The 51,355-nt window shown below is 48.0% G+C and carries 50 protein-coding genes and 1 riboswitch (1 of these 51 running past the window's edge); of the genes, 39 read left to right on the top strand and 11 right to left on the bottom strand.

Annotated elements, in window-relative coordinates:
• Positions 1–238 precede the first annotated feature (238 nt).
• Both HMPREF3144_RS00780 and HMPREF3144_RS00775 read left to right on the top strand, forming a co-directional pair.
• Positions 239–865: a 2OG-Fe(II) oxygenase gene (locus tag HMPREF3144_RS00780; RefSeq protein WP_018025964.1), complete on the top strand. Its 627-nt coding sequence runs from the start codon at positions 239–241 to the stop codon at positions 863–865.
• A gap of 98 nt (positions 866–963) precedes the next feature.
• Positions 964–1,749 carry a TlpA disulfide reductase family protein gene (locus HMPREF3144_RS00775; RefSeq protein ID WP_018025963.1) on the top strand — a complete coding sequence of 262 codons (786 nt, stop codon included), beginning with the start codon at positions 964–966 and terminating at the stop codon, positions 1,747–1,749.
• Here HMPREF3144_RS00775 and HMPREF3144_RS00770 read toward each other — a convergent pair.
• Complete coding sequence (locus tag HMPREF3144_RS00770; protein ID WP_018025962.1) at positions 1,746–2,027, bottom strand: hypothetical protein; 282 nt, start codon at positions 2,025–2,027, stop codon at positions 1,746–1,748. The genes HMPREF3144_RS00775 and HMPREF3144_RS00770 overlap by 4 nt on opposite strands.
• 236 nt (positions 2,028–2,263) lie before the next feature.
• Here HMPREF3144_RS00770 and HMPREF3144_RS00765 point away from each other — a divergent pair, with 236 nt between their 5' ends.
• The 4 genes from HMPREF3144_RS00765 (at position 2,264) to aspS (ending at position 6,234) form a co-directional block, all read left to right on the top strand.
• Entirely contained in the window at positions 2,264–2,629 is a 366-nt protein-coding gene (locus tag HMPREF3144_RS00765) for a hypothetical protein (RefSeq protein ID WP_018025961.1), read from the top strand.
• A gap of 137 nt (positions 2,630–2,766) precedes the next feature.
• Complete coding sequence (locus tag HMPREF3144_RS00760; RefSeq protein WP_070475705.1) at positions 2,767–4,056, top strand: putative Na+/H+ antiporter; 1,290 nt, start codon at positions 2,767–2,769, stop codon at positions 4,054–4,056.
• Between the two features lie 93 nt (positions 4,057–4,149).
• Complete coding sequence (locus HMPREF3144_RS00755; protein WP_070475717.1) at positions 4,150–4,368, top strand: FmdB family zinc ribbon protein; 219 nt, start codon at positions 4,150–4,152, stop codon at positions 4,366–4,368.
• Positions 4,369–4,437: 69 nt separating this feature from the next.
• Positions 4,438–6,234, top strand: coding sequence for an aspartate--tRNA ligase (gene aspS / locus HMPREF3144_RS00750; RefSeq protein ID WP_018025958.1), 1,797 nt, complete (start codon positions 4,438–4,440; stop codon positions 6,232–6,234).
• Between the two features lie 67 nt (positions 6,235–6,301).
• On the opposite strand, the gene HMPREF3144_RS00745 is transcribed toward aspS, so the two are convergent.
• Entirely contained in the window at positions 6,302–7,057 is a 756-nt protein-coding gene (locus HMPREF3144_RS00745) for an SDR family NAD(P)-dependent oxidoreductase (protein WP_018025957.1), read from the bottom strand.
• A 160-nt stretch (positions 7,058–7,217) separates the two neighbouring features.
• On the opposite strand from HMPREF3144_RS00745, the gene HMPREF3144_RS00740 reads away from it, so the two are divergent.
• The 27 genes from HMPREF3144_RS00740 (at position 7,218) to epsC (ending at position 36,322) form a co-directional block, all read left to right on the top strand.
• Positions 7,218–8,015 carry a 3-hydroxybutyrate dehydrogenase gene (locus HMPREF3144_RS00740; RefSeq protein WP_018025956.1) on the top strand — a complete coding sequence of 266 codons (798 nt, stop codon included), beginning with the start codon at positions 7,218–7,220 and terminating at the stop codon, positions 8,013–8,015.
• Positions 8,016–8,048: 33 nt separating this feature from the next.
• Positions 8,049–8,930, top strand: coding sequence for a KPN_02809 family neutral zinc metallopeptidase (locus HMPREF3144_RS00735; protein WP_018025955.1), 882 nt, complete (start codon positions 8,049–8,051; stop codon positions 8,928–8,930).
• A gap of 5 nt (positions 8,931–8,935) precedes the next feature.
• Positions 8,936–9,583 carry a site-2 protease family protein gene (locus HMPREF3144_RS00730; protein ID WP_036559459.1) on the top strand — a complete coding sequence of 216 codons (648 nt, stop codon included), beginning with the start codon at positions 8,936–8,938 and terminating at the stop codon, positions 9,581–9,583.
• Between the two features lie 42 nt (positions 9,584–9,625).
• Positions 9,626–10,528: an endonuclease/exonuclease/phosphatase family protein gene (locus tag HMPREF3144_RS00725; protein WP_018025953.1), complete on the top strand. Its 903-nt coding sequence runs from the start codon at positions 9,626–9,628 to the stop codon at positions 10,526–10,528.
• A gap of 9 nt (positions 10,529–10,537) precedes the next feature.
• Positions 10,538–11,539 (top strand): lipopolysaccharide heptosyltransferase I, encoded by a 1,002-nt coding sequence (gene waaC / locus HMPREF3144_RS00720; protein ID WP_018025952.1) that lies wholly within the window; start codon positions 10,538–10,540, stop codon positions 11,537–11,539.
• On the top strand, positions 11,539–12,885 hold the full coding sequence (locus tag HMPREF3144_RS00715) for a 3-deoxy-D-manno-octulosonic acid transferase (RefSeq protein WP_018025951.1): 1,347 nt from the start codon (positions 11,539–11,541) through the stop codon (positions 12,883–12,885). The genes waaC and HMPREF3144_RS00715 overlap by 1 nt, the downstream gene beginning before the upstream one ends.
• A 43-nt stretch (positions 12,886–12,928) precedes the next feature.
• Positions 12,929–13,822: a biotin--[acetyl-CoA-carboxylase] ligase gene (locus HMPREF3144_RS00710; RefSeq protein WP_070475702.1), complete on the top strand. Its 894-nt coding sequence runs from the start codon at positions 12,929–12,931 to the stop codon at positions 13,820–13,822.
• Entirely contained in the window at positions 13,815–14,669 is an 855-nt protein-coding gene (locus HMPREF3144_RS00705) for a type III pantothenate kinase (protein WP_070475700.1), read from the top strand. The genes HMPREF3144_RS00710 and HMPREF3144_RS00705 overlap by 8 nt, the downstream gene beginning before the upstream one ends.
• Before the next feature lie 86 nt (positions 14,670–14,755).
• Positions 14,756–14,917 carry a hypothetical protein gene (locus HMPREF3144_RS11635; protein WP_018025948.1) on the top strand — a complete coding sequence of 54 codons (162 nt, stop codon included), beginning with the start codon at positions 14,756–14,758 and terminating at the stop codon, positions 14,915–14,917.
• A gap of 46 nt (positions 14,918–14,963) precedes the next feature.
• Positions 14,964–15,635 carry an alpha/beta hydrolase gene (locus tag HMPREF3144_RS00700; protein ID WP_070475697.1) on the top strand — a complete coding sequence of 224 codons (672 nt, stop codon included), beginning with the start codon at positions 14,964–14,966 and terminating at the stop codon, positions 15,633–15,635.
• A gap of 47 nt (positions 15,636–15,682) precedes the next feature.
• Positions 15,683–16,942, top strand: a complete 1,260-nt coding sequence (locus HMPREF3144_RS00695; protein WP_070475694.1) for a D-alanyl-D-alanine carboxypeptidase family protein — start codon at positions 15,683–15,685, stop codon at positions 16,940–16,942.
• Positions 16,943–16,968: 26 nt separating this feature from the next.
• Positions 16,969–17,847 (top strand): D-amino acid aminotransferase, encoded by an 879-nt coding sequence (locus HMPREF3144_RS00690; RefSeq protein WP_018025945.1) that lies wholly within the window; start codon positions 16,969–16,971, stop codon positions 17,845–17,847.
• A gap of 15 nt (positions 17,848–17,862) precedes the next feature.
• Positions 17,863–18,138: an HP0495 family protein gene (locus tag HMPREF3144_RS00685; protein WP_018025944.1), complete on the top strand. Its 276-nt coding sequence runs from the start codon at positions 17,863–17,865 to the stop codon at positions 18,136–18,138.
• Positions 18,139–18,178: 40 nt separating this feature from the next.
• Positions 18,179–18,883, top strand: a complete 705-nt coding sequence (gene lipB / locus HMPREF3144_RS00680) for a lipoyl(octanoyl) transferase LipB (RefSeq protein ID WP_070469992.1) — start codon at positions 18,179–18,181, stop codon at positions 18,881–18,883.
• Positions 18,868–19,845 (top strand): lipoyl synthase, encoded by a 978-nt coding sequence (gene lipA / locus HMPREF3144_RS00675; protein WP_070475691.1) that lies wholly within the window; start codon positions 18,868–18,870, stop codon positions 19,843–19,845. The genes lipB and lipA overlap by 16 nt, the downstream gene beginning before the upstream one ends.
• Positions 19,846–20,076: 231 nt before the next feature.
• Complete coding sequence (locus HMPREF3144_RS00670) at positions 20,077–21,111, top strand: sulfate ABC transporter substrate-binding protein (protein ID WP_070475688.1); 1,035 nt, start codon at positions 20,077–20,079, stop codon at positions 21,109–21,111.
• A gap of 108 nt (positions 21,112–21,219) precedes the next feature.
• Positions 21,220–22,050 (top strand): sulfate ABC transporter permease subunit CysT, encoded by an 831-nt coding sequence (gene cysT, locus HMPREF3144_RS00665; protein WP_018025940.1) that lies wholly within the window; start codon positions 21,220–21,222, stop codon positions 22,048–22,050.
• An 11-nt stretch (positions 22,051–22,061) separates the two neighbouring features.
• Positions 22,062–23,045, top strand: a complete 984-nt coding sequence (gene cysW / locus HMPREF3144_RS00660; protein ID WP_018025939.1) for a sulfate ABC transporter permease subunit CysW — start codon at positions 22,062–22,064, stop codon at positions 23,043–23,045.
• Positions 23,042–24,109 carry a sulfate/molybdate ABC transporter ATP-binding protein gene (locus HMPREF3144_RS00655; protein WP_018025938.1) on the top strand — a complete coding sequence of 356 codons (1,068 nt, stop codon included), beginning with the start codon at positions 23,042–23,044 and terminating at the stop codon, positions 24,107–24,109. The genes cysW and HMPREF3144_RS00655 overlap by 4 nt, the downstream gene beginning before the upstream one ends.
• A gap of 159 nt (positions 24,110–24,268) precedes the next feature.
• A complete protein-coding gene (locus HMPREF3144_RS00645) occupies positions 24,269–24,928 on the top strand; it encodes a prepilin peptidase (protein WP_018025937.1) in 660 nt (219 codons plus the stop codon).
• 14 nt (positions 24,929–24,942) lie between these two features.
• Positions 24,943–25,581 carry a dephospho-CoA kinase gene (gene coaE / locus HMPREF3144_RS00640; RefSeq protein WP_070475686.1) on the top strand — a complete coding sequence of 213 codons (639 nt, stop codon included), beginning with the start codon at positions 24,943–24,945 and terminating at the stop codon, positions 25,579–25,581.
• Positions 25,578–26,339 (top strand): cell division protein ZapD, encoded by a 762-nt coding sequence (zapD, locus tag HMPREF3144_RS00635; RefSeq protein WP_018025935.1) that lies wholly within the window; start codon positions 25,578–25,580, stop codon positions 26,337–26,339. Before coaE ends, zapD begins: the two co-directional genes overlap by 4 nt.
• Before the next feature lie 26 nt (positions 26,340–26,365).
• Positions 26,366–27,637, top strand: coding sequence for an efflux RND transporter periplasmic adaptor subunit (locus HMPREF3144_RS00630; protein WP_070475683.1), 1,272 nt, complete (start codon positions 26,366–26,368; stop codon positions 27,635–27,637).
• Positions 27,634–30,795: an efflux RND transporter permease subunit gene (locus tag HMPREF3144_RS00625; protein WP_070475679.1), complete on the top strand. Its 3,162-nt coding sequence runs from the start codon at positions 27,634–27,636 to the stop codon at positions 30,793–30,795. Before HMPREF3144_RS00630 ends, HMPREF3144_RS00625 begins: the two co-directional genes overlap by 4 nt.
• 2 nt (positions 30,796–30,797) lie before the next feature.
• Positions 30,798–33,932: an efflux RND transporter permease subunit gene (locus HMPREF3144_RS00620; protein WP_070475676.1), complete on the top strand. Its 3,135-nt coding sequence runs from the start codon at positions 30,798–30,800 to the stop codon at positions 33,930–33,932.
• Positions 33,929–35,347, top strand: a complete 1,419-nt coding sequence (locus HMPREF3144_RS00615; protein ID WP_070475673.1) for an efflux transporter outer membrane subunit — start codon at positions 33,929–33,931, stop codon at positions 35,345–35,347. The genes HMPREF3144_RS00620 and HMPREF3144_RS00615 overlap by 4 nt, the downstream gene beginning before the upstream one ends.
• Positions 35,348–35,404: 57 nt before the next feature.
• Positions 35,405–36,322 carry a serine O-acetyltransferase EpsC gene (gene epsC, locus HMPREF3144_RS00610; RefSeq protein WP_070475671.1) on the top strand — a complete coding sequence of 306 codons (918 nt, stop codon included), beginning with the start codon at positions 35,405–35,407 and terminating at the stop codon, positions 36,320–36,322.
• A gap of 56 nt (positions 36,323–36,378) precedes the next feature.
• Here the strand turns inward: epsC and ppk2 are convergent, their stop codons facing one another.
• Entirely contained in the window at positions 36,379–37,293 is a 915-nt protein-coding gene (gene ppk2 / locus HMPREF3144_RS00605; protein ID WP_018025929.1) for a polyphosphate kinase 2, read from the bottom strand.
• Between the two features lie 169 nt (positions 37,294–37,462).
• Complete coding sequence (thiC, locus tag HMPREF3144_RS00600; protein WP_070475667.1) at positions 37,463–39,337, bottom strand: phosphomethylpyrimidine synthase ThiC; 1,875 nt, start codon at positions 39,335–39,337, stop codon at positions 37,463–37,465.
• A 102-nt stretch (positions 39,338–39,439) separates the two neighbouring features.
• Positions 39,440–39,532: riboswitch (TPP riboswitch) on the bottom strand.
• A 330-nt stretch (positions 39,533–39,862) separates the two neighbouring features.
• Between thiC and HMPREF3144_RS11630 the strand changes: the two genes are divergently transcribed.
• Positions 39,863–40,027, top strand: a complete 165-nt coding sequence (locus tag HMPREF3144_RS11630; RefSeq protein WP_168163044.1) for a hypothetical protein — start codon at positions 39,863–39,865, stop codon at positions 40,025–40,027.
• Between the two features lie 186 nt (positions 40,028–40,213).
• Positions 40,214–40,885, top strand: coding sequence for a DNA oxidative demethylase AlkB (alkB, locus tag HMPREF3144_RS00595; RefSeq protein WP_018025926.1), 672 nt, complete (start codon positions 40,214–40,216; stop codon positions 40,883–40,885).
• Between the two features lie 109 nt (positions 40,886–40,994).
• Here the strand turns inward: alkB and acnD are convergent, their stop codons facing one another.
• Positions 40,995–43,604 (bottom strand): Fe/S-dependent 2-methylisocitrate dehydratase AcnD, encoded by a 2,610-nt coding sequence (gene acnD, locus HMPREF3144_RS00590; RefSeq protein WP_070475663.1) that lies wholly within the window; start codon positions 43,602–43,604, stop codon positions 40,995–40,997.
• A 224-nt stretch (positions 43,605–43,828) separates the two neighbouring features.
• Here acnD and HMPREF3144_RS00585 point away from each other — a divergent pair, with 224 nt between their 5' ends.
• From HMPREF3144_RS00585 to HMPREF3144_RS00575, 3 genes are all read left to right on the top strand, one after another.
• A complete protein-coding gene (locus HMPREF3144_RS00585) occupies positions 43,829–45,094 on the top strand; it encodes a murein transglycosylase A (RefSeq protein WP_036559416.1) in 1,266 nt (421 codons plus the stop codon).
• 14 nt (positions 45,095–45,108) lie between these two features.
• Positions 45,109–46,284: an FAD-dependent monooxygenase gene (locus tag HMPREF3144_RS00580; protein WP_070475714.1), complete on the top strand. Its 1,176-nt coding sequence runs from the start codon at positions 45,109–45,111 to the stop codon at positions 46,282–46,284.
• A gap of 72 nt (positions 46,285–46,356) precedes the next feature.
• Positions 46,357–47,073: a DsbC family protein gene (locus tag HMPREF3144_RS00575; protein WP_036559414.1), complete on the top strand. Its 717-nt coding sequence runs from the start codon at positions 46,357–46,359 to the stop codon at positions 47,071–47,073.
• Here HMPREF3144_RS00575 and HMPREF3144_RS00570 read toward each other — a convergent pair.
• From HMPREF3144_RS00570 to HMPREF3144_RS00545, 6 genes are all read right to left on the bottom strand, one after another.
• The gene (locus tag HMPREF3144_RS00570; protein WP_070475660.1) at positions 47,060–47,818 is read right to left on the bottom strand and encodes an HAD-IA family hydrolase; all 759 of its coding nucleotides are present in this window, start codon (positions 47,816–47,818) and stop codon (positions 47,060–47,062) included. The two genes, HMPREF3144_RS00575 and HMPREF3144_RS00570, sit on opposite strands and share 14 nt — an antisense overlap.
• Positions 47,819–47,834: 16 nt before the next feature.
• A complete protein-coding gene (gene argB, locus HMPREF3144_RS00565; protein ID WP_018025920.1) occupies positions 47,835–48,722 on the bottom strand; it encodes an acetylglutamate kinase in 888 nt (295 codons plus the stop codon).
• A 37-nt stretch (positions 48,723–48,759) separates the two neighbouring features.
• Positions 48,760–49,263 (bottom strand): peroxiredoxin family protein, encoded by a 504-nt coding sequence (locus HMPREF3144_RS00560; protein WP_070469965.1) that lies wholly within the window; start codon positions 49,261–49,263, stop codon positions 48,760–48,762.
• A 31-nt stretch (positions 49,264–49,294) separates the two neighbouring features.
• On the bottom strand, positions 49,295–50,029 hold the full coding sequence (locus HMPREF3144_RS00555) for a BON domain-containing protein (RefSeq protein WP_070475657.1): 735 nt from the start codon (positions 50,027–50,029) through the stop codon (positions 49,295–49,297).
• A gap of 3 nt (positions 50,030–50,032) precedes the next feature.
• Positions 50,033–50,620 (bottom strand): phosphoheptose isomerase, encoded by a 588-nt coding sequence (locus HMPREF3144_RS00550; RefSeq protein WP_070475655.1) that lies wholly within the window; start codon positions 50,618–50,620, stop codon positions 50,033–50,035.
• 93 nt (positions 50,621–50,713) lie between these two features.
• Positions 50,714–51,280, bottom strand: coding sequence for a YraN family protein (locus HMPREF3144_RS00545; protein ID WP_070475651.1), 567 nt, complete (start codon positions 51,278–51,280; stop codon positions 50,714–50,716).
• 62 nt (positions 51,281–51,342) lie between these two features.
• Here HMPREF3144_RS00545 and rsmI point away from each other — a divergent pair, with 62 nt between their 5' ends.
• Positions 51,343–51,355 carry the start of a 16S rRNA (cytidine(1402)-2'-O)-methyltransferase gene (gene rsmI, locus HMPREF3144_RS00540; RefSeq protein ID WP_083290343.1) on the top strand. It continues 935 nt past the right edge of the window, so only the first 13 of its 948 coding nucleotides appear in the window; it begins with the start codon at positions 51,343–51,345; the stop codon falls past the right edge of the window.

Below are 51,355 nucleotides of genomic sequence, written 5' to 3'. Positions count from 1 at the left end.
ACCCCTGAAAGCTAACGCTCTCAGGGGTTTTTGCTGCGCGCCAACTAAGAGTACTTAGGGACGTTTCTAGACACATCGCTAACGTTGACGCGATTAGCTATTGCCTCCAAAAATAAAACTATACAAAACATATCCTGTCGCTATAAAATTATTCTCCGTTTTTAATTGTTGTCACTCGATCTAGTTAGCTTTATGGCGATTATGATTTGACTCGACAGCGTAGTCACAGGGTTTTAGCATGCCAACTTTTGATGCCATTTTAACTGCTCTAGAAACTGAGGGTTGTTTTATTAGTGATGAGTTATTATCTCCAGCCTTGGTGCAATCATTATTAATAGAGGGTCATCAACGCTGGCAACTGGGTCAGTTTCACGATGCTCGTGTTGGACGTAAGCAACAACTTGCCTTGGCTGCGGATATTCGCGGTGATTCCATTCTTTGGTTAGATGCACATGATAGCTATCAAGCCTCACAGGAAATATTTGCATTGACTGAGTTATTGCAACAGGCATTTAATCAGTATTTTTTTATGGGTTTAAAGCAAGTTGAATTACACTATGCGCGCTATGCTTCAGGTACGGGCTATAAACGTCATATTGACCAGCATCATAACACTACCTTTAGAAAAATAACCATAGTCATTTATTTAAATCCGGATTGGACGGCGGAAGACGGTGGTGAATTGCTGATCTATGATCCTTTTAATCCGCAACAAGTGCTGTTTCGTGTTTTACCTATCGCTGGACGCATCGTGATATTCCGTAGTGATCTCTTTGAGCATGAGGTATTGCCTAGCAGCAAAACACGCTGGAGCATAACGGGCTGGTTTCGTGATGATGAAAACTTTTTCGGTTTTGCAGCTTGAATTCTAGACAATAATCTAGCAGTGGCCTACAAAACCATATGCTAGCTTAGTAATCGCTACACTATAGTTTGTACTAACACAGTTTCCTTAGCAGTCATATGGTGATAGGCCCTTTTTTGTTGCCACCGATGGTTTTTGCGACGCTTATCGGTGTGCTAGTATTAATGCTCATTGGATCGCTACTAAAGCGTTGGATAGACCCACAATTTGATACCTGGGTTGGCATTGCTCTGGTGGCTGCCTTTTTAGCAGCTAGAGCTGGCTTTGTATTAAGGCATTGGGATAGTTATCAGCAAAATCCTTTACGCTTTTTTTATATTTGGCAAGGTGGTTTTGATAGTCATTGGGCTATCGTTGCGGCAGTACTGAGTCTCTTCTTTTTAAGTGCTTGGCGTTATCGGGCAATCGCTGCTGCTGCTTTACTGGTAGCAGGCTCTGCTATTTATCTCGCCTTTAGCCTGACGCCTAAAGCGGCTTCCACACAGTTAGCGGATATTCAGCTAGTTAACCTACAGGATGAAGCTGTTAATCTCGCAGCGCATGCTGATGATAAGGTGGTGCTTAATCTATGGGCAACATGGTGTGCGCCCTGCCATCGTGAGATGCCGATGCTGCAGCAGGCGATTGCAGATTATCCGGAGCTGCAGTTTTACTTAATTAACCAAGGTGAAACTGAGGTGGTGGTGAGGGACTATTTAGCAAGGCACGATTTACAACTACAGGCTTCGGTTCTATTAGATCCCACCCAAGCGATAGCAAGTTACTATCAGACACTAGGCACGCCTGTGACGCTTTTTTTTAATCAGAATAGGCTAGTGGCTACGCATGTGGGCGAGATCAGTGCTGAGCTACTTAGTGATTATGTGCAAGCGCTAAAGCACTAATGTAATCGCATGCTCGTACCAAGGCTGTATTGCATGGTATTAAGGTAATGGTCTGTGCTTGCTTCACCAGTATCCTCAGCTAATTCGTAATATTCATCATAACCTGACAGGTGATGGCCGCCGCTCTCCTCAAGGGGGATACCCTCAAGTAAGAGTTTATTGCCCGGCAATTGCTTATAGTTAATGATCTGACCGGGTTTTAGTTGCAAATGGCTCAGCAGTTCTTCTTTTAATTGGACTTGACCGTAGGCGCCAATAACCATATAGCCTTTTTTCATGGTGTATCTCCCTAATAATGATTGTAGTCAGCAGTTAACTGCTTGGAAAGGCTAGCAGCCACGTTTTATTGTGCTCAGAACCTGTTGCAGGGACAATACACAAAACTACATATGTATTCATCAGTAGGACAAAAATAACCACCCTGATATACAGCGCTCAGTCTTAAGTATATGATGAGTTGAGTGCAATATAAGTCTTTGTATTGATTTGATAATTTCGATTTAGGATAGTAGGCATGATAGCAAGCAGAAAGGAGTCTATTGATAAGCGTTTAGTGCTAATTCATCACACGGGTGCTAGACTATATCCCTTTAAAAAGTGCTTTAAAGAGACGGGTAGTTTTGGTTTTGTGGTGACCCCTAAGGGGCGGCGTGAGCGTAATGGCGATGGTCTTTATTTACAAAGCTTGGAGGAGGTGATTCCCTATTTCTTTTTCAAAGGTTATAACTTGGCTGCGACTACGGATACCAAGCCGACTAGTGCGGGTGAGCGAATTGGTGCCTTTACGATTAATGGCACAGCAATCGTGGACTATGAGATTGCTGAGGAGTTGAGTCATTTGGTGGCTACTGCACCGTTTCAACCGCGTCATGTTTTTTAAATTATGCGCTTAGAACTGTCTTAGTGCTAACGATGGCTGCTTATTTTTCCAAACTGGTTTAAAATCGAACGCTTGCGTTGAAATTTAAAATTACATTTGATAAATTTTAGATGAGATTTATTTTTGGAGCTTAAAGCATGCCAACCTCAATTGAGTTATTAGCAACCGTCTTATTCGGTCTTGCAATTATTCATACATTTACCGTACCTATTTTCGCCAAAATTGCCCATAGACCAGGTCCTCACCAGGGGCTTTGGCACTTGTTATCCGAGGTTGAGGGCGTGTTCGGGCTGTGGGCGACCATCTTTTTGGTGATTATGGCGGCCACTGGCGGTATTGAGTCTGCTGTGCATTATATGGATGGTCGTAATTTTACCGAGCCGCTCTTTGTATTTGCCATTATGGTGATTGCGGCAAGCCGTCCTATTTTGGATCTGGTGCAGCGTATTGTGCGCTATTTGGCGCGAGTGCTGCCGGTGCAGACTGAGGTGGCGCAGTTCTTTATTACCTTGAGTTTAGTGCCTTTAGCTGGCTCAATTATCACCGAACCTGCGGCTATGACTTTAGCAGCGTTGATGCTCAAAGAGGGTTATTTCAGTCGAGCACAGAGTGTAAAGTATAAGTATTTGGCCCTGGGTGTGCTCTTTGTCAATATTTCCATCGGTGGTGTGTTGACTGCGTTTGCGGCGCCACCGGTATTAATTGTGGCTAACACTTTCGGCTGGGACAGCTTGTTCATGTTGACAACTTTTGGTTGGAAGGCAGTAATCGCTGTCTTTATTAATGCGATCGCCATCACCTTTATTTGTCGTCGTGAAATTATTCGCACGGCGCGTATTCCTATCACTAAAGAAACACGTATTGAGCGAGGCGGGGTGGCTGAACGAGCCGAGGTGGTGCCTGCCAGTGTGATTTTAGTGCATTGTCTGTTCTTGCTTGGGGTGGTATTTTTCTCCCATCATCCGCATATCTTTATGGGTATGCTGATGCTCTTTATTGGTTATTGTACGGCCTATAATCGCTATCAAAACCCCTTGCTGATTAAGGAGGGCTTGATGGTCGGCTTCTTCTTGGCTGGTCTTTTGATTTTAGGTGGTATGCAGCAGTGGTGGTTGCAGAGTTTATTGGCCGGTTTAGAGCCGTTGGTGTTATTTGTGGGTTCAACGACCTTGACTGCAATTACTGATAACGCAGCCTTAACTTATTTAGGTTCTTTGGTTGAGGGTACCAGTCCCGAGTGGCGTTATATGCTTGTGGCTGGTGCGGTCAGTGGTGGTGGTTTAACCGTGATTGCTAACGCACCTAACCCGGCCGGTTTCTCTCTCTTAAGAAGAAGTTTCCCTGATCAGGCCATTGCGGCACAGTATTTATTATTAGCTGCATTAGGTCCGACCTTGGTTGCTTCCTTGCTGTTTGTCTTATTATAAATCTTGCGCTTAAAGCGCTACCTTAAGGAGGAAAAAGGGCTAAAATATAGCCCTTTATTTCCTTTTTTAGCGATTGCTGTTAGAGAGTTTGTTGTGCCTATTTATGTCTATCGTTGCGAATGTTGTGGTGCAGAAAAAGAGTTGCTGCAAAAGATGTCCGATCCTCCTTTAACGCATTGTGATGCCTGTGATCAGGAGACTATGGTGAAGCAGGTCACTGCGGCTGGTTTTGAGCTAAAGGGCACTGGTTGGTACGTGACTGATTTCCGTGATAGCGCTAAGCCTAAATCAGGCGGCTCGTCTGAGAGTTAATCAGACACCCTTTATTTATCATTTAGTTATTCTACTAATAAAACGCATTTAAGCGATTTCGGAGCAAATATGAAACGCACCTGCTATACAGGTCAGGTTGGACTAGATCAATTAGATCAAACAGTTACTTTATTCGGTTGGGTTCATCGTCGACGTGACCACGGCGGCGTTATCTTTATTGATTTGCGTGACCGCGAGGGTTTAGCGCAGGTGGTATGTAACCCTGAAAATAAAGACACCTTTAGTATCGCTGAGGGTATTCGTAATGAGTTCTGCTTAAAGGTAACCGGTGTTGTACGTCGCCGCCCTGAGGGTACGGTTAATCCGGATCTTAAATCGGGCGAGGTCGAGGTAGTGTGTGAGGCGATTGAGATTTTAAATCCATCGATTACCCCGCCGTTCCAGTTGGACGATGATAATTTATCCGAGACGATTCGTTTGACTCACCGCGTGATTGATTTGCGCCGTGAGGTGATGCAGAAAAATCTGATGTTACGCTACCGGGTTTCCATGGAGGCGCGTAAGTTTCTGGATGCTCTGGGCTTTATTGATATTGAAACACCGATGCTTACTAAGAGCACGCCTGAGGGCGCACGTGACTATTTAGTGCCGTCACGGGTTAATCCGGGTGAGTTCTTCGCTTTGCCACAGTCACCGCAGTTATTTAAGCAGTTATTGATGGTGGCCGGTTATGACCGTTATTATCAAATCACGAAGTGCTTTAGAGATGAGGACTTACGTGCCGACCGGCAGCCTGAATTTACTCAGATAGACTGCGAGGTTTCTTTCCTTGATGAGGAGGAAATTCGCGAGATCTTTGAATCAATGCTCCGTCATATCTTCAAGGAGGTGCTGGCCGTTGAGCTGCCGAATCCTTTCCCAACCATGCCTTGGACGGAGGCCATGCAGCGTTATGGTTCGGATAAGCCTGACTTGCGCGTGAAGCTTGAATTCACCGAGTTAACTGAGGTGATGAAAGACGTTGAGTTTAAGGTGTTTAGCGGTCCTGCCAATACTGACGGTGGTCGAGTGGTAGCGCTCAGAGTACCGGGTGGTGCAGCACTATCTCGTAAGGAAATTGATGACTATACGCAGTATGTTTCTATTTACGGCGCCAAGGGTCTGGCGTGGATTAAGGTAAATAGTGTTGCTGAGGGTCGCGAGGGCTTACAATCGCCGATTGTTAAAAATATCCACGATGCGGCCTTAACTGAGATCTTAAAGCGCACCGGTGCGACAGACGGTGATATTTTATTTTTTGGAGCGGATAAGGCCAAGGTGGTGAATGATGCCATTGGTGCCTTGCGCGTGAAATTAGGTCATAGCGATTTTGCCAAGGAGCATGGCTTATTTGACGCTGGCTGGAAGCCTTTATGGGTGGTTGACTTCCCAATGTTTGAATACGATGAAGAGGATCAGCGCTACGTGGCTGCACACCATCCCTTTACCAGTCCCAAAGATGGTCACGAAGATTTTCTTGAGTCCGACCCTTCAAAAGCCTTTGCCAAGGCCTATGATATGGTCTTAAATGGCTGGGAAATCGGCGGTGGTTCAGTGCGTATTCATCGCTCAGATGTACAAAAGAAAATCTTCAAAGCACTTAAACTGAGCGATGAAGAGATTCAAGCGAAATTTGGCTTCTTGGTTGAGGCCTTACGTTATGGTGCGCCACCGCATGGTGGTTTAGCCTTTGGTCTGGATCGTCTAGTGACAATCATGGCTAATGCACCGTCAATTCGTGATGTCATTGCCTTCCCTAAGACTCAGCGTGCTCAGTGCTTATTGACCAATGCGCCGTCTGAGGTTGATGAAAAGCAGCTACGTGAATTACATATTCGTTTACGCAAAAAAGCTGAGCAGCAGTAAGTTATTCTCACTGCGCTAAGTCAAACCGCTAATTCTATCGTGTCAGAATTAGCGGTTTTGTTTTATTTTAGGCTTTGCGAGTCACCTTGAGGCCGCCATAGCTTTGCGCCACTGGCATCAGCTCCATGGTGTTGATATTTAAGTGCTCGGGTTGGGCGATGAGCCAGGAAACGATATTGGCAATATCCTCTGGGGTCACAAAATCAACCTTATCGTAAAGGGCCTTGATCTTTGCCTCGTCGCCATCAAAGCGCACATGAGAAAACTCAGTGCCACCGCAGAGACCAGGTTCAAGATTTGTCACGCGCACGGCGGTACCGGCTAAGTCGGTGCGTAAATTAAGGCTGAATTGGCGTATAAAGGCTTTGCTAGCGCCGTAGATATTAGCACCCTCATAAGGCCAAGTACCTGCGGTTGAACCCATATTAATAATCAGACCACGATTACGCTCCACCATGCCTGGCAGGATTTGATGCGTGACATAGAGTAGGCCGTTGATATTGGTGCTAATCATTTGCTCCCAATCGTCTAAGTCGGCCGCTTGTGCCTTGGCTAGTCCCTTGGCCATGCCGGCATTGTTAATTAACACATCAATCACTTTAAGCGCCGATGGCAGTTGATTAATCGCTTCAATGACTGCCTCTTTGGATTGAATATCAAAGACAAGTGGGTGTAAATTACTACCGAGTTCCGCCCGTAGGGCTTCAAGGCGATCGGCACGACGCCCGCAGGCAATGACAGTATGACCTTGTGTGATCAACTGCTGACTGATCGCCTTACCAAAACCGGCGGTAGCACCGGTAACAAAGCAGATTTTTTTCATCGTAGTAGTTATTTGTTGGTTAAGGTTAAAAGCTGAATAAAGATTTACGTTATTGTCGCATCTTAAGGTTTGATAATAACGGTTAACAGTACTAAGATAGTGAGGAATATTTTATTCTACAATTATTTTTTTCTTATAAGCGAGAGATGGAGGATGATAGATGGTTAAGGCAAGCTATTCTTTAGCGGGGCAAGTCGCGTTAATTACGGGTTCTGGTAGTGGTTTGGGTCGTAATCTAGCCCTTAAGTTTGCGGCAGCGGGTGCGGCGGTCGGTGTGGCTGATTTAAATTTGGCTGCTGCACAACAAGTTGTTGAGGAAATTGAGGCAGCCGGTGGTCGTGCCTTGGCAATTGCGATGGATGTGACTAGTGAAGACGAGGTGAATAAGGGGGTTGAGGCCTTAGTGCAGGCCTTTGGTGCGATTGATGTCTTGATTTCAAATGCGGGTATTCAAATCATTGAATCCATTGATAAGTTTGAGTTTTCTCAGTGGAAGAAAATGCTGGCGATCCATTTGGATGGTGCATTTTTAACGACAAAGGCAGTGCTCAAGCATATGTACAAGGATAATCGCGGCGGCACCGTGATTTATATGGGCTCGGCACACTCGCATGAAGCCTCAGTGTTAAAAGCGCCTTATGTCACGGCAAAGCATGGGTTACTCGGTTTAAATCGGGTATTGGCCAAAGAGGGTGCAGCGCATAATGTTCGTTCCCATGTGATTTGTCCAGGTTTTGTGCTCACACCGCTGGTTGAAAAGCAAATCCCCGAGCAAGCGCAAGAATTGGGTATTAGCGAGGAGGAAGTGGTTAAAAACGTGATGCTTAAGAATACGGTGAATGGTGAGTTTACGACGCTTGATGATGTCAGTGATGCGGCGTTGTTTTTGGCTACTTTCCCAAGTCATGCCTTGACGGGACAGTCTATTGTGGTGACAAATGGTTGGCACATGCATTAATTTGCAGGTTTTTTAGGTATTAAGGGGTTTATTATGAGGCTTGGCGGTAGAAGACAGAGTCGCAATGTGGAGGATCGTCGCGGTCAACGCGGCGCCGGTGGTATGGGTGGTGGGATACCCATTTTTCGTGGGGGTAAGCTCAGCCTTGGCACGATTGTGATTGCGCTAGTCGCTTGGTTGGCTTTTGGCGTAAACCCCTTACAGCTGCTTGGCGGGATGAGTGCCTTGGAGGTTGATCAAAGTACGGTTTCACATCGTGGCAGTACTGGTGAGTTAACAGATGCCGAGGGTGTTTTTGTGTCTAAGGTGCTAGCGACAACTGAGGATATTTGGGCTGAGCAGTTTAGGCAGCATCAATATGGTCGTTATAAAGAACCGCGTTTGGTTTTATATAGTGGTGCTACTCGTACCGCCTGTGGCTTGGGTCAAGGGGCGATGGGGCCTTTTTATTGCCCTTCGGATCAGACGGTGTATTTGGACTTGGAGTTTTTCCGCGAGACGGGTAAGCGCATGGGAGTACGCGGTGAGTTTGCCCAAGGCTATGTGATTGCGCATGAGGTCGGTCACCATGTACAACAGATTTTGGGTGTTTTAGAGCAGACCCAACGGGCGCAACAACGCAGCAATCAACGACAGGCCAATCAAATCTCTGTATTGACGGAGTTGCAGGCGGATTGTTTTGCCGGTATCTGGGCACATGAGTTGGCTAAGCAGGGTGATACGATTGACGAGAAAGATATTCGTGATGCGATGAATGCCGCTGCGGCAGTCGGTGATGACCGGATTCAGCGTAATACGCAGGGCTATGTGGTGCCTGATGCCTTTACACACGGTTCTTCAGAGCAGCGTGTGAGTTGGTTTACACGTGGTTTTAAGACGGGCAGTATTGAAGCTTGTAATACCTTTGCGAACTAGTGCTTATGGATATTCAATCAACACTCAAACTGGTCACGGTGTATGCCATTCCAGTGATCTTTGCCATTACTTTACATGAGGCGGCCCATGGCTATGTGGCAAAACGCTTTGGCGATAATACGGCTTATGTGTTGGGCCGTGTAAGCTTAAATCCGGCGCGTCATATTGACCTTTTTGGTACCGTGATTTTTCCGCTATTGACCTTATTTTTGGGCGGTATGCTCTTTGGTTGGGCCAAGCCGGTGCCGGTAAATCAGGGGCAGCTAAGAGAGCCACGGCGTCATATGATTTGGGTGGTCTTGGCTGGTCCCGCAGCAAATTTTTTAATGGCATTGCTGTGGGCGTTGCTGTTGCGCATTTTGTTTTCAATGGGTGAAACGCAGGGCTTTTTATGGGAGGTCTCGCGTGCGGGTATTTCCATTAATCTGATTTTGATGGTCTTGAATTTATTGCCAATACCGCCGCTGGATGGTGGTCGAGTGTTGATGAATATTGTGCCTTTAAAAACAGAAAATCTGTTGGCACGTATTGAACCTTATGGGATTTGGATCTTATTGGCGCTGTTGTTAACTGGTGTGATTCAACCAGTGATTGGGGCTGGGATTAATTTTTTCTTTGAGCTGATTCTTAAAATTGTCTTTTTTAAGCTTTAGTATAAAGGCAATGACATTGAATACGAAGTAGCATCTTAAGCCATGGTTCAATTAAAAGTTTTAACTTATAACATTCACAAGGGTAAGGCGCCCTTAGGTATACGCCAATCATTTGCTCAGTTAAAAGGCGCTCTGCAGCGAGAAAATGCCGATTTGATATTTTTACAGGAAGTGCAGGGACGCAACGATCTGGAGGATGCGCTACATAATCAACCAGAGCGTTTAGCGGAAGCTTTGGGTATGCATGTGGTATATGGGCGTAATGCGATTCGCCGCAACACGGACCATGGTAATGCCTTTTTAAGTCGTTATCCAATTGTTTTTCAGGATAATCAGGATATTTCCGATCATCGTTTAGAGCAGCGCGGGGTCCTACATGTGCAGGTACAGGTGCAACAGCGTATTGTGCATTGTTTTGTGGTGCATTTAGGCCTTTTCAAACAAAGTCGTCGACGGCAGGTGGAGGCGATTGCTCAGCGGATTAATCGTCTGGTGAGGGATGATGAGCCGGTAATTATTGCTGGTGATTTTAATGACTGGACGCAGCAGCTTAGCAGTCAGTTAATGTCCGTGCTGCACTTGCAAGAGGTGTTTGAAGATGAGGCTAAGCGCGTCGATATGGAGTTCCCTGCGGTTAAATTGAATTTCCAAAAGGGCTTTAATGAAATGGCACTGATTTGGCAAAACCCAGAGCTTAAAGGGCGCCTGGAGCGTTTGGCCAGTTATATGAAGACGGATAGTTTTATGCGCTTGACGGAGGCCTTTTTTATAGAAAGGCGTTACTATAATCCGCGCACCTATCCTGCCTCCTTTCCTTGGTTGCGTTTGGACCGTATGTATCAGCGCGGCTTTGAAATTGACACCACTGAGGTACTCAAAGGCAAGCCTTGGACGAAGATCTCAGACCATTTGCCGCTAAGCGCTAAGCTTAGGTTATTAACGTAGAAAGAAGCTATGACAAAAAAAATATTGATCGTGCGCTCATCCTCTTTAGGCGATTTGATCTTCGTGTTGCCGGCGATTTCCGATATCGCCAAGCACTGTCCAGAGGTGATGATTGATTGGGTGGTAGAGGAAAGCTTTGCCGACATTCCGGCCTGGCATCCAGCGGTACATCAGGTTATTCCAATTTCCCATCGACGTTGGCGTAAGCATTGGTGGAGTCGTGAGACGAGACGTGAACGGGCCGCCTTTAGAAAAAAGTTGCGCCAAACGCACTACGATATGGTCTTGGATATGCAAGGTTTAATGAAGTCGGTGTGGGTGGTGCGTCAAGCCATTGGCGAGCGTCATGGTTTGGATTGGAAGTCGGCGCGAGAGCGTTTAGCTTCGTTGTTTTATCATCAGCGTCATCGGGTGGACTTTTGGCAACCCGCCGTCACTCGGCAACGTGAGTTAGCGGCTTTGGCTTTGGGTTATCAATATGAGGGAGCGCCAGACTTTGGTTTGCAAGCGTTTACCGAGGGCGTGGAGATTCAGAATTATGCAGTAGTGATGCCATCCGCCAGTCGCGATGATAAGCTGTGGCCGGAGGAGGATTGGCATGCGGCTTTGGATTTATTGGTTGAGCATGGTTTGGAATTGCGTGTGCTCGCAGGCAATGACAAAGAGGCCGCACGCGCTGCCGAATTGGTTAAACACTATCCTAAGGTGACGCTGTTAACTGCGTTACCGTTAAAGGAAGTGGCCCATCAATTAGCGGCTGCCCGTCTGATGATCGGCTTAGATAGCGGGCTGACCCATTTGTCGGCAGCCTTAGGTCGACCGACGATTGGTATTTATTGTGCTTCTACGCCGGTGCGTACGCCCTTAACGGGTGCAGGTATGACGGCAAGCTTGGGCGACCGAGGTGTGCCGCCAAGTCGTGAGGTGGTGCTGTTAAAGTTAAAGCAAGCGCTCGGTGCCTCAGAAGAGAGTGCCGCGGATGAGCTGCTCGTGGAGCCGGCGGAGTCCTGATGAATCGCTTTTGCTATACCTGCTTGCTTAAAGTCGTAGCGCCCATTATGCTGGCACTGCTGGCGCGTAAAGCTAAGCGTGCTGGCGGTGTGTGGGAGATACGAGCGCCGGAGCGCTTTGGACGCTATGAGGGAGTAGAGCCTGCTTTACAAAGCTCAGCCGTTGCGGCTGCAGACGATGAGGTAGCGGTGGCTTTAGATTTTAAGCGAGCGGTTTGGGTGCATGCGGTCAGTTTAGGTGAAACGCGGGCAGCACAACCCTTGGTTCAAGCCTTATTGGATCAGGGGTTACCGGTTTTATTAACGCATATGACGGCAACGGGGCGAGCGATGGGGGCGAGCTTCTTCGAGGCCTATATCCGTTCAGGGCAGTTGCGTCAAGCTTGGATTCCCTATGATTTGCCGAGGGCAGTGAAGGGCTTTTTGGATTATTGGCAACCGCGCTGTGGCATTCTCATCGAACGAGAAATCTGGCCTAATTTACTCGCTGAAGCGAAGGCACAGCAGATTCCGATGGTGCTGGTGAGTGCACGTTTTTCTGATGCTTCATTAAAGCAGGCCCGTCGTCTCGGCAGCGTGTTAAAGGAAGCCTTTACTTCATTGGCCTTGATTTTGGCGCAAAGCTCGGAGGATCAACAGCGGCTGCAGGACTATGGTTTAGCAGGGGTGCAGTTGGCTGGTAATTTAAAGTTCGATGTGAAGGTGCCCACGTCCGTAGTACAGCAGGCAAGGCAATTTAAGCAGCAATTACAGCGTCCCGTGGTGGTGATTGCCAGTACACGGGAGGGCGAGGAGTGGATGTTTTTAGACAGCATAAAAACCGCCGCATTGCCACAGTCATTGGCTTCAGCCCCGACACCGCTGTATGTGTTGGTGCCGCGTCACCCAGAGCGCTTTGAGGAAGTGGCGCAAGTATTGGAGGCCTCTGGCTTAAGTTACTGTCGCCGCTCATCACAGCCTTCACCGCAGGCACTTAGCCATTGCCATGTATTATTAGGTGATAGCCTAGGTGAGATGTTTTTTTACTATGGGCTGGCTGATGTGGTGATTGTGGGTGGTAGCTTTGCGGATTTTGGCGGACAAAATAATATCGAGCCTAGTGCCTTGGCGTTGCCAGTGCTGGTGGGGCCACATACGGCTAATTTTAAACAGGCTGTGGCCGATGCCATTGCGGCGGGGGCGACGCGGCGCTGTGAGTCAGCCTTAGAGGCCATTGCCATGGCGCAGCAATTATTAGCTGAACCGGCACAAGCACAGGCGATGGGTCAAGCGGCAGAGCAGTGGCTGGTGCAACATCGTGGGGCAACTGAGCGCACAATGCAGTATTTGCAGCCTTTTTTGCAGTAGACTATGCTGTGAGTTGTATTAAATCTGTCATGAAAAATAGTTTATGCCTTTAATTACTTTACCCCCTGCAGCGCAACTAGCCGCTAAAATTAAAGCGGAATTACCTGGTTTTGCTGAGGTGCAATGGCTGGAGCAGGTGGATTCTACCAATAGCCAGTTAATTAATCGGGCGCGTCAAGTTGAGCCCGAGTCGGCGCAAGTACGCCCAGTGCTTTTGGGGGCCTATCATCAGACGCAGGGCAAGGGGCGTGGCGGCCGTACGTGGAAGGATCTGGATAAGACCACCTTAATGTTTTCCTGTGCCTTTGATGTGGATATGCCAGCCACACAGTTGCCGATGTTGGCGCCGCTATGCGGCATTGTGGTGTGTGAGCAGCTACGTCAATTAGTTGGTGCAGCGCATGAGCATCGTCTAAGTATGAAATGGCCCAATGATATTTTGTTTGACGGGGCCAAGCTTTCAGGTTTATTGGTTGAGGCGGTGAGGCCTGCGGTGGGGCGTTTCTCAGCGCATCATCATGTGGTGGTGATTGGTATGGGGCTCAATCTGTCACATGCCAAAGCCTTGAGTGAGTCCTTGCAGCGACCGGTGGCGGATTGGACGTCGGTGTTGTCATCATTAGCGGAGCGGGAGTCTAAAGCGGCGGCAAATGTCAGTAGTATGGTGGCTTTGCTTGCCAATGCTTGGTATCAGGCGATTTTACAGTATCAAAAAACGGGCTTTGAGCCGTTTGTGGCGCGTCATGCGGTGGTGGATGCTTTAAAGCAGCAGACGGTGGATGTGCTGAATGGTCAGGAGCTGATGTTTAGCGGTCAGGCAGAGGGAGTGGACAAAAATGCCTGCTTATTAGTACGGACTGATGAGGGAGTAAAGCAGGTGATTTACGGCGATATTTCCATTCGGGCAATTGATCTCATGGCGGCGGATAATGGCTAAGGGCAGTGCTGCGGTCTTGCTGATTGATGCGGGTAATACGCGGATTAAATTTGCTTACTATGAACGACTTAGCGCCGCAGGGACAGATGAGGTGCCAGCAGCGCCGGTGAAGTTTATTGTGACGCATGCGGAAATTGAGGGTTTAGCTGCAAAGCTTAAGCAATTTGCTACTAAGCCTAGCCTCGTGATAGGGGTGAATGTCAGTGGTCCGCTGAGCGCAGCCCGGATTAGAGAGCAATTAGATGCGTATTGTGGTGAGCAAGCTTATGAACTACATTGGCTCGCTTCCGAGCCACAGCTATTGCACTTACGTAATGCCTATGCTGAGTATCAGCAACTGGGTTCCGATCGCTGGTTAGCCATGTTGGGGCTGAGTGTACATGAAGCCGCTCAAAAGCGACCGGCGATGTTAATTAGTTTCGGTACAGCCACAACAATAGATACGGTGTTTCAGGATCAGTTTCTGGGCGGTTTGATTTTGCCTGGCCTGCAGTTAATGAGTGATAGTTTAGTGAGCGGTACGGCGCAATTACCAGCCATTCAATGGACCACGTCCAGTTATCCGCCGGCTTTTCCAAGTTCTACCGCAGAGGCTTTACTGAGTGGCATCACGGCAGCACAAGTGGGGGCGGTGTTACGCCAATGGCTCCATGTGCTTAAGCATTGTCAGCAAGCGCCGGTGGTGTTTTATGCGGGTGGTGCAGCAGACTACGTGCTGCCTGAATTATCCAGGTTGCTGGCAGAGCAAGCTCAATTGCACGGATTTGATACAATAGAGCTATTGCCCTTTGAGGACCCTGCGTTGGCTGGTTTATTACTTTATGCGCAGTACTATTTGGCGCAGTAGTCACTGAGCTAGGGATCATGCCTTGGTTGGAGCATGTTCAAAGTAGCTAGGATTTAGCCATCAAAGACCATAGCGTAAAAAGCACGATGCGAACTCTTTTTATCATACTTCTCCTAGCCAATCTCTTAGTTTATGCTTTGGGTGCAGGTTGGTTGGGCTTTAAACCGAGTGAGTTGAAAATCAGCTCCGGCTCTGCACGTGTGGTGGAATATAAGCCACGCGATATTAGTATTGAGGCGTTGCCCTAGGCAGTTTGATAGCCGCACCTTATGTTGATGTTAAAGGATTTAGACTGTGTCGCAAGAGATTAAGTTATATCAGGGTGAAGTAGGCGCTTTGGATGTCGCCATTGATTACCCGAGGACCGAGCCCAAAGCCTGGGCCATGATATTGCACCCACATCCTTTATTTGATGGGACGCGTGATAACAAGGTGATTACTACCATGTCGCGCTTATTAGTTAGTCATGGCTATGTGGTGCTGCGCCCTAATTTTAGAGGTGTAGGTCAGTCCGAGGGAAGTTTTGATGAGGCCCGCGGTGAGACACAGGATATGTTGGCGGTGGTGCAGCAGTTTTTAGCTGAACATCCCCAATTTGCTGAATTGCCATGGGTGCTTGGTGGTTTCTCATTCGGTTCCGCAGTGGCTGCACAATTGCATCAGGAAATTGAAGACTTAGTAGCCACGGCTGCCGCCCCTGCTGCTTTAACAATGCCCGCCGCCTTAGTGCTTGCGGGGGTAGGCGTATGGCGCTTCAGTTATCGAGAGGTTGATTTGCCGGAAAATACCTTCGTCATTCATGGTGAAGCCGATGAGGTGATTCCATTGGCAGATGCCTTTACTTGGCTTGCTGAAAAAAAGCAGGCGGTGACGGTATTACCCGGGGTTGGGCATTTTTTCCATGGCGCCTTAATTGAACTTCGTAAGCAATTAGCGCTCTACCTTAAAGGCCTTGAGCTGTTATAGTTTTACAATAGCGATGATTTATTATTCTGCGATATAGAGTGACAACGATGTTAAAAAAATTACTGATTTTACTGCTACTGCTTTTAGTAGGTGTCGGCAGCTACAAACTATTCTCCGGTGCTAAAACTGAATCTGGTGATGGACAGATGCTGTTGCAGCCGGTGTCACAGGAAAGCGCAGCGCCGGCGCATGTGTCATCTATTGTGCCGACTACGCCGGAAACGCCGACAGTAGTGAGTTTTTCAAATATTGCACAGCCGGAAATTGAGGCTAAAAGCTGGTTATTGATGGATGTGGATACGGGGCAGATTCTAGCCGAAAAAGATCCGGATATACGGGTGGAGCCAGCCTCTTTAACTAAGTTGATGACCGCTAGTTTGGTGTTTGATGCCTTAGACAAGCGTCGTATCGCTTTGGATCAAACGGTGATTGTGACGCCTGAAGCACGTGCAGCCGAGGGTTCACGCATGTTTATTGAGGTCAATACCCCGGTTAAAATCAGTGACTTAGTCCAAGGTATGGTCGTGCAATCGGGTAATGATGCCAGTATTTTGTTGGCGCAAACGGTGGGCGGTACGCTTAATGTCTTTGTTGATCAGATGAATCAGCGGGCGCGAGATTTTGGTATGCCTAATACCAGCTATGGTGATCCCACCGGTTTGCCATCTGAGCGTACCTTTACCACCGCTCGTGATATGTCGGTATTAGCGCAGCACATTATCCTCGATCACCCCGATTATTATCACTACTTCAGTCAGTTGGAATATACCTACAACAATATCAGACAGCATAACCGTAACGGCTTATTGCGTAGAAATCTGGGGGTGGATGGTTTAAAAACCGGTCATACTAGCTCAGCCGGCTATAGTTTAATTACTACGGCGGTGCGTGATGGTCGTCGATTGCTAGCGGTGGTGATCGGTGCGCCTAGCCAGGCTGCGCGTGAACGTGCAAACCAGGCGCTATTAGATTGGGGTTATGCAAATTTTGTGGTACGTGAGGTGGCCGCTGCCGGTGCAGAAGTGATTCAGCCGCGGGTCTGGGAGGCTAAGAGCAAAACGGTTAAATTAGGCGCTAAAAATAAAGTGGCCGTCACTGTGCCGCGCGGTCGTGAGAGTCAGGTGCAGTCCATGACTCAGCTTAGCGGCAAGTTGGTGGCGCCGTTAGCTGCAGGTCAACAAGTCGGTATGGTGCAGTTTGTGTTAGATGGTCATATTCTTAAGCAGGATCCTTTAGTTGTGATTGAGCCGGTGGAGCAAGCCGGTTTCTTCGGTCGTCTTTGGGATAAATTGATGAGCTCTTTTTAGGAGAGCCTTTTAAATAGAGTAAGCAAATGATAGAAGCATTAATTCCCGGCGTGACAGAAGACGTTGATGTGTATTTAAATGGCGATTTTGTGCCCTTAAGTGAGGCCAAAATTTCGGTGCTTGATAGAGGCTTTATTTTTGGTGACGGCATTTATGAAGTGGTGCCGGTGTATCGGCGTAAGCCCTTTAGGCTGGAACAGCACGTTGCTCGTTTGATGCGCAGCTTGGATAAAATCGCCTTGTATACCTCAAATACGGCTGAGGATTGGCAGCATTTGATGACTTTAATGGCAGAACGTGCGCCGTGGGAAAATTCCTTGGTGTATCTACAAGTCACGCGCGGCGTGGCAAAACGTGATCATCCTTTTCCTAATCCGCCCGTGAAGCCAACCATCTTTTTGATGAGTGCGCCGCGTTTGGCCCCTAAGGCTCAGGAGATTAATCAGGGGTTGCGCACCGTTAGCATGGTGGATATGCGTTGGTTGCATTGCGATATTAAGTCCGTGTCATTGTTGGGCAACGTACTTTCTAAGCAATACGCCGTGGATCGCGGGGTGGATGATGTGATTCAATTCCGTGACGGTAATTTATCTGAGGCCTCTTCCTCAAATGTCTGGGTCGTTAAAAACGGCAAGGTGTTGGGCCCTCAAAAGGATAATCTCGTGTTAGAGGGTATTCGCTACGGTTTAATCGAGGAATTATGCCGTGCCGAAGGCATTCCCTTTGAGCTGCGTGCCATTAGCAAAGCCGAAGTAGTAGCGGCTGATGAGCTCTTTTTGTCTTCCGCCACCAAGGAGATTCTGCCGATTGTGGAGCTAGACGGTGAGCCTATTGCAAATGGCGCAGTTGGTCCCATCTATAAGCAATTAAAACAGGCGTATAACCAGGTGTTGGCAGCCCTTTAGTTGTGAGAGAAGATGATGACAGAAATTTCAAAAGAAGACTCGTTAATCGAATACCCTTGTGACTTTCCAATTAAAGTCATGAGTGTTAACCATCCAGAGATCATCGATATGCTAGTGCCACTTATTCTGGCGCATGACCCCAGCTTTGATCACGAGACGATTGAGATTCGTGAGAGTAGCAAGGGGAATTATGTGGGCTTGACGGTAACGGTGTATGTGGAATCGCGAGAGCAGTTGGATAATATTTATCGTGCCTTGCATGGTCACGAATTGGTCAAGGCGGTACTTTAAATAATGGCATTTGAGCTCGCGAGGCAGTTTAATCACAAAGATGATAAAAATTAAGCAATTCGAAGGTCTCTCAGCGTATGAGCCCATTTGGCAGGCAATGCAGCAATTTACCGCCGCCCGTGCTGCTGATACCGCTGATGAGATCTGGCAAGTCGAACATGAGCCGGTTTATACCTTAGGGCAAGCCGCTAAGCCAGAGCATATTTTAAACGCAAAGCAAATTCCTATTGTACGTTGTAATCGTGGTGGTCAGGTAACCTATCACGGACCTGGACAGGTGGTGGTATATCCCTTATTACAGCTGAGTCGCTATCAAATGTATGCTAAAGAATATGTGGCATGTTTGGAGGATGCGATTATTGCTACCCTAGCGCATTTTGGTATTACTAATGCCTGCCGCAAGGAAAAAGCGCCGGGCGTGTATGTGCCGATGGCAGGGGCCGCTGCTGATGACTTAGCCAAGATTGCTGCGCTGGGCGTTAAAATCAGCAATGGTTGTACCTATCACGGTTTGGCCATTAATGTTGCGATGGATTTGGATCCCTTTCTTGGCATTAATCCCTGTGGTTATGAGGGCTTACGTACAATCGACATGAAAAGCTTAGGGGTAAAGGCAACGGTACAGGCGGTTTCTGATAAAGTGGTGGCTGAATTGCAGCACATTTTAGTGAGCAAACTCAAGTTGAGCGGACAGGGCGCAGCGGATCGTTCTGAAATAGAGGAAATAGAGTGGACAGTCAGTTAAAAACTATTGCAAAAGACGAGGCTTATGATGCGAGTAAGAAGCAAAAAGCCTTTGATAAGGTATCTCGCATTCCAGTCAAGGTGGTGCAACGGGAACCGCTTAAGAAGCCGTCATGGATCCGTGTAAAAGCGGCACCAGCGAATTCTCAGTTTAATCATATTAAAAAAATTCTACGTGAGAATAATATGGTGACGGTGTGCGAAGAGGCTTCTTGTCCTAATATTGGCGAGTGCTTTGGTATGGGTACGGCTACCTTTATGATTATGGGGGATAAGTGTACACGTCGTTGTCCATTTTGTGATGTCGGTCATGGTCGCCCTGATCCCTTGGATGAGCAGGAGCCAGCAAATCTGGCCGAGTCCATCGCCTTAATGCGTTTAAGCTATGTGGTGATTACCTCGGTCGACCGTGATGATTTACGTGACGGCGGGGCGCAGCATTTTGTTAACTGTATTAATGAGGTGCGTGGTCGTTCACCGCGTACGCAGGTTGAGGTGTTAGTGCCTGATTTTCGTGGTCGCCTGGACAAGGCCTTGAGCATTTTTGCAGATGGCCTACCAGATGTGATGAACCATAACTTGGAGACCGTGCCGCGTCTTTATAAGCAGGCACGCCCGGGCGCCGATTATGCGCACTCGCTCAAGCTATTGCAGGACTTTAAACGCCTCTATCCCGGTATTCCGACGAAGTCAGGCATTATGGTGGGCTTAGGTGAAACGGACGAAGAGATTTTGGACGTGATGCGTGATATGCGCGCACATGATGTGGATATGATCACAATTGGTCAGTATCTGGCCCCTTCCGAGCATCATTTACCAGTGGAGCGCTATATGCACCCTGATGAATTTGCTTGGCTGGAGGCGGAAGCATACAAGATGGGCTTCACCCATGCTGCGGTGGGCGCAATGGTGCGTTCTTCCTATCATGCTGACGCCCAAGCGAGTGAGGCCGGTGTAGTTTAAGTTTGAGCTATAGTGCTAATGGCGCCCTGTATTGTGAGTGATACAGGGCGTTTTTGATCGTGCGCAATGGCTTTATTAGCTGTGCTAATCGCACTACATACTTTTTCTATATATCTAAAAGTAATATTAATATTAAAAACTATCATTTTTAATTATAAAGAGAAAGGGGTATAGTTTTTCATACGTCGTCTTATTAAGGACAAAGACTTTAACTTATCGACTTGGAACATTATGAAATTATCTAAACGCTTTTTCTCTTCATTGCTGCAGTCTACCCTAATTGCTACGGTGGCTGCCTCTGCCACCCTCGGTGTAGCACAAGCGCAGGACGCTCGTGGGAGCTTTTTAAACGTATCGTATGATGTGATGCGTGATTTTTATAAGGAATTCAATCCTTTATTTTTGGAGGATTATGCCGCTAAGCATGACGGTAAGAAATTTCAAATTCAGCAGTCGCATGCCGCTTCTTCTAAGCAGGCCTTAAGCGTGGCAAATGGTTTATTAGCCGATGTGGTGACCATGAATCAGAGCTCAGATATTCAACTGTTGGTTGATAAAGGCTTGATTAAGGCGGATTGGGAGCAGGAGTTTCCTGATAACGCTGTGCCCTTTACCAGTTTGACGGTGATTTTGGTGCGTAAAGGCAATCCTAAACAGATTCAGGACTGGGACGATTTGAGCAAAGACGGCGTAGATATTGTGATTGCGAATCCTAAAATCACCGGTAACGGACGTTATGCCTTCTTAGCCTTTTATGGTGCTGCGTTAAAAGAGCATAATGGCGATCAGGAAAAGGCCAAGGAATTAGCCCGTGGTATTTTGAAAAATGTATCTATTCTAGAAAATGGCGGTCGTGCGGCGACCACAACCTTTATCCAGCGTGGCATTGGTGATGTGCTATTAACCTTTGAAAATGAAGCGTATATGGCAGCCAATGAGTTCGGTAAGGATCAGTTTGAGGTGATTTATCCTAAGTACTCGATTAAGGCTGAAAACCCAGTGGCTATTGTCGATACTGTCGCTGAACGCAAGGGTTCCCAAGCGGTGGCTAAGGAGTATTTAGGCTATTTATGGAGTGAGCCAGCACAGGAATTAGCGGCTTCGCTGTACTTGCGCCCAAGTGATGAGGCTGTGCTTAAAAAGTACGCTGAACGCTTTCCTGCAGTAGATACTTTCCGTGCCACAGAGACTTTCGGAGCTTGGCCTGACATTATGAAAAACTACTTTGCAGACGGTGGCGTGTTTGATGAAGTGAATAAGCGCTAAGCCAGCGCCGATACCTAACTCAGATTGAATCAGTTGCCATGCGTTTAGCGCTTCTCGCTTAAGGGCTAAACGCATTCGCTATGAATATATGCAATAACATTCGGAACGATGCAATTTTTACTTAAACAAAAATCGATCTTGCCAGGCTTTGGTTTGAGTCTGGGTATCAGTGTGTTTTGCCTGTCCTTGTTAGTAGTGTTGCCTTTTGCGGCTCTAATTACGGTGACAGCCGGGATGGGCTGGTCCGCTTTTGTGAATACCATTGCTGATGAGCGTGTGTTAGCGGCGGTCTTTTTGAGCTTGCGCTTATCCTTTTATGCCACCCTCACGAATGTATTTTTCGGTACCTTAGTGGCTTGGGTCTTGGTGCGTTATGAGTTTCCCGGTAAAGCAATCATGAATGCTTTGGTGGACTTACCTTTTGCCTTGCCTACGGCGGTGACTGGTATTGCGCTCGCCACCTTGTACTCGCCTAACGGTTGGTTGGGTCAGTTCTTTAGTCAAAAAATTGCCTTTAGCCCTGCTGGTATTTTCTTGGCCTTGGTGGTTGTGAGCTTGCCTTTTATTGTGCGTGCGGTGCAGCCTGTGTTAGAAGAACTACAGCCCGAACTGGAAGAGGCAGCAGCGAGTTTGGGGGCGAATCGTTGGACTACCTTTAGGCGCGTTATTCTGCCGGAGCTCACACCCGCTTTATTAATGGGTAGTGGCATGATGTTTGCGCGCGCTACAGGTGAGTATGGTTCGGTTATTTTTATCGCCGGCAATATCCCTATGGTATCGGAAATTTTGCCGGTGATTATTACTGCAAAATTAGAAATGTTTGATATTCAAGGGGCTTCAGCCGTGGCCTTGTTTATGCTGATTATCGCTTTTGTGATTTTATTTATTATTAATGCGACGCAATGGCGTCTCAGTCGTCGCCTTGAGGCCAGAGCATAGGGATTGTAGTGATGCAGACAAGTTATAAAAAACCCATCGATGAACCTCGTTTTTTAAAAGTGCTGTTAATTGCACTGGCGCTTAGTTTTTTAGGCGTGATGTTAGTGATTCCGCTGATTTCAGTGTTTGTAGAGGCTTTTCGTCAAGGCTGGGCGCTGTATATTGCCTCCTTAACCGAGCCGGATGCGATGGCGGCCATTAAATTAACCCTGTTGACGGCAGCGATTGTGGTGCCAATTAATGTGGTTTTTGGGGTGGCCATGGCATGGTTGTTGACGCGCTTTGATTTCCGCGGTAAGCAATGGCTGACCACGCTTTTGGATTTGCCATTTTCCGTATCACCCGTGGTTGCTGGTTTGATGTTTATTCTACTGTTCGGTAGCTACAGCGTTTTGGGTAGTTGGTTGGAGTCCATTGGCTTTCAAGTGATTTTTGCGGTGCCGGGCATTGTGATAGCGACCTTGTTTGTGACCTTCCCCTTTATCGCACGGGAGTTGATTCCGCTGATGCAAAGTCAGGGCTCGAGTGAAGAGCAGGCTGCCTTGGTGTTGGGCGCATCGTCATGGCAAATGTTTTGGCGTGTGACTTTACCGAATATTCGTTGGGCCTTGTTGTACGGCATCATCCTAAGCAATGCCAGGGCCATGGGTGAGTTCGGTGCAGTCTCGGTGGTCTCGGGCCATATTCGGGGCTTGACCAATACCTTACCCTTACATATTGAAGTGCTTTATAACGATTACAATCCGGTGGGTGCCTTTGCCGCCGCTAGTTTATTGGCATTTTTGGCGATTGTCACGCTGCTCTTGCAGCATCTTTTGAATTGGTGGGAGCAGCGTAAATATAAGCAAGCAGCAGCGGCGCGGCGTGATGCCGAAGTGGTGCTAAGCGCCGAGTCAGATATCGTGGCAAGAGATGATTGCACAACTAACAAAATAAGCGCAGAGCGCAGCACAAAAAAAGCCCCTGATTTAGGATTAAACAAGGTGACTGTATGAGTATCGAAATTAAAGATCTGAATAAAAGCTTTGGTGCGTTTCACGCGTTAAAAAATATTAATTTACAGGTGGAAACCGGTCAGCTGGTTTCCTTATTGGGACCGTCGGGTTGTGGTAAAACGACGCTGCTACGAATTATTGCCGGTTTAGAGTTTGCCGATAGTGGGCAGGTCTTATTGGATGGCCAGGATGTGACAAATAAATCAGTGCAAGAGCGCCATATCGGTTTTATGTTCCAGCATTATGCTTTGTTTCGCCATATGAATGTCTTTGATAATGTGGCTTTTGGGCTTAGCGTCTTACCACGCAGTCAACGTCCTTCAAAAAAGGAAATTCGCGAGCGTGTGATGCAGCTGTTAGACTTGGTGCAGTTGCCACATTTGGCACACGCCTTTCCCGCACAGCTTTCTGGTGGTCAAAGACAGCGCATTGCCTTAGCCCGCTCATTAGCCGTACAGCCTAAGTTATTACTGTTGGATGAGCCCTTCGGCGCCTTGGATGCCAAGGTACGTAAGGAATTACGTCAGTGGCTACGGCGGGTGCATCATGAGTTGGGTGTGACGAGTATTTTGGTTACCCACGATCAGGAAGAGGCTTTGGAAATTTCCGATAATATTGTCTTGATGAATCATGGGGTGATTGAGCAAGAGGGTAGCGGTTCCGCACTCTATCACCAGCCGCAAACAGCGTTTGTGACGGAGTTTTTGGGTGAGGCCAGTGTGTTTGAGGGCGTGATTGAGGACGGTGCATGGCGTTTTAATGACTTCACGACCCCATTGACAGCGGAGCAACAACAAGGGGTGCAAGCTGGTCCAGCAAAAGCGTATGTGCGTCCTCACCAGTGGCGCTTAAGTCGACCTGGTGTGTCTGATGACATGATGCTTCAAGGTCGTTTAGAAGAGGTACAAGATCTGGGCGCCTTGGTCAGACTGCATGTGGTAGATGAGGCGCAGGCACAAGCGGTAGATGTTTTTGTGCCCCAACAAATTCAGCAACAGGCACGCTATCAACGAGGTGAGGCACTGGGCTTGAGCCCGGCATCAGTGATTGTTTTTAATTCCTAATGGTCTTTTTCCCTGCGCCATAGCAGGCTGTTTAGAGCGAGTGTTCTTAGGGGCGACTCGCTTTTTTGTGCGTAATGGGCGTGTTAGGTGGATAAAGAAATCCTGTATGCGTGAAAAGGTCAGCGCTTGCACTATGCTTTTTCCTTTAAGGAGAATCATATGTTGCTGCTCGTGATCGCTAGTGTTCTGATGGCTGGCTTGCTGTATTGGCTTTTACCGCATTATGTACTCAGTTGTTATCGGCGCTATCGGGGCGATCCTTATTGGCAGGTGGTGCGACCTTATAAAAAGCGTTATGCGGTGTATTGGGTGCCTTTGCTATTTTTAGCGAGCACCGTGCCGCTACTGAGTGCGACCCAGTGGCCTTTCTTTTATTTGTTTTTCAGTGCTATTTTACTTAGTCTTGCGTGGTTGGATCTCAAGCTGCGTATCTTGCCAGATGTGATTTTGTTGCTCTTTGCCTTACTCGGTTTGACTTATAGCTATGTAGTCGCAGATGGTATTATCTTATGGCGCTTACTCATGGTTTTGCTCTGCGTCGGCTGTGCTAAGATCGTTCAGGTAGTCAGTAGCAGCTTTGCTAAGCGTCGTTGCGGTAGCAGCTTAGGTGCGGGTGACATTAAATTTATGGCCGCCTTGGCGTGTTGGTTTGAGATGATGGTCTGCTTGTATTTAGTGGCCTTAGCCTGCGTTATTGCCTTAGTTGCGATTTTTTTTCAGACACTGCTGTTTAAAAGGCGCGTAGAAACTATCGCATTTGGTCCTTATTTGTCGTTAGCCGCTTACTTTGTATGGTGGTGGGGTAGCTTATATAGCTGATTGAGGGGGTAGAGATGGCTCAGTATAAGGTAGGTCTTACCGGGGGTATTGGTTCGGGTAAATCAACCGTCACTAAGCAATTACAGGGCTATGGGATTGCAGTGATTGATGCGGATGCCATTTCACGTGCTGCTACGGCAGCTGGTGGTGCGGCCATTGAGGCCATTGTGGCGGCCTTTGGCGCAGCGATGCTGGATCAGCATGGCGCCTTAAATCGTGCCTTAATGCGCAACTTGGTGTTTAAGGACCCCGAGGCACGTCAGCGCTTAGAGGCCATTGTGCATCCCATTGTACAGGAGCAGATGGGCTTACAAGCAGCGCAGGCCGATAGCCCCTATGTGGTTTATGATATACCCTTATTGATTGAGTCAGTCGCACGCTATCGTCCTCAGTTTAAACGTATCTGTGTGATTGATTGTGATGAAGCAACGCAAATATCACGTGTACAATTAAGAGATCAACTTAGTTTAGATGAAATTAAGCGGATTATTGCCAGCCAAGCACCACGGCAGCTTAGACTGCAGCATGCCGATGATGTGATTGATAATGGTGCCGGCGTAGACTTACCTCGGCTACGTCAACAAGTGCAGGAAAAGCACGAGCTCTGGTTGGCCTTAAGCGAAAAGGACCGATTACATAAGGGATTGTCGTGATTTTATATGAGTATCCATTCAGCGAGAAGATACGCTCATTTTTGCGTTTAGAGTTTCTTTTTCAGCGCTTATCCTTTTTTCATAAGCATTTTGCGAGTAGCCCTGAAAACGATGAGGCCTTATTGGGTGCGTTGTTCGACATTATGGAGGTATGTGAGCGGGGCGACGCGCGTAATACCTTATTGCAAGAGTTGGATAAGCAAAAACTGACCTTACAGTCCTATCGCAGCTATCCTGATATTAATTTGGTGGCGATCGAATCGGCCTTGGTGGATTTAAATCGGGTCAGTCGAGAATTGCATGACGCAGGCAAGATTGGTCGAGCGGCGCGTGACTGCGAGTGGCTTGCTAAAATCAAAAACCGTTATGTGGTGCCGGGTGGCTTATCCAGCACTGAATTCCCAGCGTATCATGGTTGGATGTTGGGCGATCATGCGCAGCGCCAAGCGGTGGTGGATGAGTGGGTGGCTTCATTTAATCCACTCAGCGAGGCGGTCAATAGTCTCCTACACTTTATTCGTGCGTCGCGCGAGCCAGAGTATGTGACCACACCGCCTAGCGGTGTTTTTGAACGCGCTTTGCGGGGGCAGCCGTATCAGTTAATACGCGTCTGGGTGCCGGCATCCGGTGGCATTTATCCAGAAATTAGCGCAAATAAGCACGTGACCTTTGTGCGTTTATACCAATTAAATGAGCGACTTGAGCCGCAACTGGTGACAAAACCCATCAGCCTGAAAATCGCATTTTGTAATTTTTAATTTTTTGTTTTTGATAGGATTTTTGAGTGACAAAACCACCTGAGACGGTACAGCACAATCAGCCACCGAAGCAAGTGCAAGTACAAGCTGAGCCTGATGCGCCGTTTAACAAAAGGGAGTCGGGCAAAGTGCGTATTATCAAACAGCTCGTTCTGCTCCTGTTGCTAGGCGTGATTGCGTTTGTGGTATACGCTTTATTTTTCTATAAGCAGGCTGACAATAACCCAGCGTCTACGCCTTCTCCTTCAGCGATGGGTCCAGTTGGTAATGTTAGAGGAGGTCCTGGAGCTGGCACGGTAAAGGTTAGGGCAGTCGCTGCCGAAGTGCGCACCATGAATAATGTGATTCGAGGGATTGGCACCGCTTTGCCGTCCGAAACCGTGGTGGTGCGCAGTCAGGTCAGCGGACCATTAACTCAGGTGTTTTTCGAAGAGGGGGCGCTGGTCAAGGCAGGTGATGCGCTGTTTGCCATTGATCCCAGGCCGTTTGAGGCAAAGTTGCAGCAAACTCGTGCTCAGTATCAGCAAAATGAAGCACAATTAGCCAATGCTGAGGCAGATTTACGACGCTATCAAACCCTGTTTAAGCAAAACTCCATTGCCCGTCAACAGGTGGATACGCAGGCAGCCCAAGTCAAGCAATTAAGAGCGAGTCGTGCCAGTTTACAGGCGCAAATCGATCAGGCTGAGATTGAGCTTGAGTACACCACGGTGAAAGCGCCGATTAGTGGACGCCTGGGTTTACGACAAGTGGATATTGGAAATCTGGTGCAGGCTAACGCCACCGAGGGCTTAGTGACAATTACTCAAACGCAACCGATGGATGTGGAGTTTGCCATTTCAGAGCGATATGTGCCGCAGGTGGCAGCCAAGTTTTATCAGGGACAGCCGCTTGAGGTGCAGCTCTATGACCGTAATTTTTCTCAATTTATTGAGCAGGGTGCGTTGCTGTCGATGGATAATCAGATCGACGCCGCCACTGGTACGGTAAAAGTCAAGGCACGCTTCGATAATGCGGATTATGCTTTATTTCCAAATCAATTTGTGAATGTGTGGCTGTATGCGCAGCGCTATGACAATAGCCTCAGTGTGTTAACCGATGCCATTCAGCACGGACGCCAAGGGGCTTTTGTGTTCTTGATTAATGAGGATATGACAGTGCAGCGGCAGGAAATTCAAAGTGGCATTGTTGAAGGTGTTTATACCCAGGTACTTGAAGGCTTGGTAGAGGGTGATCGCGTCGTGATTGAGGGCGTAGATCGCTTACGTGCAGGATCTAAAGTAGAGATAATCGATTGAGTATATCAGCGATTTTTATCAGTCGTCCGATTGCGACAACCTTATTAATGATTGCGGTGCTGTTGACGGGGATTTTTTCCTATCAACGGCTCTCAGTGTCTGCATTACCAGATGTGGACTACCCGACGATTCAGGTGACTACCTTGTATCCTGGGGCCAGTCCTGCCACCATGGAGGCCTTGGTGACCTCACCGCTTGAGCGTCAATTAGGGCAAATGGCGGGTCTGCAGCAAATCAGTTCCTCCAGTGCGGCCGGCGCGTCAGTGATTAATCTCAAGTTCAGTTTGACGCTACCGATTGCGGTGGCCGAGCAGGAAGTGCAGGCGGCGATCAATGCGGCCTCGAATCTGTTGCCGCAGGATTTGCCCATGCCGCCGGTATATAACAAGGTGAATCCTGCGGATGCGCCGGTCATTACCTTAGCCATTAGTTCCGATGCTTTACCGTTGTATGAGGTACGGGATTTGGTAGAAACTCGAATTATGCAGACGATTGCGCAAATTTCGGGTGTGGGAATGATCAGTATTGCCGGTGGTCAAAAACCGGCCTTTAGAGTGCAGGTTAATCCAGTCGCTTTAGCGGCTAATGGTTTAGCCTTAAGTGATGTGAGTACGGCGATTGCTTCAGCGAATATTAATCAACCCTCTGGTAATTTAAATGGTCCGCGTCGTTCGACCACCATTCATACCAATAGTCAGCTTTATACGCCGGAAGAGTATGAGGATCTTATCATTAGCTATGTTAATGATGCGCCTTTACGCTTAAAGCAGGTAGCCAAGGTGGTGATGGATGCAGAGGATATACGTCAGGCTGCGTGGTTAGGTGATAAGCAAGCGATTCTTCTTAATATTCAGCGCCAACCTAATGCTAATGTCATTAGTGTGGTGGATGAGGTGTTACAGCTATTACCCTCATTGCGGGCAGCGATGCCGGAATCGGTGCAGATAGAAGCGGTAGCTGACCGTACAGAATCCATCCGTCAATCCATCAACAATGTACAGACAGAGTTACTGCTTGCCGTACTGTTGGTGGTGTTAGTGACCTTTGTGTTTTTACGTACCTTAAGCGCAACCTTTATCCCATCGGTGGTGGTGCCGCTATCCATTATCGGTACCTTTGCGATCATGTTATTTTTGGGCTATAGCCTCAATAACCTCACTTTAATGGCGCTGACCATCGCATCCGGTTTTGTGGTGGACGATGCCATTGTGATGATTGAAAATATTGCCCGCCATATTGAGGAGGGTGAAACCCCGCTTAATGCCGCATATAAGGGCGCTAAGGAAATTAGTTTCACCTTGATTGCCTTGACCTTTTCATTAATTGCGGTACTTATTCCTCTGCTCTTTATGGGCGATGTGATTGGTCGCTTATTTAGAGAGTTTGCGGTCACCCTGTCAGTGGCGATATTAATTTCACTGGTGCTGTCGCTTACGCTGACACCGATGATGTGTGCTTATATGCTGAAACCCGCAACTAAAAAGGCGATGGTTGGGGCGGGTGCTAGTGATCACCCCCTAGATGCTGCGGATGTGCCTAAGGAGGGCCCTGTAAGCCGTTTCTTGGCTAAGCAAATTGATCGGTTGATGGCGGCTTATGCTAATTTACTGGATAAGGTCTTAGCTCATCAGTTAGTGACCCTATTGGTGTTTGTCGCGACCTTAGTGATAACGGTGGCGCTGTATGTATGGATTCCCAAAGGCTTTTTCCCGCAGCAGGATACTGGTCTGATGGTCGTGATGACGGAAGCCGATCAGTCCGTGTCTTTTGAGCGAATGGCTGAATTACAAACGGCGATTGCAGAGGCTTTTAGTCAAGATAGGGATGTGGCTTCAGTGACCTCCTTTATCGGCGTAGACGGCAATAATGTCAGTTTGAATACGGGCCGTATACAGATCGAGCTGACATCTCATGCTGGTCGCGATAGTGCTCACGTAGTCATGGACAGGTTGCAACAGATAGCCGCAGACTATGAAGGCATTAAGGTGTATTTGCAGCTTAATCAGGATCTTTCGATTGATACGCAACTGGCCCGTAGTCAATATCAGCTTAGCCTTTCCTCCATTGATAGTGAACAGCTGAGAGCGTGGGTGCCGAGTTTTGTGTCGGCACTTAGTGAGATTGAGGGTTTACAAGATGTGGTTGAAAATTACCAAGTGCGTGGCTTAGAAGCCAAAGTGGTGGTAGATCGCGATGCCGCCGCTCACTATGGTGTTCGGATGGCACAGGTGGATGAGGCCTTATACAATGCCTTCGGTCAGCGCTTGATTTCAACGGTCTTTACCCAAGCAGCGCAATATCGCGTGGTGTTGGAAGTGGAGCCGAGTTTTGCGCAGGATCCGCAGTCGCTGGCCGATGTGTTTATTCAGGGTACTAATGGCTTAGTTCGGCTGACAGATATTGCCCAAGTTGAAATGGCATACACCCCGTTGGAAGTGCAGCGGATTGACCAGTTTAATGCCAGCTTAATTTCTTTTAATTTACAAGCGCATTATTCGTTGTCGGATGTGTTGCCACAAATTCAAGCGCTACCGCAGCAAATAGCTATGCCCGAGGTGGTTGAGATGCGTTTACAAGGTACCACCGAGGCTTATGTCAGTGCTCAAAAAAATAATCTGTGGTTATTGTTGGCGGCGGTTTTTACCATGTATATTGTTTTGGGGGTGCTGTATGAAAGCTATATTCACCCCATTACGATTTTATCGACGCTACCCTCAGCCACGATTGGCGCCCTAATTGCCTTAAATGTTGCCGGTATGGATTTGGATATGGTGGGCATTATCGGCGTGATTTTGCTGATTGGTTTGGTTAAGAAAAACGGCATTATGGTGGTGGATTTTGCCTTGTCGGCTGAGCGTGAACAGGGTTTATCACCCTATGCAGCAGTACGTCAGGCCGCCTTATTACGCTTCAGACCGATTTTAATGACAACCTTGGCGGCTTTGTTTGCAGCCATTCCACTGATGCTGTCAAGCGGTGTGGGGGCGGAATTGCGTCAACCATTAGGTTTAGCCATGGTGGGTGGCTTGTTATTAAGTCAAGTGTTGACCCTCTTTACGACACCGGTCGTGTACTTATATTTTGACCGTTTGCTTAGCGGCAGAACGCATGATGAGCAACAGGCGAGGCCTGAGTCTACTGTCGCTAACGAGGGCTGAGTATGAACTTATCAGCGCTGTTTATTAAACGACCGGTTGCCACCTTATTATTAGCCATTAGTGTGGCGATTTGCGGTATCGTCAGTTATCTGGCTTTACCAGTCGCGCCATTGCCCAATCTCTCGGTGCCGGCGATTTTTGTGCGTGCGAGCTTGCCTGGCGCTAGTCCAGAAACCATGGCGAGTAGCGTGGCCACGCCATTGCAGCGTGCCTTAGGATCGATTGCCGGGGTGGATGTGTTAAGCGCCACCAGTCAGGAGGGCAGTACACAGATTATTATTCTCTTTGAGTTGCGTAAGGATGTGAACGATGCAGCAAGAGAGGTGCAGGCTGCCATTAATAAAGCGCAACATCTGCTACCCAGCAATATGCGTACACCACCCACCTATCGTAAGATGAATCCTGCTTCTAGTCCGATTATGGTGTTGACACTGACTTCAGAGACGCATAATTTGGGTGAGCTCTATGATTTGGCGACCACGGTAATTGCACAAAAAGTAGCGCAGGTAGAGGGGGTCGGTGAGGTCAGTGTTGGTGGGAGTTCCATGCCGGCGGTACGGGTAGATTTAAACCCGATGCAGTTGACTAGCTATGGCATCACCCTGGATGAGGTCAGTCGAGCCATCAGCGAATCCAATCAAATTAAGCCGCGCGGCTTTATCGAAAACAAAAATTTACGTTGGCTTATTAGTGCTAATGGTATTTTACATAAAGCCGCAGACTATCAAGATTTAATTATTCGCTGGCGCGAGGGTCAGGCGGTGCGCCTAAAGGATGTGGCGCATGTTTATGATTCCGTCGAAAATGAGTATAACTTTGGTTTTTTAGATCATCAACCTGCCATTAACCTGATTATTCGACGTGAAGAGTCGGCCAATATTATTCAAACCGTTGATGCAATAAAGCAGCAATTGCCAGCGCTGAATGCCTTAATGCCAGCGCAAGTGGATTTAAATGTATCGCAAGACCGCTCCTCTAGTATTCGTGCCACCTTGTATGAGGCTGAGAAGACCTTGGTATTGGCGGTGATCTTAGTGGCGCTGGTGGTGTTGGCTTTTTTAAGAAAGCTTAGAATTACGATGATTCCGGCGGTATCGGTGCCGATTTCTTTATTCGGTTCTTTTATCGTGATGTATTTTTTGGGCTTTTCCCTTAATACGATCTCCTTAATGGCTTTGATAGTTGCCACTGGCTTTGTGGTGGACGACTCAATTGTGGTGGTAGAAAATATTGTGCGCCATATGGAAAAGGGCTTGGCGCCTTATGAAGCTGCATTAACTGGCGCTAAGGAGGTCGCTTTTACTGTGGTGACGATGAGCCTGTCGCTGGTGATCGTTTTTCTACCCCTGTTGCTGATTCACGAGATGATCGGTTTGCTCTTTTATGAGTTCGCGTTGACGCTGACGGTGGCTGTCTTGGTCTCACTCGTGGTCTCGCTCACGCTGGTGCCCATGTTATGTGCGCTTTGGTTACGTCCGGACAAGGATCTGCATCACGCCACAGCACCCGCAAAGAAGCCAAGGCGATTACTACGCATGTTGGAGCAGCCTTATGAGTTGCTATTTCGCTTTTATCGGTGGAGTTTGGCTTGGAGTCTACGCTGGCGTGCGGTGACATTTTTTAGCTTGGTGTTGGTGGTGATTTTAAATGTGCACCTATTTATGACGGTACCCAAAGGCTTTTTTCCTCAGCAAGATACCGGTATGATTCGCGGCATGTTCAGAGTCGATGAGGGCACCTCCTTTGAAACGATGAAGCCTAAATTTGATGAGTATCGACGGATTATTTTGGCGGATCCGAATGTCGCTACGGTGAGTGGTTTTGCCGGTGGTCGTGGCGGCAGTTCCAGCAGTTTTATGACGATTCAATTGGTGCCTTTTGAAGAGCGTGAGTTGACGGCTCAAGAAGTCATTAATCAATTACGCACTAAACTGTCGCATATACCTGGTTCGAGCATGTCCTTATTTGCCGTACAGGATATACCGGGTGGTGGCGGTTTGGGTGGTCAGGATAGCGGTGATTATCAGTTTTTATTAAAAGCAGGTGATTTGCCTACACTTAGAGAATGGACAGCTAAGGTACGTGCAGCCTTTTTTGAATTACCCGAGTTGGTCGATGTGTCTGAGGGCTCTGAGGATAAAGGTAGCCGTTTGGAGTTGCACATTGATCGGGAAAAGGCGCTGCGGCTCGGTGTGGATATGCGTCTGGTGGCGAGCACCTTAACTAATCTCTATGCCTCACGTCAAGTGTCGGTGATTTATGAAGAGCTGAATCAATATAATGTGGTGATGGGGGCAAATGCTCGCTATGCCCGAGATGCCACTGTGCTTGATGATTTGATGGTGATGAGCAATGATGGGCGAGCGATCCCAATTAGCTCTTTTACTACCCTAAGCATGGCAAATGCGCCATTGCGCGTGAACCAGTCGGACGGGATGTTAGCGGATTCGATAAGTTTCGCTTTGGCTGAGGGAGTGAGCTTGGAGCAGGCGCGCGCAGCGATTAACGATGCGCTTATCCGAATCAATTTACCTACACGCTTGGTGCAAGCAGGTTTTGACGGCACCGCTGCCGATTTTGAAAAAATGCAACGACAGCAACCCATCATGTTATTAGCAGTGATTGTATTACTTTATTTGCTGCTTGGGATGTTATATGAAAGCTATATTCATCCTTTGACCATTTTATCCACCTTACCGTCCGCTGGTTTTGGTGCCTTATTGGCACTGAATATGGTGAATATGGAGTTTACGATTATTGCTCTGATTGGTCTTTTCTTATTGATCGGTATTGTGAAGAAAAATGCCATTATTATGATCGATTTTGCTTTGCAGCGACAGAGAGAGGATAATCTCAGTTCCGAGCAGGTGATTTATGAGGCTTGCTTAGTACGTTTTAGACCGATTCTGATGACCACCTTTGCTGCACTGTTTGGCGCTTTGCCTTTAGTTTTGGCCACCGGTGCCGGGGTGGAAATGCGCCAGCCGCTCGGTATAACCATTATTGGTGGTTTAGTGGTGAGCCAAATTTTGACCCTTTATAGTACCCCGGTGGTGTATTTATACCTAGATGATTTAGCTAACCGGCTTAAGCGTAAATTATCAAGGCGGCAGCAAGTTATTGAGAGTAAATCATGAGATTAAAGCGATTAATCCTAGCTCTGGTCGCACTGAGTGCGGTCAGTGGCTGTGCGGTGGGACCGGATTATGAGGTGCCGGCAGTCGTTACCGCATCCGCCTTCAAAGGTGCACCGGTCAATAGTGCACAATGGATTGAACTTAAAGCGACCCAAGCTTGGATTCGCGGTGATTGGTGGACGCTGTTTAAGGATGCGGAATTAAATCAATTAATGCTATTGCTGAATCAGGAGAATCAGAGCATTGCGCAAGCGTTGGCTCGCTATCAAGCAGCCATTGCTCAACGTCGTAGCGCGACGGCTGATTGGTTCCCCAATGTCGGTAGTACGACGTCAGTGACGCGGGCCGGTGGTTCGGAGCAAGACCCGAATAATCGCTTTTCCTTAGGGGCGAATTTGTCCTGGGAAGCCGATCTTTGGGGTAGTATTAGGCGTTCGGTAGAGTCAAGCACCGCTTCCGAAGAGGAGGCAGAGATTGCCTTAGCTGATGCTCGTTTAAGCATGCAAGTGCAGCTACTGGAGAGCTACTTCCAGCTACGTCGCACCGATTTAGAGCGTGAGTTACTGCGTAAGATTATTCAAGCTTATGAGCAATCTTTAACGATTACCCGTAATCGTTATGAGCAGGGCGTGGTTGCTTATGCAGATGTGGTGCAGGCAGAGGCACAATTAGAAAATGCACGCGCCGATGCGATTGCTGTTGAAACCAACCGTCGTCACTATGAAAATACGATTGCTGTGTTGGTGGGGCAAATGCCTTCCAGTTTCCATATCGCTGAAAGGGTGGATGATTTACCCGAAATGATTTCGGTGCCGGTAGGTATTCCAGCTGAGCTGTTACGGGCGCGACCCGATGTAGCAGCTGCTGAACGTCGAGTTGCAGCTGCCAACGCCAAGATTGGGGTGGCGCAGTCGGCATGGTTGCCGCGCTTAAATTTATCCGCTAACGGCAGCTACCAGGCAACACATTTCTCGGACTGGATTCGTTCGCCGCTCAACGTATGGTCACTCGGACCGCAATTGGTCTTAAGTATTTTGGATGGCGGTGCGCGTCAGGCCGCTGTCGATTCAGCCAAAGCAGCGTATCAAAGCGAGGTGGCAGCTTACCGACAAGCGGTGTTAGAGGCGATGCGTGAAGTGGAAAATGCCTTAACCGCAGCGGTCAATCTTGAGCGTGAGCAGGAGGCGCAGCAGCGTGCCCTAGCCGCATCGCGTCAATCATTAAGCATTGTGATGAATCAATATCAAGCCGGCTTAGTCGATTACCTAAGTGTTGCCCAGGTACAAAACAGTACTTATAATGCCGAAATACGTCAATTAAACCTACGTGCCAGCCGTTTATTAAACCAAGTCGAATTAATTCGTGCCTTAGGCGGCGGTTGGGAAAATCCGCGACTGCTACAAGCCAGCCGCTAATCAGCATTGGCATCGTTTTACTGAGGGATTTTTATGCCATTTTTTAAGTGTGACTCAATGAATGATTTTCCGCATGATTTTATGATCGATGATGTAGTCTGCGGTCTCAAAGAGCAGCGCCAAGCATGGCGTACTGAGCAAAATCGTTTAGAGGAAAAGGGCGGTCGACACTTGCCTTCACCCGAAGTTATTGCGCAAGCGATGCATTCGCTGACGGGCGCTTTATTTCCGATGCGTCTAGGACCTGAAGACTTAGTGCAGGAGAGTGAGGATTTTTACGTGGGTTATACCCTCGGTAAAGCCTTGAATTTACTACTGACACAGGTGCGTCTAGAGTTTTTACAAAAGTCCCATCAGAATGGGGTGGACCATGAGCAAATCCGTGAGCAGGCGGTAGAGATTGTACGGCGTTTTGCGGCCACGCTGCCCGAGATTCGTGGTTTATTGGATCAGGATGTGCGCGCCGCTTTCCGAGGTGATCCGGCAGCCACGAGTGTGGATGAGGTGTTACTTTGCTACCCTGGTGTGCATGCCATGGTGTCACACCGAATTGCGCATGAGCTATACAAATTGGATGTCAAAATCATCGCTCGGGTTATCTCTGAATTGGCTCATAGTCACACGGGCATTGATATTCACCCTGGAGCAACCATCGGCCCTGGTTGTTTTATTGACCACGGTACCGGTGTAGTGATTGGTGAAACCGCTATTATCGGCAATAATGTCCGGATTTATCAGGCAGTGACTTTAGGTGCCAAGAGCTTCCCTAGCGATGAGCATGGTAATTTGCATAAAGGACTCGATCGTCACCCAATTGTTGAGGATGATGTGGTGATTTATGCGGGGGCGACGATTTTAGGTCGTATCGTGATTGGCAAAGGCTCGGTGATTGGGGGTAATGTCTGGTTGACCCGTAGTGTGCCGGCAAATAGCGTGATTAGCCTAGCCGATCCTTGTGGTGAAAGTAGTCTGTAAGCGTTGATAAAAAGGCCGTGAGACACTAAGTTAACTCCCGGCCGAGTTACGATAGCTTAGTAAATCGCTGGCACCAGCATCTCGTCAGGTGTGGGTAAGCGCTTGTAGTCAGGATGATGGATGCGCTCGGGCAGCTCTACTTCATCATGCTCAATATCCGCATACGGGATTTGCGACAATAGATGCGAGATGCAGTTTAAACGAGCCCGTTTTTTGTCATCACCCTCAACGACCCACCAAGGGGCCTCAGGAATATGTGAACGTGCCATCATAATTTCTTTAGCCTTGGTATAGTCCTCCCAACGACGGCGAGACTCTAGGTCCATAGGCGATAGCTTCCACTGCTTTAAGGGATCGATCATGCGCATCATAAAGCGACGGTGCTGCTCCTCATCGGAAATTGAGAACCAATACTTAATTAAGATGATGCCGCTACGGATCAGCATTTTTTCAAACTCGCCCACGTCACGGAAAAAGGCCTCGTATTCCTCATCGGTACAGAAGCCCATCACGCGCTCGACCCCGGCACGGTTATACCAGCTGCGGTCAAATAGCACGATTTCGCCACCAGCAGGTAAATGGGATACGTAGCGTTGGAAATACCATTGGGTGCGTTCGCGATCATTGGGTGCGGGTAGGGCGGCAACGCGACAGACACGTGGGTTTAGACGCTGAGTAATGCGCTTAATGGCACCACCCTTGCCGGCGGCATCACGTCCTTCAAAAATCACCACCACTTTGAGTTTTTTCTCTACTACCCAGTCTTGCAACTTAACCAACTCGCCTTGTAAGCGGAGCAATTCACGGAAATATAGACGACGATCCATGCCTTCATCGTGAACGGTTTGACCCGCTTCAGTCAGTAATGCCTGATAACGTTCATCGTCAATTTCCATTTCTAGCTCTTCATCAAAGCTATCCATGATTTCAGCGTAAAGACGACGCGCGTTTTCTGATAGAGATTGACTCATAATATAAACCTAATGTGTGTGACTTCTTTGGTAAAAATATCTGCTTATTTTATTTATACTACCACTGAATAATGAATCTAATATGACGATTCATCGCTTTTAAGCATAGAAAAAACGCCGCACAAGCATTGAGCTCGCACGGCGTTAATAGTGACATTAAAACGAGTGACTAGCTATAGATCTTACTGCCCTGCTTAATAAACTCAATGGATTTTTCTTGCATACCCTCTTGCGCTTTAGCATAGTCACGCACCTCTTGAGTAATCTTCATCGAGCAGAATTTCGGTCCACACATGGAGCAGAAATGCGCGATCTTAGCCCCTTCCGCTGGCAATGTTTGGTCATGATAGGACTCAGCGCGTTCTGGATCCAGACTTAAACGGAACTGATCCCGCCAGCGGAACTCAAAACGTGCTTTGGAGAGCGCGTTATCACGCAATTGAGCGCCTGGCCAGCCCTTGGCTAGGTCGGCTGCATGGGCGGCAATTTTATAGGTAATAATGCCGGTACGTACATCCTCTTTATCAGGTAAACCCAAATGCTCTTTAGGTGTTACATAGCACAGCATGGCAGTACCGTACCAACCAATATTGGTCGCACCGATACCAGAGGTAATATGATCATAACCGGGCGCAATATCTGTTACCAGTGGTCCTAAGGTATAGAATGGCGCCTCATAGCAATGCTTGAGCTCCTCGGTGACATTGGCCTGAATACGTTGCATTGGTACGTGGCCCGGACCCTCGATCATGACCTGTGCATCATGCTCCCAGGCTTTGGCAGTCAGCTCACCCAAGGTATAAAGTTCACTGAATTGTGCTTGGTCATTGGCATCGGCAATACTACCCGGACGCAAGCCATCACCTAAGCTGAAGGATACGTCGTAGGCCTTCATGATTTCACAGATCTCATCAAAATGTGTATACAAGAAGTTTTCTTGGTGATGTGCCAAACACCATTTCGCCATAATCGAGCCACCACGAGACACAATACCAGTGACTCGATCCGCTGTCATCGGTACATAGCGCAGCAGCACCCCGGCATGAATGGTAAAGTAATCAACGCCTTGTTCGGCTTGCTCAATTAAGGTGTCACGGAATAAATCCCATGTTAGGTCTTCGGCAATGCCACCGACTTTTTCCAAGGCTTGGTAAATAGGTACGGTGCCGATAGGTACCGGGGCATTACGAATAATCCATTCACGCGTTTCATGAATATGGGCGCCAGTGGAGAGATCCATAATGGTATCTGCACCCCAGCGCAGTGACCAGACCATTTTTTCGACTTCTTCGGTGAGTGAGGAGGTGACAGCGGAATTGCCCAAGTTGCCGTTGATTTTGACGCGGAAATTACGACCGATAATCATTGGCTCTAATTCTGGGTGGTTGATATTGGCCGGAATAATGGCGCGACCGGCAGCGACTTCACTGCGAACAAACTCCGGCGTAATATCTTCTGGTCGCTTAGGTAAATTGGCGCCGTAATCAAATCCCTCATGCTGTCTTAAGAGCTTGCTATAAGCGGGATCAGACATTAATTTATCCAACATCAATTGTTCACGTAAGGCTACAAACTCCATTTCAGGGGTGATAATCCCTTGGCGAGCATAGTGCATTTGCGTGACGTTTTTGCCGTTTTTGGCGCGTCTGGGTTGAGTGATCACATTAAAGCGTAGATGCGCTGCCTTAGGGTCAGCTAAGCGCTCGTTACCGAATTGACTGCTTAAGCCAGGCAGCTTTTCGGTGTCTCCTCTTTCCTCAATCCAGCGCTCACGAATACTGGGTAGGCCCTCTTTAAGGTCAATGCCTTGGGCGCTATCGCCATAAGGACCGGAAGTATCATACACGGGGATGGGTGGGTTAAGCTCTTCGCCTGCCGCAGTAATCGTGGGATCCTGTTCAATTAAGCGCAAAGGTACCCGAATATCATCACGACTGCCTTGAATATAGTGTTTAGTAGAATTTGGATAGGCAAACTGTAAGCTGATTTCCTCGCTTAAGTCGCTCAATGCTTGGGTGCTGTTTAATGATGCGCGTTGATTCATAATGCCTCCGTTGTGGTAAAAGGTGAACAGAGGTATGAATTTGCTTGGAGCGGATAGTGAGCATAACCTACTATCTCAGCACAAGAGAAACGTAAACACAATATGTGCTTACTACAAACTCCCTACGCCGGTACTAACCGGGTCAAGTTCAAAGGGTATTTCTCAGCCGCAACTGCAGCACCCCTGTTCGTTAGTGGCATTAAAACATTATTTGATAAAAGAATAAAGACTTTAGCTGCTGATTAGGGGTTAATACTGGTTTTAATTACTCTTTGGAACTTAAATGCGCTTACTTAGTCTAACTAAACAATTCGTTCTGAATGCTCTGCCTAGCAGCTGATAAATCATCACAATAAAGCACGCTAAGTCCATGATTATTTGGCATGAAGCTTTCATGCTATTGTCATATTATCTCGTTACTATATCGTCTGACATCATACTTAATTCATGTTTGGACTGTATCAAATGAGCTCGGCAGAGCGACAAAGCAAATAGTAATAATTATTAAAACATTAGGAGCATACTATGAAATTATTAACTCGTCTCCGTGAAGAATTTGCACCAATGACTCACGATGAATCTCTTAAGGATCTAAAGCAGGAAGCAGAGCAAGCTTCCGAGCATGCAGCAAGCGTAGAGGCGTTGATGCAAATGCTGGAACAACGTAAAATTCAAAATGAACCGGCTTAATTGATTAACTAGTCACGTTATTATGCGTTGATCACGCTTTTTTAAATTTTTAGCAGTATCTTCAAAAGCGCTGTTAGTCTTAGGACTGATGGCGCTTTTTGTTCGGCACGTTTTTATCGCGTGAGTACCCTTTGGGCAGCCATAGGATAAACGCACAAGATCATTGAAGGTAAAGGATAAGTAGCATTGGCACAGCAAGGCTTTTTGTTTGATGAGGATGAATTTTTTAGGCATGGTGCTTCAGACAGCTGCGAGCAAATTGGTGCCGCTAGCTTTATTCTGCGTGGCTTTGCCTTGCCTAAGGTGGCACCGATCATCGCAAGGTTAGAGCGTATTACTGAAGTCGCAGCTTTTCGGCAGATGCAGACCGCAGGTGGTCATCGTATGTCGGTGGAAATGACGAATTGTGGGGAGTGGGGTTGGTTAAGTGATGAGCAAGGCTATCGTTATGTGCAGCTCGATCCCCTAAGTGCTAAGCCTTGGCCTAGTATGCCAGCGTTATTTCTTAAGTTGGCGTACGATGCTGCAGCGACGGTGGGTTATGCGGGGTTTGCTGCGAATGCCTGTTTAATTAATCGCTATCGACCAGGCAGTAAAATGTCATTGCATCAGGATAAAAATGAGCGCGATTTTAATCAGCCCATTGTTTCCGTGTCTTTGGGCCTACCGGCTGTGTTTCTTTTCGGAGGGCATGAGCGCAGCGATAAAGTGGATAAGCATGCCTTATTTCATGGTGATGTAGTGATCTGGGGTGGTGTGGATAGATTGCGTTACCATGGTGTGATGCCACTTAAGGAAGCGGAGCATCCCGTGTTGGGTGCACATCGTATTAATTTGACCTTTAGAAAAGCCCGTTAAGTTGCGCTCAATACGCACCAGGCTGAGGAATACATCTAGTTTATAAAAAGTTGAGCCCGGATCGGAACCCGAGCTCAATGCCTATTAAAGCGCAACTAGTGAGTCTATATTAGGCGTCTGCAGCCTCAAGGAAGTCTTGTGCAAAGCGCTGTAATACGCCGCCAGCTTGGTAGATACTCACTTCTTCGGCCGTGTCTAAGCGGCAAGTCACTGGTACATCCACCGTTTCGCCATTACGGCGGTGTAGGCGTAGCGTTAGATCACAACCTGGGGCAGGTGTGCCAATCACGTCGTAGGTCTCGGTACCATCAATTTCTAGCGTGTTACGGTTAACACCCTCTTTGAACTGTAGTGGTAACACACCCATACCGACTAGGTTGGTGCGGTGAATGCGCTCAAAGCCTTCAGCGACGATGGCCTGCACACCGGCTAAGCGTACGCCTTTGGCAGCCCAGTCACGCGACGAACCCTGACCGTAGTCGGCGCCAGCGATAATAATCAGCGGCTGCTCGCGCGCCATATAGGTTTCAATGGCTTCCCACATGCGAGTGACTTTGCCCTCGGGCTCAATGCGAGCGAGTGAACCCTGCTTAACAGAGCCGTCTTCATTGCGAACCATTTCGTTAAACAATTTAGGGTTAGCAAAGGTGGCGCGTTGGGCTGTTAAGTGATCGCCACGGTGCGTCGCATAGGAGTTAAAGTCCTCCTCAGGTAGACCCATCTTGGCGAGGTACTCACCAGCAGCACTACTAGGTAGGATGGCATTGGATGGTGATAAGTGGTCAGTGGTGATGTTATCACCCAAGACCGCTAAAGGCACCATGCCTTTGAGACTACGCTCACCCGCTAAGGCGCCTTCCCAATAAGGAGGGCGACGGATATAAGTAGACATAGGACGCCAGTTATAAAGTGGGCTATCCGCTTTTTGCGTGGTCTCGTCCTTGGCAAACATAGGGATATACACCTTACGATATTGCTCAGGTTTCACCGCTTGCTTTTGGAGGGCGTCGATTTCTTCGTCGCTTGGCCAAATATCCTTAAGCGTGATCGGATTGCCGTCCTGGTCAAAGCCGAGTGGATCCTTTTCAATATCAAAACGGATGCTACCCGCAATCGCATAGGCGACTACTAAAGGTGGTGAGGCGAGAAACGCTTGTTTAGCATAAGGGTGAATTCGACCGTCAAAGTTACGGTTACCAGAAAGCACGGCAACCGAGTATAGATCACGCTCGATAATTTCCTCTTGGATCTTAGGATCTAAGGCGCCGGACATACCGTTACACGTGGTACAGGCAAAGGCAACCACACCAAAACCGAGCTTTTCTAACTCAGGCATCAGCCCTGCTTCTTCAAGATACAGCGCAACGGCTTTAGAGCCAGGGGCAAATGAGCTTTTAACCCACGGCTTGCGTAACAGACCCAAACGGTTGGCATTGCGTGCTAAGAGGGCGGCGGCAATGACGTTACGGGGGTTATTCGTATTGGTGCAACTGGTAATGGCTGCAATAATCACGGCGCCATCTGGCATTTTGCCGTCTTTGCTCTCGTAGTCACCTAGCAGACCACGATTCCCCAACTCACTCACAGGTAATAAATTGTGTGGGTTCGACGGACCGGCTAAGGTACGCTCAACCGTAGATAAATCAAATTCAAGAACACGTTCGTACTCAGCGGTCTTTAGTGCATCAGCCCAAAGACCGGTGGTTTTAGCGTATTGCTCCACAAGCTCGACTTGCTCTGGCTCGCGACCGGTTAGCTTTAAGTAGTCGATAGTTTTATCATCGATATAGAACATGGCTGCCGTCGCACCGTATTCAGGCGCCATATTAGCAATGGTGGCACGATCACCGAGGCTGAGGTTGGCAGTACCCTCACCGAAGAACTCAAGATAGGCAGAAACCACTTTAGCATCACGGAGGAACTTAGTTAAGGCTAAGACAATATCAGTGGCGGTGATGCCTACACCCGGTTTGCCACTTAGCTTGACACCGACAATATCCGGTAAGCGCATCCAGGAGGCACGTCCGAGCATCACCGTTTCGGCCTCAAGACCGCCAACACCGATAGCGATTACACCAAGTGCATCCACCATCGGGGTGTGACTGTCAGTGCCGACTAAGGTGTCCGGGAAGGCAACGCCATCGCGCACCTCAATCACCGGTGACATATGCTCTAAGTTAATCTGGTGGAGAATACCATTGCCCGGCGGAATCACATCGACGTTTTCAAAGGCGGTTTTGCTCCAATTAATAAAGTGGAAACGGTCATCGTTGCGACGATCCTCAATGGCGCGGTTTTTCTCGAAAGCGTCAGGATCGTAGCCGCCGTACTCTACCGCTAGGGAGTGATCGACAATCAGCTGGGTTGGTACGACTGGATTGATTTTGGCGGGGTCACCACCCTTGTCGGCAATGGCGTCACGTAGACCAGCTAAGTCGACGAGAGCCGTTTGACCTAAAATATCATGACAGACCACACGTGCAGGGAACCATGGGAAGTCCACCTCACGCTTTCTGTCAGTTAACTGAGTTAACCAGGTGTTTAAGGTCTCTTGGTCTGTTTGACCGTCAGCTTTACGAACTAAGTTCTCAGCTAATACACGTGAAGAGTAGGGCAGCTTATCATAAGCACCGGGGCGAATCGCTTCAACGGCGGCACGCGCATCGTAGTAATGCAGCGAACGACCTGCTAGCGTTTTTTTGAAAGCAGATTGGGTCATTTGATATCCTCAGAGGTTTAATAATATTTCCAAAGATTTGATAGGCGTATTTAGCCTAGTGCATCATAATGTTATGATGAAAATCTTACACTAATACCCGATTGATTTTAAGCAATTGGCAAAAATAAATCTTATATAAGCAGAATAAAGTCTTATATAAGACATAAGACTAAACATATTATATTCATTTCATTCTTAATAGAGTTGATTTAAAGGTTTTTTATATGAAGAAGTTATCTCTATCGCTTATCGCCGGGCTCGTTGGTCTAGCTCTGTTGTCTTGTAGTACTTCTTCAGATTATTCGGCTGAGGTGGAGTCGGTGGCGTTTGATATGCATGCGCCTTTACAGGTGCCGGCATTGTCAAGTTTTGCGCAAACGGCACCGCGGGCCTTGCAGGGGCAGTATCGACCGGCACAATGGCATGATTTACCCGGCTGGTCCGAGGATAATGGCGAGCATCTGTGGATTACGCTGATTAATAACTGTCGCGGTCTGATGCGTCCAGTGTCAGGCTCGTTGACGATTCCAGCGCGGGCAACACCCCAGGATTGGCAGCCATTCTGTCGTGATGTGGCAGAGTTTAGCCGTGAACATGGTGAAACGCCTGAGCTTGGTGCGATGAAGTTTTTCTTAGAACAGCATTTGCAGCCTTGGGCTCTCGTTGGGCGTGGCATGGCGACTGGTTATTATGAGCCCATCGTACATGGCTCCAAATCACGTGGCGGTCAAAATCAATGGCCAATGTACGCAGTGCCTAAGGATTTATTAACTATTGATTTAGCAGGCGTCTATCCTGAGTTGGCTGGTAAGCGTGTACGCGGCAAGGTTGAGGGCAATAAGGTCGTGCCTTATGATAGCCGAGCACAAATTGCCGCTCGTGCTGATAAACCACCAGTGATTGCTTGGTTAAACGATCCGGTGGAGGCCTTTTTTCTGCAGGTTCAGGGATCTGGTCGCGTGCAATTGGATAATGGTCGTTCAATTCGCTTAGCCTACGCTGATCATAATGGTCGTCCTTATACCTCCATTGGTCGTTGGTTAGCCGACCAAGGCGAATTACCGCTGGCTCAGACTTCCATGCAAAATATCAAAGCCTGGGCGCAGCAAAACCCGCATCGGGTTGATGAAATGCTAAATGTTAACGAAGCCATGGTCTTTTTCAGAGAAGAGGCGATTCAAGACAGTATTGCAGGGCCAAAGGGCGCATATGGCATCCCCTTGGTAGCTCAAAGAACCGTTGCGGTGGACCCAGACTATGTGCCATTGGGCAGCCCACTGTATTTAGCCACCACCTATCCAGCATCTAATGCGCCTTTAGAAAAAGTCGTGTTTGCGCAGGATACCGGTAGTGCGATTAAGGGCGCTGCTCGGGTGGATTTTTTCTGGGGTAGTGGTGATGCGGCAGGTGAGCAGGCCGGCCGTATGAAGCAGGATACGCAGGTGTGGGTCTTATGGCCGGTTGGCATGGGGGAGCCTAACGCAAGATGAGCGGGAGTCAGAGCATGAGTTACGAGGTGGTGGTCTGTGGTGCCGGCATTGCCGGTATGGCAGCCGCTTTGCAATTAGCAAAAAATCAATTTAAGGTCGCTATTTTAGCCCCTAAAGTACAGCCTAAGCATAGTTTGGGTGAGCAGTATCACCCGCGGATTTACGCGATATCACTTGCCAGCCAGCAGTTTCTTGAAAGCCTGGGCGTGTGGCAGATGATGCCGTCTGAGCGTCGCAATCCAGTGCGTCAGATGGAGGTTCACGGGGATCTGGACGGGGTGATTGTGTTGGACGCACAGCAGTCACAGATGAGCGAGCTGGCTTATATTGTTGAGTCAGGCGAAATTGAACAGGCCCTGTTTAATGCGCTTAAGGTTTACGGTGTGCCTTGGATAGAGGATAGGATTCAGGGCTATGAGCAATGGCAGGGCGAGGTGCTTTGTGCATCCGGTCAGTTGTTGCAGACTAAGCTACTGATAGGGGCAGATGGTGCTCGTTCCACCGTGCGTGAGATTTGTGCTATCCGGCATGAGTTCAAAGCCTATGGCGATACCGGTTTAGTGGCGCAATTGAACGTAGAAAAACCACATCTTAATACTGCCATTCAGTGGTTTGATGGCAGTGGTGTGTTGGCCTTTTTGCCCTTGCCGGATACCGCTGATGGTCATCAGGTCTCGATGGTGTGGTCGGCCCGTCAGGCGATTGCTGATAAGTATTTGGCGATGTCAGCTGAGGAGCTGGCGCAACGTCTACCGCCAGCCTTACAGGCCATCGCAGGTCAGCGTTTAGGTGAGATTCAATTACGTAGTCCCATGTATGGCTTTCCATTGACCTTAGAGAGTTCGGCTATGGTGGGTCCTGGCGTGGCACTCGTGGGGGATGCCGCTCACCGGGTTCACCCCTTGGCAGGTCAGGGCTTAAATCTGGGTTTAGGGGACGTGGAGACGCTATGTAAGGTATTAATTGAGCGTGAGTCCATGCGTGATTTAAACGATATGCGTTTATTGCAGCGTTATAAGCATCAACGAGCCGAGGCGATTTTTAATATGCGCTTTGCAACGGATGGCTTATATCGTCTCTTTGCCCTTAATTCACCAGCACTTGCGATGTTGCGCAATACCGGCTTATCACTGGTGGATAGGATTGCGCCATTGAAAAAGTACTTTGTGCGCGCAGCTGCTGGGAACTAAGGCTTTTAGATCGTAATCATAGAGTGAATCAGTCATTGGAAAGGAATTATGGTGTTAAATCAAGTTAGGTCAATGTTGAAGCAAATTAGCTATTGTGGTGTGGCAGCTTTTGCGCTACTAGCCTCACAGACTGTTATGGCAACAAGTGTTGAGGAGTCGATTAAGGAGGGTCTTACAAAGCGTCTTCAGCAGCCTGTCACCGAGGTTAGAAAAACGCCCTTTGATAATCTTTACGAGGTGCGTGTGCAGGGTTCGGTGGTGTATACCGATGCAGCTAGACAGTTTGTGATTTTCGGCGGTCAGCTTTACGATTTGGAGAAGAATACTAATCTCACCGAATTGGCGTTGGAGGAGATGAATCGTGTTGATATTGACAGCTTGCCGCTAGATAAAGCACTTAAAATGGTTTATGGCGATGGTAAAAACCGTTTAGTGACCTTTGAAGATCCGAATTGCCCTTGGTGTAAAAGGCTACAAGCAGAGTTTGAGCAAATGGATGTGACAGTCTATACCTTTGTGACGCCAATCTTAAGCCCTGACTCATTTACTAAGACAGAGAATATCTTATGTGCCAAGGATCCGGTACAAACCTGGAAAGATTGGATGGCTAAAAATATCAGTCCTAAAAAGCAGGACAGATGTGAGCTACCGATTAACGAGGTACTAGCCCTGATGCAGCATTCAAATGTCGCAGGGACACCAGCGATCTTTTTTGATAATGGCAAACGGATTAACGGTTTTGCCGATGCAGAGCGTATGCGCCAAACCATGCAGGCTAAAGTAGAGTAGCTTTTTTTTGATGTGCAAAGGGGTGCCTTAGGAGCGCAGCTAGGGAGCGCACACGCAGATCGACATAGCTCGGTCGAATAATGTGTTGAGGACCAAAGGGCGTGCCGGGGTGGTAAATATAAACAGTTTGCCATCCCTCTTTTTTGGCGGATTTGAGGTTGCTGAGCGTATCCTCAACCAACACACATTGCTGCGGCTTTAGGTCTAAACTGGCTTGTAGTTGTCGTAATAGTGCGGGCGAGGGCTTCGGCTTGTATTCACCCAGCACCCGCATATGATTAATCGCACAGATACCAGCAAAGCATTGGATGATATTCAAGCCCTCTAACACTTGCACGGCATAATGTACAGGTGCATTGGTTAAAACATACTTCGTGCCGGGCACCGCATCTAGCAGGGTGGCTAAATGATGCTCAAAGCGCATGTATTGCGCCACTTCAAAGTTATGTGAATCTAGTAAAAACTGCTCGGGATCCAATTGATGGTGCTTATGCATACCAATCATGGTGGCACCATAGCGTTGCCAATATCGTTCACAAAGCTGCTTGGCGGCAACGGCATCAATGTGCAAATGCTGCATCACTGCCTTCACCATACCGAGGCTAATCTGCTCAAAAATGGCATGGGAAGCGTCATGGATGGTGTTATCTAGGTCAAAAAACCAGACGCGCGCAGCGGGTGATGTCTGCGCGCGATAGCGATGGCTTTTGGCCCTCAAGGGATGAATAAAACGAGTCCGAAGCATGCGGTCCGTTGCTTGCTTAGACCGTGATCATGGTGCCTACACCGTCATTGGTCAGAATTTCGAGCAATAAGCTGTGCGGTACACGACCATCAATAATGTGGACCGAATTGACCCCAGCATTCGCTGCTTCAAGCGCACCGGCCAGTTTCGGTAGCATACCACCAGAAATCGTACCGTCTTCTGCTAAGTCATTGATGCTCTTCGTATTAAGACGGCGTAAGAGATTTTTATCCTTGTCGAGCACACCGGGGATATTGGTTAATAGCACTAGCTTTTCAGCCATCAATACTTGCGCCAAACGACCGGCTACTAAGTCGGCATTAATGTTGTAGACCGCATTATCCTCCTCATTAAAGCCAATAGGGCTAATCACAGGAATAAACTGATCGTTTTGTAAGGCCTTAATCACCGCTGGATCAATGGATTGAATCTCCCCTACATAACCGATATCCAATGGTTGGTCTGGATTCTCGGCATTGTCCATTAGCTTTTTTCTGGCCTTAATCAGCCCGCCATCCTTACCCGTCAAACCGACGGCCTTACCGCCCGCCTGATTGATCATCATTACAATATCCTGCTGCACCTGACCCCCTAATACCCACTCAACCACTTCCATGGTTTCGGCATCGGTGACGCGCATTCCTTGGAGGAAAGTACCCTCCTTGCCTAAACGCTTAAGGGCTTGGTCAATTTGGGGGCCGCCACCATGAACCACGATCGGGTTTAAGCCGATTAATTTTAGTAGAGCCACATCATGCGCAAAGGTTTTTTGTAAATGCTCGTCCACCATGGCATTGCCGCCGAACTTAATAACGATGGTTTTGCCATGAAAACGACGAATATAGGGCATGGCTTCGGAGATAATCTCCGCTTTAATGGCAGGCGTGATAGCTGTCTCAGTCATGGTTAGCTCTTATAAAAGGGGTTGTGTAAAGGGTTTATCAGCTGTGTGCAAGGGCTTTTTCGAGCGCTTCAATAAATTGGTTTTTATCGTAGTTGCCGATAAAGCTTTTAATCACTTTGCCTTTGCGATCAACTAAAAAAGCCACTGGGGTAAAGCGCACATCACCAAAGGCCTTGGCAATGGAACCATCCGCGTCATGCACAATGGTGAACTCATACCCGCGTTCTTGTACTAAGCGATTAATGGCCGCAACGCTGTCGTGCTTCATGGCGACTGCAACCGTCTCATAGCCTTGATCCTTGTACTTAGCATAATGTGCTACCGTATCAGGCATTTGACGCATGCAGGTCACACAGTCGGTGGCCCAAAATTTATACATGGTCACCTTGCCCTGCAAATCATGGGTTGTGAATTGACGCCCGTCAATACTGTGAAGCGTGACTTCGGGGACGGCCTTGCTACTAAAAACCGTGTTATAAACCACTGCACCTAGAATAGCGATGACGGCAACAACGATAAGGAGTACAAAATTTTTCTTCATCTAATCAGACCCTGTTGAATTTCAAATCATCTTAATTAGTTAAAGGAAAGGTTTGTGTACCGCCACTGGTAGCAGGGTTGCTGCTTGTATTGGCATTGCTAGGGTTAGTTTTTGGTGGCGTAGAAGATACCTTGTCAGTGCTTGAAGCAATATCAAATACCTTAACCACGCCCTTTACCCCAGCAATACCAGCAGCGGCGTTGGCGGCGGCATCAGCTTCTTGTGCAGTGACTTGTCCCATCAAATAAACCACGCCTTGAGAGGTGGTGGTCAGGATGGTACCGCTAGGCACGCCAGAGGTTGCTAATAAATCGGTCTTAACCTTGGTGCTAATCCAGGTGTCATTACTGCGGGTTGAAAAATCAGCGACTGGACCGATGCGGAGCTGATTTACCACCTCATTAACGTCATCAATTTCCCGAACCTCTTGCTCGGCCAAGCGTTTATGCTCTTCGCTAGCCACCTCACCAGTCAATAAGACACGTTGATTGAAGGTCATGGCATTAATACGGGAGGTATTGGCAGGCACTGCGCCGCCAGCTTTTTGTTCAGCATAGAGACTGATTTTCTTGTCATTGGCCTGCATGCTCGGGGGACGACGGTCACTGACCACGGTTGCTACGCCAGTGGCTAAGCCCCCCACCATCAATGGCACGCAAGCTGATAACAGCGTGCTGGCGGCAACCATACCTACCATGAGGAATTGGCGAGACTTGAGCAGTGAGAATTTGGTTTTATTGCTAGGTGCAAAAGAAGTAGATAGCATCGACTAGTCTCCAAGTATGGCCGCATCTAGACCATCACATAAAATGTGTAATAGTAAAATATGCACTTCCTGAATTCGCATCGTGCGCTCGTGAGGTACACAAAGATGAACATCATTAGATGTTAACATCTGCCCGATAGTTCCACCATTGCGACCGGTTAAGGCAATGATTGGAATATCATACTCCTTGGCCGCATCAATCGCACGAATGACATTGGTGGAGTTGCCGCTAGTGGAAATTGCCACCAATAAGTCGGCGGGTTGTGCCAAAGCACGCACTTGGCGTTCAAACACCTGATCGAAACCGTAGTCATTACCCACGGCGGTCATAATTGAGGTGTCCGTATTAAGTGCTACCCCAGCTAAAGGAAAGCGCTCACGCTCAAAGCGACCCACTAATTCGGCAATAAAATGCTGTGCATCGGCTGCCGAGCCGCCATTGCCACAAGCGAGCACCTTGCCATTATTGCTAATGGTATTAAATAATAAATCAATCCCTTGTTGTAAAGGCTCAGCAAGCACGTCTAGACTTTTTTGGATCAGGGCGGCATGATCCTGGAAGTGTTGCTCAATACGATTTAAGATGCTCATTTCAAAGGTTCTCGTGATGGATTCAAAACGTAGACTACTATCATAGCCTAAAGTTGAATGAGACTCAGGTCGATCTGACGTTGGACGGTCATTTTATGAGAAGGCATTTTTCAACCATTGCATATCCTGCTTTTTACCATCAAAAGTCACACTATCAAAGCGGCAGTAAGGTATTTGCTTTAGACCTAGACGATGACAGATTTGGGGTAAAAAGTAATTTGCGGCGAGCTTGATGCGCTCTTGCTTTTGCGGATTAATGCTGGCTGCCGCCCCACCATAGTAGGCATAGCTGCGTTGTCTAATCTCGACAAAGACTAGCGTTTGAGCGTCCAGCATCAGGCAGTCAATCTCACCCATCTTGCAACGTAGGTTTTTAGCAAGCAGTAACAGGCCTTGGGCTTTTAAAAAATCAATCGCTAAGGCTTCATACCGTTGTCCCTGCGCTTGTGTGGCTGAGAGCTTGCTTTGTGTGCTTGGCTGCTTGTGCTTTTGCGGGCGTCTTTTTGCTTTGATACGATGGCGCCCATAGTAACCATAGGGCCTTTTTAAAGGCGCTGCGGACGCCAGTTTAAACACCAGCGCTTGCTCTGCGGGCTGGTGCTGCATGTGATTCTTAATTGTGCTCTCATGGCAATTGATTTTAGTCTCAGCGTGCTCCATAAACGACCCCTTTAGCAGAACTAGCGGTTAAAATCTTCATCTTAGATAGGGGAAAGCAAAAAATGACGAAAGACG

It is taken from the genome of Oligella sp. HMSC05A10 (assembly GCF_001808335.1).
Classification (GTDB): Bacteria; Pseudomonadota; Gammaproteobacteria; order Burkholderiales; family Burkholderiaceae_B; genus Oligella; species Oligella urethralis.
Note: the sequence above shows the minus strand (reverse complement) of the source record. Positions and strands in the feature narration are given on the sequence as shown.

Coding starts and splice junctions, on each gene's coding strand:
- HMPREF3144_RS00550 (WP_070475655.1), bottom strand. CDS start 50,620: ATGAGCATCTTAAATCGTATTGAGCAACACTTCCAGGATCATGCCGCC.
- HMPREF3144_RS00645 (WP_018025937.1), top strand. CDS start 24,269: ATGTTGCTGCTCGTGATCGCTAGTGTTCTGATGGCTGGCTTGCTGTAT.
- waaC (WP_018025952.1), top strand. CDS start 10,538: ATGACAAAAAAAATATTGATCGTGCGCTCATCCTCTTTAGGCGATTTG.
- HMPREF3144_RS00560 (WP_070469965.1), bottom strand. CDS start 49,263: ATGAAGAAAAATTTTGTACTCCTTATCGTTGTTGCCGTCATCGCTATT.
- HMPREF3144_RS00735 (WP_018025955.1), top strand. CDS start 8,049: ATGAGGCTTGGCGGTAGAAGACAGAGTCGCAATGTGGAGGATCGTCGC.
- HMPREF3144_RS00765 (WP_018025961.1), top strand. CDS start 2,264: ATGATAGCAAGCAGAAAGGAGTCTATTGATAAGCGTTTAGTGCTAATT.
- ppk2 (WP_018025929.1), bottom strand. CDS start 37,293: ATGAGTCAATCTCTATCAGAAAACGCGCGTCGTCTTTACGCTGAAATC.
- HMPREF3144_RS00745 (WP_018025957.1), bottom strand. CDS start 7,057: ATGAAAAAAATCTGCTTTGTTACCGGTGCTACCGCCGGTTTTGGTAAG.
- HMPREF3144_RS00570 (WP_070475660.1), bottom strand. CDS start 47,818: ATGCTTCGGACTCGTTTTATTCATCCCTTGAGGGCCAAAAGCCATCGC.
- cysW (WP_018025939.1), top strand. CDS start 22,062: ATGCAGACAAGTTATAAAAAACCCATCGATGAACCTCGTTTTTTAAAA.
- acnD (WP_070475663.1), bottom strand. CDS start 43,604: ATGACCCAATCTGCTTTCAAAAAAACGCTAGCAGGTCGTTCGCTGCAT.
- epsC (WP_070475671.1), top strand. CDS start 35,405: ATGAATGATTTTCCGCATGATTTTATGATCGATGATGTAGTCTGCGGT.
- HMPREF3144_RS00690 (WP_018025945.1), top strand. CDS start 16,969: ATGATAGAAGCATTAATTCCCGGCGTGACAGAAGACGTTGATGTGTAT.
- HMPREF3144_RS00725 (WP_018025953.1), top strand. CDS start 9,626: ATGGTTCAATTAAAAGTTTTAACTTATAACATTCACAAGGGTAAGGCG.
- HMPREF3144_RS11635 (WP_018025948.1), top strand. CDS start 14,756: ATGCGAACTCTTTTTATCATACTTCTCCTAGCCAATCTCTTAGTTTAT.
- lipB (WP_070469992.1), top strand. CDS start 18,179: ATGATAAAAATTAAGCAATTCGAAGGTCTCTCAGCGTATGAGCCCATT.
- aspS (WP_018025958.1), top strand. CDS start 4,438: ATGAAACGCACCTGCTATACAGGTCAGGTTGGACTAGATCAATTAGAT.
- HMPREF3144_RS00775 (WP_018025963.1), top strand. CDS start 964: ATGGTGATAGGCCCTTTTTTGTTGCCACCGATGGTTTTTGCGACGCTT.
- HMPREF3144_RS00555 (WP_070475657.1), bottom strand. CDS start 50,029: ATGCTATCTACTTCTTTTGCACCTAGCAATAAAACCAAATTCTCACTG.
- HMPREF3144_RS00695 (WP_070475694.1), top strand. CDS start 15,683: ATGTTAAAAAAATTACTGATTTTACTGCTACTGCTTTTAGTAGGTGTC.
- HMPREF3144_RS00575 (WP_036559414.1), top strand. CDS start 46,357: ATGTTGAAGCAAATTAGCTATTGTGGTGTGGCAGCTTTTGCGCTACTA.
- HMPREF3144_RS00740 (WP_018025956.1), top strand. CDS start 7,218: ATGGTTAAGGCAAGCTATTCTTTAGCGGGGCAAGTCGCGTTAATTACG.
- thiC (WP_070475667.1), bottom strand. CDS start 39,337: ATGAATCAACGCGCATCATTAAACAGCACCCAAGCATTGAGCGACTTA.
- coaE (WP_070475686.1), top strand. CDS start 24,943: ATGGCTCAGTATAAGGTAGGTCTTACCGGGGGTATTGGTTCGGGTAAA.
- argB (WP_018025920.1), bottom strand. CDS start 48,722: ATGACTGAGACAGCTATCACGCCTGCCATTAAAGCGGAGATTATCTCC.
- HMPREF3144_RS00580 (WP_070475714.1), top strand. CDS start 45,109: ATGAGTTACGAGGTGGTGGTCTGTGGTGCCGGCATTGCCGGTATGGCA.
- HMPREF3144_RS00730 (WP_036559459.1), top strand. CDS start 8,936: ATGGATATTCAATCAACACTCAAACTGGTCACGGTGTATGCCATTCCA.
- HMPREF3144_RS00705 (WP_070475700.1), top strand. CDS start 13,815: ATGGCTAAGGGCAGTGCTGCGGTCTTGCTGATTGATGCGGGTAATACG.
- HMPREF3144_RS00615 (WP_070475673.1), top strand. CDS start 33,929: ATGAGATTAAAGCGATTAATCCTAGCTCTGGTCGCACTGAGTGCGGTC.
- HMPREF3144_RS00770 (WP_018025962.1), bottom strand. CDS start 2,027: ATGAAAAAAGGCTATATGGTTATTGGCGCCTACGGTCAAGTCCAATTA.
- HMPREF3144_RS00780 (WP_018025964.1), top strand. CDS start 239: ATGCCAACTTTTGATGCCATTTTAACTGCTCTAGAAACTGAGGGTTGT.
- HMPREF3144_RS00620 (WP_070475676.1), top strand. CDS start 30,798: ATGAACTTATCAGCGCTGTTTATTAAACGACCGGTTGCCACCTTATTA.
- cysT (WP_018025940.1), top strand. CDS start 21,220: ATGCAATTTTTACTTAAACAAAAATCGATCTTGCCAGGCTTTGGTTTG.
- HMPREF3144_RS00685 (WP_018025944.1), top strand. CDS start 17,863: ATGACAGAAATTTCAAAAGAAGACTCGTTAATCGAATACCCTTGTGAC.
- HMPREF3144_RS00545 (WP_070475651.1), bottom strand. CDS start 51,280: ATGGAGCACGCTGAGACTAAAATCAATTGCCATGAGAGCACAATTAAG.
- HMPREF3144_RS00760 (WP_070475705.1), top strand. CDS start 2,767: ATGCCAACCTCAATTGAGTTATTAGCAACCGTCTTATTCGGTCTTGCA.
- HMPREF3144_RS00715 (WP_018025951.1), top strand. CDS start 11,539: ATGAATCGCTTTTGCTATACCTGCTTGCTTAAAGTCGTAGCGCCCATT.
- HMPREF3144_RS00655 (WP_018025938.1), top strand. CDS start 23,042: ATGAGTATCGAAATTAAAGATCTGAATAAAAGCTTTGGTGCGTTTCAC.
- HMPREF3144_RS00670 (WP_070475688.1), top strand. CDS start 20,077: ATGAAATTATCTAAACGCTTTTTCTCTTCATTGCTGCAGTCTACCCTA.
- HMPREF3144_RS00585 (WP_036559416.1), top strand. CDS start 43,829: ATGAAGAAGTTATCTCTATCGCTTATCGCCGGGCTCGTTGGTCTAGCT.
- HMPREF3144_RS11630 (WP_168163044.1), top strand. CDS start 39,863: ATGAAATTATTAACTCGTCTCCGTGAAGAATTTGCACCAATGACTCAC.
- HMPREF3144_RS00710 (WP_070475702.1), top strand. CDS start 12,929: ATGCCTTTAATTACTTTACCCCCTGCAGCGCAACTAGCCGCTAAAATT.